Source organism: Streptomyces sp. UF-297, assembly GCF_058245575.1.
On record NZ_JBSIBZ010000081.1, the window covers coordinates 1 to 44,044 of the forward strand.

32 protein-coding genes are annotated in these 44,044 nt (G+C 72.4%); 19 read left to right on the plus strand and 13 right to left on the minus strand.

Annotation, left to right across the window (positions count from 1 at the left end; translation table 11 throughout):
* The first annotated feature begins 157 nt into the window (after nucleotides 1–157).
* A complete protein-coding gene (locus AC4IJH_RS33795; protein WP_490855765.1) occupies nucleotides 158–1,060 on the plus strand; it encodes an ABC transporter ATP-binding protein in 903 nt (300 codons plus the stop codon).
* Nucleotides 1,057–2,610 carry a hypothetical protein gene (locus AC4IJH_RS33800; RefSeq protein ID WP_490855766.1) on the plus strand — a complete coding sequence of 518 codons (1,554 nt, stop codon included), beginning with the start codon at nucleotides 1,057–1,059 and terminating at the stop codon, nucleotides 2,608–2,610. The genes AC4IJH_RS33795 and AC4IJH_RS33800 overlap by 4 nt, the downstream gene beginning before the upstream one ends.
* A 26-nt stretch (nucleotides 2,611–2,636) precedes the next feature.
* On the opposite strand, the gene AC4IJH_RS33805 is transcribed toward AC4IJH_RS33800, so the two are convergent.
* Nucleotides 2,637–3,089, minus strand: coding sequence for a GNAT family N-acetyltransferase (locus tag AC4IJH_RS33805; protein WP_490855767.1), 453 nt, complete (start codon nucleotides 3,087–3,089; stop codon nucleotides 2,637–2,639).
* Nucleotides 3,090–3,188: 99 nt separating this feature from the next.
* Here AC4IJH_RS33805 and AC4IJH_RS33810 point away from each other — a divergent pair, with 99 nt between their 5' ends.
* The 13 genes from AC4IJH_RS33810 to AC4IJH_RS33870 all read left to right on the plus strand — a co-directional run bounded on the left by AC4IJH_RS33810 (nucleotide 3,189) and on the right by AC4IJH_RS33870 (nucleotide 22,362).
* Nucleotides 3,189–4,166, plus strand: coding sequence for an NADPH:quinone reductase (locus AC4IJH_RS33810; RefSeq protein ID WP_490855768.1), 978 nt, complete (start codon nucleotides 3,189–3,191; stop codon nucleotides 4,164–4,166).
* Nucleotides 4,167–4,376: 210 nt separating this feature from the next.
* Nucleotides 4,377–4,958, plus strand: a complete 582-nt coding sequence (locus tag AC4IJH_RS33815) for an SRPBCC family protein (RefSeq protein ID WP_490855769.1) — start codon at nucleotides 4,377–4,379, stop codon at nucleotides 4,956–4,958.
* Nucleotides 4,959–5,008: 50 nt separating this feature from the next.
* Nucleotides 5,009–6,580: a class I adenylate-forming enzyme family protein gene (locus AC4IJH_RS33820; protein ID WP_490855770.1), complete on the plus strand. Its 1,572-nt coding sequence runs from the start codon at nucleotides 5,009–5,011 to the stop codon at nucleotides 6,578–6,580.
* Nucleotides 6,577–8,574, plus strand: a complete 1,998-nt coding sequence (locus tag AC4IJH_RS33825; RefSeq protein WP_490855771.1) for an FAD/NAD(P)-binding protein — start codon at nucleotides 6,577–6,579, stop codon at nucleotides 8,572–8,574. Before AC4IJH_RS33820 ends, AC4IJH_RS33825 begins: the two co-directional genes overlap by 4 nt.
* A complete protein-coding gene (locus AC4IJH_RS33830) occupies nucleotides 8,571–10,127 on the plus strand; it encodes a lyase family protein (protein WP_490855772.1) in 1,557 nt (518 codons plus the stop codon). Before AC4IJH_RS33825 ends, AC4IJH_RS33830 begins: the two co-directional genes overlap by 4 nt.
* Nucleotides 10,124–11,536 (plus strand): MFS transporter, encoded by a 1,413-nt coding sequence (locus AC4IJH_RS33835; RefSeq protein ID WP_490855773.1) that lies wholly within the window; start codon nucleotides 10,124–10,126, stop codon nucleotides 11,534–11,536. Before AC4IJH_RS33830 ends, AC4IJH_RS33835 begins: the two co-directional genes overlap by 4 nt.
* Complete coding sequence (locus tag AC4IJH_RS33840; RefSeq protein WP_490855774.1) at nucleotides 11,529–13,655, plus strand: molybdopterin oxidoreductase family protein; 2,127 nt, start codon at nucleotides 11,529–11,531, stop codon at nucleotides 13,653–13,655. The genes AC4IJH_RS33835 and AC4IJH_RS33840 overlap by 8 nt, the downstream gene beginning before the upstream one ends.
* Nucleotides 13,652–15,082: an FAD-dependent oxidoreductase gene (locus AC4IJH_RS33845; protein WP_490855775.1), complete on the plus strand. Its 1,431-nt coding sequence runs from the start codon at nucleotides 13,652–13,654 to the stop codon at nucleotides 15,080–15,082. The genes AC4IJH_RS33840 and AC4IJH_RS33845 overlap by 4 nt, the downstream gene beginning before the upstream one ends.
* A gap of 44 nt (nucleotides 15,083–15,126) precedes the next feature.
* Nucleotides 15,127–16,362: an NAD(P)/FAD-dependent oxidoreductase gene (locus tag AC4IJH_RS33850; RefSeq protein ID WP_490855776.1), complete on the plus strand. Its 1,236-nt coding sequence runs from the start codon at nucleotides 15,127–15,129 to the stop codon at nucleotides 16,360–16,362.
* A 172-nt stretch (nucleotides 16,363–16,534) separates the two neighbouring features.
* Nucleotides 16,535–18,247, plus strand: coding sequence for a carboxylesterase family protein (locus AC4IJH_RS33855; RefSeq protein WP_490855777.1), 1,713 nt, complete (start codon nucleotides 16,535–16,537; stop codon nucleotides 18,245–18,247).
* Between the two features lie 69 nt (nucleotides 18,248–18,316).
* Entirely contained in the window at nucleotides 18,317–20,173 is a 1,857-nt protein-coding gene (asnB, locus tag AC4IJH_RS33860; RefSeq protein WP_490855778.1) for an asparagine synthase (glutamine-hydrolyzing), read from the plus strand.
* A gap of 450 nt (nucleotides 20,174–20,623) precedes the next feature.
* Nucleotides 20,624–21,472: an aquaporin gene (locus AC4IJH_RS33865; protein WP_490855779.1), complete on the plus strand. Its 849-nt coding sequence runs from the start codon at nucleotides 20,624–20,626 to the stop codon at nucleotides 21,470–21,472.
* A 23-nt stretch (nucleotides 21,473–21,495) separates the two neighbouring features.
* A complete protein-coding gene (locus AC4IJH_RS33870) occupies nucleotides 21,496–22,362 on the plus strand; it encodes an arylamine N-acetyltransferase family protein (protein WP_490855780.1) in 867 nt (288 codons plus the stop codon).
* Between the two features lie 155 nt (nucleotides 22,363–22,517).
* On the opposite strand, the gene AC4IJH_RS33875 is transcribed toward AC4IJH_RS33870, so the two are convergent.
* From AC4IJH_RS33875 to AC4IJH_RS33900, 6 genes are all read right to left on the minus strand, one after another.
* Nucleotides 22,518–23,102 carry an NADPH-dependent FMN reductase gene (locus tag AC4IJH_RS33875; protein ID WP_490855781.1) on the minus strand — a complete coding sequence of 195 codons (585 nt, stop codon included), beginning with the start codon at nucleotides 23,100–23,102 and terminating at the stop codon, nucleotides 22,518–22,520.
* An 85-nt stretch (nucleotides 23,103–23,187) separates the two neighbouring features.
* The gene (locus AC4IJH_RS33880) at nucleotides 23,188–23,694 is read right to left on the minus strand and encodes a transketolase-like TK C-terminal-containing protein (protein ID WP_490855782.1); all 507 of its coding nucleotides are present in this window, start codon (nucleotides 23,692–23,694) and stop codon (nucleotides 23,188–23,190) included.
* Complete coding sequence (locus AC4IJH_RS33885) at nucleotides 23,691–25,628, minus strand: anthranilate synthase family protein (protein ID WP_490855783.1); 1,938 nt, start codon at nucleotides 25,626–25,628, stop codon at nucleotides 23,691–23,693. Before AC4IJH_RS33885 ends, AC4IJH_RS33880 begins: the two co-directional genes overlap by 4 nt.
* A complete protein-coding gene (locus AC4IJH_RS33890; protein ID WP_490855784.1) occupies nucleotides 25,625–26,287 on the minus strand; it encodes an isochorismatase family protein in 663 nt (220 codons plus the stop codon). Before AC4IJH_RS33890 ends, AC4IJH_RS33885 begins: the two co-directional genes overlap by 4 nt.
* Nucleotides 26,288–26,371: 84 nt before the next feature.
* Nucleotides 26,372–27,142 carry a 2,3-dihydro-2,3-dihydroxybenzoate dehydrogenase gene (locus AC4IJH_RS33895; RefSeq protein WP_490855785.1) on the minus strand — a complete coding sequence of 257 codons (771 nt, stop codon included), beginning with the start codon at nucleotides 27,140–27,142 and terminating at the stop codon, nucleotides 26,372–26,374.
* Between the two features lie 81 nt (nucleotides 27,143–27,223).
* Complete coding sequence (locus tag AC4IJH_RS33900; protein WP_490855786.1) at nucleotides 27,224–28,402, minus strand: 3-deoxy-7-phosphoheptulonate synthase; 1,179 nt, start codon at nucleotides 28,400–28,402, stop codon at nucleotides 27,224–27,226.
* Between the two features lie 557 nt (nucleotides 28,403–28,959).
* Here AC4IJH_RS33900 and AC4IJH_RS33905 point away from each other — a divergent pair.
* A complete protein-coding gene (locus AC4IJH_RS33905) occupies nucleotides 28,960–30,108 on the plus strand; it encodes a transaldolase family protein (RefSeq protein WP_490855787.1) in 1,149 nt (382 codons plus the stop codon).
* Between the two features lie 794 nt (nucleotides 30,109–30,902).
* Here the strand turns inward: AC4IJH_RS33905 and pabB are convergent.
* The gene (gene pabB / locus AC4IJH_RS33910) at nucleotides 30,903–33,023 is read right to left on the minus strand and encodes an aminodeoxychorismate synthase component I (RefSeq protein WP_490855788.1); all 2,121 of its coding nucleotides are present in this window, start codon (nucleotides 33,021–33,023) and stop codon (nucleotides 30,903–30,905) included.
* Between the two features lie 667 nt (nucleotides 33,024–33,690).
* Between pabB and AC4IJH_RS33915 the strand changes: the two genes are divergently transcribed.
* The gene (locus tag AC4IJH_RS33915; protein ID WP_490855789.1) at nucleotides 33,691–35,616 is read left to right on the plus strand and encodes a helix-turn-helix domain-containing protein; all 1,926 of its coding nucleotides are present in this window, start codon (nucleotides 33,691–33,693) and stop codon (nucleotides 35,614–35,616) included.
* An 867-nt stretch (nucleotides 35,617–36,483) separates the two neighbouring features.
* On the opposite strand, the gene AC4IJH_RS33920 is transcribed toward AC4IJH_RS33915, so the two are convergent.
* The 4 genes from AC4IJH_RS33920 to AC4IJH_RS33935 all read right to left on the minus strand — a co-directional run bounded on the left by AC4IJH_RS33920 (nucleotide 36,484) and on the right by AC4IJH_RS33935 (nucleotide 41,246).
* Nucleotides 36,484–37,701, minus strand: a complete 1,218-nt coding sequence (locus tag AC4IJH_RS33920) for an IS701 family transposase (RefSeq protein WP_490855790.1) — start codon at nucleotides 37,699–37,701, stop codon at nucleotides 36,484–36,486.
* Between the two features lie 245 nt (nucleotides 37,702–37,946).
* A complete protein-coding gene (locus tag AC4IJH_RS33925) occupies nucleotides 37,947–38,384 on the minus strand; it encodes a RidA family protein (protein ID WP_490855791.1) in 438 nt (145 codons plus the stop codon).
* Nucleotides 38,381–39,223 carry a DeoR/GlpR family DNA-binding transcription regulator gene (locus tag AC4IJH_RS33930; protein WP_490855792.1) on the minus strand — a complete coding sequence of 281 codons (843 nt, stop codon included), beginning with the start codon at nucleotides 39,221–39,223 and terminating at the stop codon, nucleotides 38,381–38,383. The genes AC4IJH_RS33925 and AC4IJH_RS33930 overlap by 4 nt, the downstream gene beginning before the upstream one ends.
* 355 nt (nucleotides 39,224–39,578) lie before the next feature.
* Nucleotides 39,579–41,246, minus strand: a complete 1,668-nt coding sequence (locus AC4IJH_RS33935; RefSeq protein WP_490855793.1) for a bifunctional 3'-5' exonuclease/DNA polymerase — start codon at nucleotides 41,244–41,246, stop codon at nucleotides 39,579–39,581.
* Nucleotides 41,247–41,329: 83 nt separating this feature from the next.
* On the opposite strand from AC4IJH_RS33935, the gene AC4IJH_RS33940 reads away from it, so the two are divergent.
* Nucleotides 41,330–41,740, plus strand: a complete 411-nt coding sequence (locus tag AC4IJH_RS33940) for a cupin domain-containing protein (protein ID WP_490855794.1) — start codon at nucleotides 41,330–41,332, stop codon at nucleotides 41,738–41,740.
* Nucleotides 41,741–41,764: 24 nt separating this feature from the next.
* Here AC4IJH_RS33940 and AC4IJH_RS33945 read toward each other — a convergent pair whose 3' ends face one another.
* The gene (locus tag AC4IJH_RS33945) at nucleotides 41,765–42,907 is read right to left on the minus strand and encodes a DNA glycosylase AlkZ-like family protein (protein ID WP_490855795.1); all 1,143 of its coding nucleotides are present in this window, start codon (nucleotides 42,905–42,907) and stop codon (nucleotides 41,765–41,767) included.
* Between the two features lie 272 nt (nucleotides 42,908–43,179).
* Here AC4IJH_RS33945 and AC4IJH_RS33950 point away from each other — a divergent pair, with 272 nt between their 5' ends.
* Complete coding sequence (locus AC4IJH_RS33950) at nucleotides 43,180–43,935, plus strand: alpha/beta fold hydrolase (protein WP_490855796.1); 756 nt, start codon at nucleotides 43,180–43,182, stop codon at nucleotides 43,933–43,935.
* The last annotated feature ends 109 nt before the right edge of the window (nucleotides 43,936–44,044 follow it).

The window sequence follows — 44,044 nt, forward strand, 5'->3', positions numbered from 1 at the left end:
CCCCCGGGGCGGCCCCGACCCCACGACGAAACCTCAGGCGACCACCCGAAACACTCCACACCCCCGCCGAAGGCGGATATCTGCCGAACGGCAGATGTGGGGCCGACGGGCGGCCGCGATGCTCGGAGCGGAGGCCGGACGGAAAAGGGGCTGAAGGATGACGGTGGCTGCGGCAGCGTTCCCGCTGGAGTTGGTGGGGATCAGCAAGGCGTACCGCGGGGGAAAGCGGGCCGTGGAGGGCGTGACGTTGCGGATGGGCCCGGGGGTGATCGGGCTGTTGGGGCCCAACGGGGCGGGCAAGTCGTCGTTGATGCGGATCGCGGCGACGGTGACGCGCCCTACGGAGGGCGCGGTTCTCTTCGAGGGGGAGGACGCCGTGCGGCGGCCCGGCGCGCTGCGGCGGGCGCTCGGGTACCTGCCGCAGGACTTCGGGGTGTATCCGAATCTGACGGCTCGTGAGTTTTTGTCGTACCTGGCCGCGGCCAAGGGGATGTCGGCGCGGTCGGCGCGGGGGCGGATCGACGAGTTGCTGGAGACGGTCAATCTGACGCAGGCGGGGAAGCGGCCGCTGGGGAAGTACTCGGGGGGCATGCTGCGCCGGGTCGGTATCGCGCAGGCGCTGCTCGCCGACCCGCGGGTGATCATCGTGGACGAGCCGACCGCGGGGCTGGACCCCGAGGAGCGGATGCGGCTGCGGGATCTGCTCAGTGAACTCGCGGTGGACCGGGTGGTGTTGCTCTCCACGCACATCGTCTCCGACATCGAGTCGGTGGCGAGTGACATCGCGGTCGTCGCGGGCGGGCGGCTGCTGCGCCGCGCTGCGCCCGAGCAGTTGCTCGGCGAGGTGGCGGGGCGGGTGTGGGAGGTGCTGGTGGGGCCGGAGGCGGTGCCGGCGGTGCGGGCGCGGTACGCGGTGAGCCGGATGGTGCGCACCGCCGAGGGGGTGCGGATACGGCTGCTGTCCGACCACTGTCCGTACCAGGGTGCGGCGCTGCTGGAGCCGGGGCTGGAGGACGCCTATCTCGCCGTGGTCGGCGGCGGGGCGGTGGCGGTCCGATGAGGGCGCTGTGGGCGCTGGCGCTGGGCGACTTCAGGGACCGGGTGCGGCGGCCCGCGTACGCGGTGATCCTGCTGGGTGCCGTGGGACTGGGCGCGCTGGCGGTGCCGGCCGCGGACTCCCACTGGGTGATCCTGCAGATCGGCGACTATCGCGGCAGGCACACCAGCGCCTATGTCGGTACGGCCACGGCGCTGGCCGGGGCGCTGTGGCTGAGCCTCGCGGGATTCTTCGTCGTACGCAACGGGCTGTCCAGGGACGAGAGTTCAGGGGTGGGCCGGGTGCTGGCGGCGACGCCGCTGCGGACCGGGTCCTATCTGGTGGGCAAGCTGCTGAGCAGTGTGCTGGTGCTCGCCTCGATGGCCGGGGTGCTGGCGGTGACCGCCGCGGTGCTGCAGCTGGTGCGCGGCGAGTCCGGCGCGGTGCGGCCGGTGGAGCTGCTGCTGCCGTTCGTGGCGATCGTGCTGCCGGTGCTCGCGGTGACGGCGGCGGCGGCCCTGGTGTCCGAGGCGCTGCCGGTGCTGCGGGGCGGGCTGGGCAACGTGGTGTGGTTCTTCCTGTGGATGGCCGTCGTGCTGGGCGGGCAGGGCGCGGGCGGCTCGCTGGATGTGATGGGCGTGCGGCAGGCGGTGGCCACGATGCGTACGGACCTGGTGGCGCAGTACGGGTCGGTGAGTGGCGAGTTCAGTCTGGGGTTCACGTATCTGGAGCGGCCGTTGCGGACGTTCGAGTGGGGTGGCTTCGTGCCGGACGGGGGCTTTGTGCTGACGCGGGTGGTGATGGTGGGGGGCGCTGTGGTGGTGGCGCTGTTGCCGGTGTTGTGGTTCGGGAGGTTCGATCCGGCGCGTGGGGACGAGGTGCGGGAGGTGGTGATGCCGGACGCGGGGTGGTCAACGTCCGCTGGGCGGGGGCGTGTTGGTGTCGAGCGGAGCGGTCCGGTGGGGGTGGCGCTGCGGCTGGTGGTGGGGGAGGCCCGCATTCTGGTGCAGGGCGTGGCCTGGTGGTGGTGGGCCGGTGCGGCGGTGATCTCGCTGGGCGGGCTGGCGGCGACGGGGGCGGGGGCGACGCGGGTGGTGCTGCCGATGGCGTGGATCTGGCCCGTACTGCTGTGGTCGCGGCTGGGTACGCAGCGGCACGAGTACGGGGTGCAGACGCTGCTCGGCGGCTATCCGGCGGCCCGGCTGCGGCTGCTGGCCGAGTGGGCGGCGGGGGTGGCGCTGACGGGTGCGGTGGGCGCGGCGCCGCTGGTGCGGGTGGTGGCGGCGGGCGACGGGCAGGGGGTGGCCTCGTGGGCAGCCGGGGCGCTGTTCATTCCGTCCCTGGCGTTGGCGGTGGGCTCTCTTTCGCGTACCCACCGGGTCTTCCAGGCGCTCTATCTGCCCCTGTGGTGGTCCGTGGTCAACGGGCTGCCCTTCGTGGACTTCATGGGCGCGAGCCGGCTGCCCGGACGTGCGGCGGCGCTCTCGCCGGTGCTCGTGGCGACGGGGGCGGGGCTGCTGATGGTGGTGGCCTTCGCGGCGGCGTCCGGGCGAAGGGCGCCGCGTACCGGGTGAGTTCGGTGCCCCCGCCGCCGGCGGAGCTACGGTCGTACCGGGAGGCCGAAGTGGAAGGCGTCGATGGTGAGGTGGTTGGTGAGGTAGAAGCGCTGGGCGCCGTGGTTGCCGGTGCCGGTGTCGAGTTCTATGCGGTCGCAGCCCGCGGCGCGGGCGCGGGACTCCAGTTCGGCCAGGAGCAGGGCGCCCAGGCCCTTGGAGCGCCGCTGCGGGTCGGTGACCAGGTCGTCGCAGAACAGGAGGCGGCCGCGGCTGGTGGCCAGGAGGCGGTGGGTGAACACACCGACGCAGAGGTCCTGTTCGTCGTGGGCGGTGGTGAACACCAGGCCCTGGCCGTGTGCTTCGGTGGCGAAGGAGACGAACTCCTCGTGGGACATGTCGGGGCGCAGTACGCGGATGAGGGGCTCGACGTCGCGGGCCATGGCGGGGGAGGCCGGGTCCACGTCGCGGAAGGTGAGTTCGGGGGAAGTCCGGTTCATGGTGGTCAGCGTAGGGCTGGGCGCATTGACCCGTAGGACCTGACAGAGGGCAATGTCAGGTCGGGACACGGTACGTGGCCGAATGTCAGACTGCGGGCCATGCTTGCCGCCTATATAGAGGAGCTCGGCGCGCCGGAGGTCATCCGGTACGGCGAGCTGCCCAGTCCGCTGCCGGGGCCGACCGATGTGCTGGTCGATGTCTCGGTGACCGCCGTCAACCACGTGGACACCTTTGTCCGTTCAGGGGCGTGGCGCACGCCCCTGGCCCTTCCGTTCGTGATTGGGCGGGACCTGGTCGGTACGGTCGCGGCCGAGTCGCCGGGTACGCCCGGCTTCCGCGTCGGCGACCGTGTGTGGTCCAACAGCCTCGGCCACGCGGGGCGTCAGGGTGCCGCGGCCGAGCAGGTCGTCGTGCCCGCCGACCGGCTCTACCACCTTCCCGAGGGGGTGGACCCGGTGACCGCCGTCGCTCTGGCGCACCCGGCCGCCACCGCCTACCTGGCGCTGTTCACCCACGGCCGGCTGCGGGCCGGTGAGAACGTCGTCGTGCTCGGGGGCGGCGGGAACGTGGGCGGCGCGCTGACCGTGATGGCCTCGCGCGCCGGTGCGCGGGTGGTGGCCACGGCGAGTGCCAAGGACGCGGACCGGGTCCGCGCGCTGGGTGCCGACACGGTGATCGACTACCGCGATCCCGATGTGTACAAGCGCCTGGCGGATGCCTGTCCGCGCGGCGCCGACCTGTTCATCGACACCTCGGCGGGCAACGATCTGGACCCTGCCGTGGACCTGCTGGCCCGGCGCGGCCGTATCGTCCTGCTGGCGGGGATGGGCACCCGGCCCGTGCTGCCGGTCGGCCCGCTGTACCTGCTGGACCGCTCGGTGATCGGCTTCGCCATCTCCCAGGCCACCACCACCGAACTCGCGGAGGCGGCCGAGGGCATCAACCGGCTGCTGGCGCAGGGCGCGCTGCACCCGCCGGCCACCGAGGTGCTGCCGCTGAGCGAGGCCGCCCAGGCGCACCGCCGCCTGGAGGCGGGGCAGATGCGCGGCAAGTTCGTTCTGGAGACCGGCCGTTGAGGTTGCCGTTTCGTGGCCGTCGGTATATTGCCGGCGGCCAGGTAATCCTTCGGGTCCGCTGAACAATTGTCCTGGGCAATAATTAGGGAATTGATAACCGGCGGCAATGTCTGATCGTTTGTGTGGTCGAAATGGCTGCACTTTACCGGACTTGACGGACCTCTGAGGCCCTCGTTGACCGGAGCGTAGGGCTCCAGCAGGATTTCGAGCATGACGGAAACGACGAATTCGGTGAAGTCGCCCGAGGTGAAGAAGTCAGTCATCGACAACTCGCCGCTCTTTGAAATACGTGCCGAAATTCCGGTGGCGGCCGGGCCGCAGGATGTCTACGCGGTCATCAGCGACCTGCCGCGCAGCGCCGAATGGAGCCCGGAGTGCCGCGGCGGCGAGTGGATCGGCGAGCCCTCGCAGGTCGGCTCGGTCTTCCGCGGTGAGAACTACCGCGCAGAGGACGTGGTGGGCTGGGCCCCGCTGGTGCGCGGCACCTGGTACACCGAGGCGCGGATCGTCGCGGCCGAGCCCGGCGAGACCTTCCGCTGGATGATGCTCTCGCACGCGTCCGAGGACCAGGAGAGCGTCTGGGGCTTCGACATCGAGCCGGCGCCGAGCGGTACGGGCTCCGTACTCGTGCACCACTTCCGTATGGGCAAGGCCACCGCCGGCATTCACAAGATCGTGGCCGATCTCGACGAGAGCGACCGCGAGAAGTTTGTCGACGACTGGACGAGCAAGCTGGTGCAGGACCTGGACGCCACGCTGGGGCGGATCAAGGACGTCATCGAAAAGCACTGAGAACTGAGACCGGACTCCCCACGGCCACGGCCGCACGAGAAGGCGATCTGATGTTTCTGCAGCGCATTGGGAACAAGGGAATTCGGCTGGGCACGCTCTTCGACCGAGCGGCCGCCCGGCACCCGGCTAATCTGGTGATCCTCGATCACGACCTGGACATCGCACCGCAGCTGGGCCGCCGCGCGACGCTGACGGAGGTGGCGGATCTGGTCGATGACTTCGCGTCCCGGCTGTGGGCCGCCAGGGTCCGGCCCGGCGACCGCGTGGTGGTGCACAAGAGCGACAACTTCGACATCACGCTGCTGGCCTGCATCATCGCGCGGATCGGCGCGGTGCCCGTCCTGCTGTCCCCCAAGCTGGACGGCGCCACCGTCGCCGAGCTGGTACGGCGGTGCAACAAGCCGTACCTGATCACCGACCAGGCGAAGCTCGACGATTCACTGCCGCCGGAGATCTTCGACCTGTCCGCGCGGGTGCTGCTGACCACCGGCACGTACGCGGACGCCACCAACCTGGCGGAGCTGGCCGGTGCCGAACCGGCCGCCCCCATCGACATGGGACCGGCCCACCCGACGCTGGTCACCCACACCTCGGGCACCACCGGTACGCCCAAGCTCGCCGTACACACCGGCCACACCTTCGAGGCGCGCTACCGCCCGCAGGCCACGGTCGTGAAGTCGGCCGTCAAGAAGCGCGAACCGGTCGCGGTGCACGTCTCGTTCGTGCACTCGCGGATGTTCACCGCGATGCCCATCTCGATCCTCCAGGGCCACCCGCTGATCGTGCTGCGCGACGACGACCCCAAGGTCGTGGCCGAGCTGTTCGCCCAGGCGCCGCCCGGACTGATCGAGGCGCACCCCAACACCTTCCTGCGCTGGGAGGAACTGGTGGAGGACCCGCGCCAGCCGCTGGCCAAGGTGAAGTACTTCTCCAGCACCTTCGACGCCATCCACCCGCGCACCGTGCACCGCCTGCTGGGCGCCTCGCGCCGCACACTGCCGCTGTTCGCCCAGGCGTACGGGCAGAGCGAGGTGGGCCCGATCGCGGCCCGTACGTACACCAAGCACCGCGGAGCGGAGGCCGACGGGCGCTGCGTGGGCTCGCCGTTCCCCGGCATGACCGCCGTGCGGGTGGTCAGCCGCGACGGCAAGCACCCCACCCGCTCCAACCCCGGCTTCATCGAGATCAAGAGCGATGGCCGCATCGTGAGTTACCTCGGCGAGCACGAGCGCTGGCAGAAGCAGGTCAACGACGGCTGGTGGCGGATGGGCGATGTCGGCTACCGCACCAAGTGGGGCTGTCTGCACCTGCTGGACCGCGAGGTGGACGAGATCCCCGGCGTGGAGAGCACGCTGGAGATCGAGGACAAGCTCTTCGCGCGGGTGCCCGAACTCGTCGAGGTCATCATCATCCCGGGCGCGGACGGCAAGCCCGTACCCGTGGTGTGCACGCGTGACGACAAGCCCCTGGACCTGGACGTGTGGAAGGCGGCCCAAAAGGGCCTGCCCGACATGGGCGCGCCGGTGCAGTGGCGACTTGAAGACCTGCCGCAGACCGCTACCACCAAGATCAAGCGTCTGGAGCTCGCACGTCTGCTGGCCAACGGAGGAGAGTCGGCATGAGCGAGAACCACCTGGAGATATGCATCGTCGGCGCCGGCCCGCGCGGGCTGTCCGTCATCGAGCGGCTGTGCGCCAACGAGCGCAGCGCGCCCTCGCACGCCGTGGTCACCATCCACGTCGTGGACCCCTCGGCGCCCGGCGCGGGCAAGGTCTGGCGCACCGAGCAGTCCCGCCACCTGCTGATGAACACCGTCGCCTCGCAGATCACCGTCTACACCGACGACAGCGCGAACATCGACGGCCCCATCGAGGCCGGTCCCAGCCTGTACGAGTGGGCCCGTGACCTGGCCGACCTGGGCGGCACGGCCTCGGCCGACTCGCCCTTCAGCGACGCCGAACTGCTGGAGGAGGCCCGCAAGCTGGGCCCGGACACCTACCCCACCCGCGCGTTCTACGGCAGCTACCTCAACGACAGCTTCCAGCGCGTGGTGGCCGGCGCCCCCGACCACGTCACCATCCGGGTGCACCGCTGCAAGGCCGTGGCCATCGCCGACACCTACGGCGTCACCGGCGGCCCCCAGGGCGTACGGCTGGAGGACGGCACCCGGCTCAACCAGCTGGACGCGGTCATCCTGGCCCAGGGGCACGTCCCGGCGCGGCTGACCCCGCGCGAGGCGCGTACCGCGAGCCTGGCCCGTATCCACTACCTCACCTACGTCACCCCGGCGAACCCGGCCGACCTGGACCTCAGCGAGATCCAGGCGGGGCGCACGGTGCTGCTGCGCGGTCTGGGCCTGAACTTCTTCGACCACATGGCGCTGTTCACCGTCGGCCGCGGCGGCACCTTCACCCGCGGCAGCAACGGCAAGCTGGTCTACTGCGCCTCCGGTCAGGAGCCGCGCCTGGTGGCCTTCTCGCGCCGCGGAGTGCCGTACCACGCACGGGGCGAGAACGAGAAGGGCGCCTACGGACGCTACTTCCCGCGCCTGCTGACCCCCGAGTACATCGAGTCGCTGCGCGACCGTGCGGTGGACGGCGAGCGGGTGCACTTCGGCACCGACCTGTGGCCGCTGATCTGCTCCGAGGTGGAGAGCGTCTACTACGGCACGCTGCTGACCAACCGCGGTGACGACAGCGACCGCGAGGCCTTCGTGGAGCGCTACCTGAACGCTCCCACCGGCGCCGACCCGTCCGCGATCCTGGACGAGTACGGCATCGAGGAGGCGGACCGCTGGGACTGGGAGAAGCTCTCCAAGCCGTACGGGGGACGGGAGTTCGCCGACCGCGACGAGTTCCGCGGCTGGCTGCTGGAGTACCTGGCCAAGGACGTGGAGGCGGCCCGCCAGGGCAACGTCAGCGGGCCCGTCAAGGCGGCCCTGGACGTCCTGCGCGACCTGCGCAACGAGATCCGTCTGGCGGTGGACCACGGCGGCCTGGAGGGCAACTCCCACCGGGACGACCTGGAGGGCTGGTACACCCCGCTCAACGCCTTCCTGTCCATCGGCCCGCCCGTCTCCCGCATCGAGGAGATGATCGCGCTGATCGAGGCCGGCATTCTGGAGATCACCGGGCCCGGCACCCAGGTACGGATCGACACCACCGTCCCGGCCTTCATCGCCACCTCCAGTGTGGTCCCCGGACCGCCGGTCCGCGCCACCGCGCTGATCGAGGCCCGGCTGCCCGAGCCGGACCTGCGCCGCACCAACGACCCGCTGCTGCGGCACCTGCTGGAGACCGACCAGGCCCACCCGTTCACCATCAACGGGGCCTGCGGCACCAGCTACCAGACCGGCGGGCTCGCGGTCACCGAGCGGCCCTACCGGCTGCTGGACGCCAAGGGCCGGGCGCACCCGCGCCGGTTCGCCTACGGCGTGCCCACCGAGTCGGTGCACTGGGTCACCGCGGCCGGCATCCGCCCCGGCGTGGACTCCGTCACCCTCGGCGACTCCGACGCCATCGCCCGCGCGGTGCTGGGCCTGCCGCCCATCGCCCATGTCCCGCACGCCGTACGCCCCTTGGAGGACGAGACCGATCTGACGGGCGTGATCGTGTGAGCGCACCGACCGATGCGCTGACCGACGTTCTCACCGACGCCGGTCTGCTCTCGCCGGTGCGGGCCGGGACCCCGGCCGAGGCCGCCGTCTGCGACCGGGCATGGCTGCAGGCCATGCTCGACGCGGAGGCGGCCCTGGCCAGGGCCCAGGCCCGCCTGGGCACCGTCCCCAAGGAGGCGGCCGAGGTCATCACCCGGGCCGCCCGCGCCGAGCGCCTGGACCTGAGGTCCCTGGCGCTGGCCTCCCGGGAGACCGCCAACCCCGTCGTCGGCCTGGTCCAGGCGTTCACCGCCGTCGTGGCCGCCGAGGACCCGACGGCCGCGGAGTACGTCCACCGCGGCTCCACCAGCCAGGACGTCCTGGACACCGGCGCCATGCTGGTGGCCCGGCGCACCCTGCGGATCATCCGCGCGGACCTGGCCCGCGCGGCCGCCGCGCTGTGCGAACTCGCCGACGCGCACCGCGACACCGTCATGCCGGGCCGCACCCTGGCCCTCCAGGCGGTGCCCACCACCTTCGGCCTCAAGGCGGCCGGCTGGCGCCAGCTGCTGCTGGACGCCCACCACCGGCTGGGCCGGGTGCTCAGCAGCGGGCTGCCGGTCTCGGTCGGCGGCGCCGCGGGAACCCTCGCGGGCTATCTGGAGTACGCCAGGATCGACGGGGGCGACGGCGCGGGCGCGGAGCAGGCCGAGCCCTGCGCGGCGCACGCGGGCGACAAGTACGGCGAGCCCACCGTCGGCGCCTGCGAGGCGGTCGACGCGGGCAGCTACGGACCGCCCGGCGCCGATCCTCAACACCAAGGCAGTGGAGGCGAGTTCGACGCAGGCCGGTATGCGGACCGCCTCGTCGCCGCCTTCGCCGACGAGACCGGGCTCTCCCGCGCCGCCCTGCCCTGGCACACCCTGCGCACCCCCATGGCCGACCTGGCCGCCGCCCTGGCCTTCACCGCCGGGGCGCTGGGGAAGATCGCGGTGGATGTGCAGTCGCTGACCCGCACCGAGGTCGGCGAGGTCGGCGAGCCCGCCGCCGAAGGGCGCGGCAGCTCCTCGGCCATGCCGCACAAGCGCAACCCGGTCCTGGCCACCCTCATGCGCAGCGCCGCCCTGCAGGTCCCGGTGATCGCCGCCGGGCTCACCCAGTGCCTGGTCTCCGAGGACGAGCGTTCGGCAGGCGCCTGGCACGCCGAGTGGCAGCTGCTGCGCGAGTGCCTGCGGCTGACCGGGGGCGCGGCCCACACCGCCGTCGAACTCACCGAAGGGCTCCAGGTGCGCCCCGAGCGGATGCGCGCCAACCTCGCCCTGACCGGCAGCCAGATCGTCTCCGAGCGCATCGCCGCCGTACTGGCCCCGCGCCTGGGCAAGGCGGCCGCCAAGCGGCTGCTGACCGCGGCCTCGGCCACGGCGGGGGAGAGCGGGCTGCCGCTGGCCGAGGTGCTGGCCCGTACCCAGGAGCTGTCCGGCGTCTTCACCGCCCAGGAGCTGACCGCGCTGTGCGAACCCGCCAACTACACGGGCGCGGCGGGCGCGTTGGTGGACCGGGCGGTGCGGCCATGACCACCACCGACACCCGCACCCCGGCGAGCTCTGCCCGCGCCAGTGGCCGCGGCGGGCGCTGGATCGAGAACTGGGACCCCGAGGACGAGGCCGCGTGGGAGCGCGGCGGCAAGCGCATCGCCCGCCGCAACCTGTGGCTCTCGGTCTTCTCCGAGCACATCGGCTTCTCGGTGTGGAGCATGTGGTCGGTCCTGGTGCTGTTCATGTCGCCGCAGATCGGCTTCCACTTCGCGCCCGGCGAGAAGTTCCTGCTGGTGGTCGTGCCCACGCTGGTGGGCGCGCTGCTGCGGCTGCCCTACAGCTACGCGGTCACCCGCTTCGGCGGCCGCAACTGGACGATCTTCGCCACCGCAATCCTGCTCGTCCCCGCCGTACTGGCGCTCGTCTTCATCCAGCAGCCCGGCACCCCGCTGTGGGCGTTCGCGCTCATCGGCGCCGCGGCAGGCGTCGGCGGCGGCAACTTCGCGTCCTCGATGACCAACATCACCGCCTTCTTCCCGCAGCGCCACCAGGGCTGGGCGCTGGGCCTGAACGCGGGCGGCGGCAACCTCGGCGTCGCCGTCATCCAGCTGATCGGCCTGCTGGTCATCTCCACCGCGGGCAACACCCACCCGTCCTATGTGGCCGCCGTCTACCTGCCGCTGATCGTGCTGGCCGCGCTGCTGGCCGCGCTGAAGATGGACAACGTCACCGCCGTACGCGCGGCCCCCGGCGCCCAGCGCGAGGCGGCGGGCGTCTCGCACACCTGGTGGATCTCGCTGCTCTACATCGGCACCTTCGGCTCGTTCATCGGCTACGGCTTCGCCTTCGGCCTGGTGCTGCAAAACGAGTTCGGCTCCTCGCCCCTTCAGGCGGCCGGCTACACCTTCCTCGGGCCGCTGCTGGGCTCGCTGTTCCGGCCCGTCGGCGGAAAGCTCGCCGACCGCTTCGGCGGCGCCAGGGTCACCCTGGTCAACTTCCTGGGCATGGCCGTGGGCACCGGCGTGCTGCTGGTGGCCTCGGCGGCCGGCTCCTTCGGGCTGTTCGTGGGCGGCTTCACCGCGCTGTTCGTCCTCAGCGGTCTGGGCAACGGCTCCACGTACAAGATGATCCCCGCGATCTTCGCCGACCGGGCCGAGCAGGCGGTGACCTCGGGGCGGGACGCGGCCGGTGCCTTCGCCGCCGCCCGCCGCCTGTCGGGCGCCACGATCGCCATCGCCGGGGCGCTGGGCGCGCTCGGCGGCGTCGCCATCAACCTGGCCTTCCGCGCCTCCTACGGCGACGGATCGGGCTCGGGCACACCGGCGTTCTGGTCCTTCCTGGGCTACTACGCGCTGTGTGTGGTGCTGATCGGCGCGGTGTACTTGAGGCGCGGGAGGCGTACGGTCCAGGAGTCCGCCCCCGTACGCCAGGAAGCCAGCCGTGTCTGACACCGCCGCCCCGGGCAGCGCGCCGCCGTCGCAGCGGGCGGTGCGCACGCACTGTCCCTACTGCGCGCTGCAGTGCGGCACGCACCTGTCGGGCGGCAGCGCCGAAGCGGTGACGGTGCGGCCCGACGAGCAATTCCCGGTCAACCAGGGCGGGTTGTGCCGCAAGGGCTGGACCGCGCCCGCGCTGCTGGGCGTGCCCGACAGGATCGTGCGCCCGCTGGTGCGCGGGGCGGACGGGCGGCTGGCCGAGACGGACTGGGACACCGCCCTGGACACCGTCGCCGGGCGGCTGCACGCGATCCGCGAGGAGCACGGACCGGACGCCGTCGGCGTGTTCGGCGGCGGCGGGCTGACCAACGAAAAGGCCTATCTGCTGGGCAAGTTCGCCCGCCTGGCGCTGGGCACCAGCCAGATCGACTACAACGGCCGCTTCTGCATGTCCTCGGCCGCCGCGGCGGGCAACGCCGCCTTCGGCCTGGACCGCGGGCTGCCCTTCCCCGTCACCGACCTCGGCGCGGCCGACGTCGTCCTGCTGGCCGGCGCCAACCCGGCCGAGACGATGCCGCCGCTGATGCGCCACCTGGAGCGCGCCGACCTCGTCGTGATCGACCCGCGCCGCACCCGCACCGCCGAGCGCGCGGCCCTGCACCTGCAGCCCGCGCCCGGCACCGATCTCGCCCTGGCGCTGGGCCTGTTGCACCTCGCGGTCGGCGAGGGCTTCCTGGACAAGGCGTACGTGGACGCGCGCACCACCGGCTTCGAGGCGGCCTGGCGGCGCGCGGTGACCTGGTGGCCCGAGCGCGTGGAGCGGGTGACCGGGGTGCCGGTGGCCGAACAGCGCGCGGCGGTACGGATGCTGGGCGCGGCCGGCCGTGCGTATGTGCTGACCGGGCGCGGCGCCGAGCAGCACAGCAAGGGCACCGACACGGTGGCCGCCTTCATCAACCTCGCCCTGACCCTGGGCCTGCCGGGCCGCACGGGCAGCGGCTACGGCTGTCTGACCGGCCAGGGCAACGGGCAGGGCGGGCGCGAGCACGGCCAGAAGGCCGACCAGCTGCCCGGCTACCGCTCCCTGACCGACCCGGCGGCCCGCGCCCATGTCGCGGGCGTATGGGGCGTCCGGCCCGACTCGCTGCCGGGGCCGGGGCGCAGCGCGTACGAACTCCTGGACGCGCTGGGCACCGCGGACGGACCGCGCGCCCTGCTGGTCCTGGGCTCCAACCCCGTGGTCTCGGCCCCGCACGCCGCCCGCATATCCCGGCGCCTGGCCTCCCTGGACCTGTTGGTAGTCGCCGACTTCGTGCCCTCGGAGACGGCACGGATGGCGCACGTGGTGCTGCCGGTGACCCAGTGGGCCGAGGAGGAGGGCACCATGACCAGCCTGGAGGGCCGGGTGCTGCGCCGCCGCGCCCTGCTGTCCCCGCCGCCGGGCGTCCGCGGCGACCTGGACCTGCTGCACGGCCTGGCGGTGCGCCTGGGCGAGCCGCCCGAGCGCTACCCCACCGAGCCGCGCGCCGTCTTCGAGGAGCTGCGCGCCGCCTCACGGGGCGGCGTCGCCGACTACTCCGGCATCACCTACGACCGCCTGGACGCGGGCGAGGTGCTGCACTGGCCCTGCCCCCAGGACGACGCGGGTGCGCACCCGGGCACCCCGCGGCTCTTCCTGGAGCGCTTCGCGCACGCGGACGGGCTGGCCCGCTTCGCCGAGGTGGAGCACCGCGGCCCCGCCGAGGAGACGAGCGAGCGCTGGCCGCTGTACGCCACCACGGGACGGGTGCTGGCGCAGTACCAGTCCGGCGCCCAGACCCGGCGCGTGGCCGAGCTGAACGAGGCGGCGCCCGAGGCCTTCGTCCAGGTGCACCCGGACACCGCGGCCCGCGCCCACTTGAGCGAGGGCGGCCTGGCGCGGGTGAGTTCGGCGCGCGGCAGCACGGTGGCGCGGGTGCGCCTGGACGCGACCCTGCGCACCGACACGGTCTTCCTGCCGTTCCACTTCCCCGGGGACGGCCGGGCCAACTTGCTGACCTCGCCCGCCCTGGACCCGCGCAGCCGGATGCCGGAGTTCAAGGTGTGCGCGGTACGGATCGAGCCGGTCACGCAACGGGAGGCGGGGGGATGAACAACAGCGGACACAGCACCACCATCGTGGTCATCGGCAACGGGCCCGCGGGGCAGCGGCTGGTGGAACGGCTCAGGGCCCGCGGCCATGAGGGGCCGGTGACGGTGCTGGGCGAAGAGCCCCAAGGCGCCTACAACCGGGCCCTGTTGACGTCGGTCCTGGACGGCACCCTGCCGCCCGGGGCCATAGCGCTGCCCGCGCCCGGGGGCGCGACCCGGGTGCTGACGGGCACCCGCGCCGTGCGCGTGGACCGGGCCGCCCGCGTGGTGCACGCCGACGACGGCGGCGCCCACCCCTACGGCGCGCTCGTCCTGGCCACCGGGGCCCGCCCGAACGTGCCGCGCCTGCCCGGCGCCGCCCCCACCGCCTACGCCGGCGACCCGTCGGCGGGCACCACCGTGCTGCGCACCCTCGCCGACTGCGCGCACCTCACTGCTGGCCCGGTGGCGGTGCTCGGCGGCGGCGTGCTCGGCATCGAGGCGTCCCTGGCGCTGCGCAGGGCGGGCCGCGAGGTCACCCTCATCCACCCGCACTCCCACCCGCTCAACCGCCAACTGGACGCAGAGGCGGGTCAGTTGCTGGTCCACCACCTCTCCGGCGCGGGCGTCGTGCTCTACCTGGGCCGCCGGGCCGCCGAGCGGGTGCCGGGCAAGGTGCTGCTGGACGACGGCCAGGTCGCCGAGGCCGACACCCTGCTGCTGTGCACCGGCGTCAGTCCCGACGCCGCGCTGGCCGACGAGGCCGGACTCGCCGTGGACCGCGGCATCCTCGTCGACCGGCAGCTGCGCACCAGCGACGCGCACATCTACGCGCTGGGGGACTGCGCACAGCCGCGCGCGGCGGGCGTCTACGGCGGGCCCGGCGGCCTGGAGTCCGCCTGGGAACAGGCCGACCGGCTGGCCGCGCTGCTGGCCGGCGGCGCGCCGCAGCGGCGCCACGCGGCGGGCCGCCCCGAGCCCCCCAGGCCCGTCACCCGCCTCAAGGCACCCGGACTCGACCTGGTCAGCATGGGGCGCCCCGGCGCCACCGGCACCGAGACGGTCACCTTCACCGACCAGGACCGCGGCCGGCACGCCAGCCTGACCCTGCACAACGGGCGGGTGCGCAGCGCCGTGCTGATGGGCCTGCCCCGGGCGGCCGCCGTCGTCACCGGCCTGTACGACCGGGACGAGCCGGTGCCCGCCGACCGGCTGGCCCTGCTGGCGGGCACCGACGCCGGCGCGTACGGCGGGAGCACCGAACTGCCCGACGAGGCCGTGGTGTGCGTGTGCAACAACGTCACCAAGGCCGTGATCGTACGGGCCTGGCAGGGCGGCGCCCGCGACCTTCCGAAGCTGGCCGCCGCCACCCGCGCCACCACCGGCTGCGGCAGCTGCGCCCAGGACGTGCTGCGGGCGTGCGCCGCCCGGCCGGCGACCGGGCGGTGATGCCGTACCGGCGACCCACTTCCCAGCGTGAAAGGAACCCAGCGATGTCCCGCACACTCGTCGTGGCCGGGCACGGCATGGTCGGCCACCGGCTGGTCACCGACCTGCGGGAGCGTGATGCCGCGGGCGCCTGGCGGATCGTCGTGGTGGGCGAGGAGCGCCACCCGGCCTACGACCGGGTCGCCCTCTCCTCCTACCTGGGCGGGCGCAGCGCCCGCGACCTGAGCCTGGTGGAGCCCGCCACGCTGCGCGACCGGCTGGTGGAGCTGCGCCTTGGCACCCAAGTGGTCTCCATCGACCGCTCGGCCCGCACGGTGTCCACCGACCGCGGCGAGCGCATCGGCTACGACGCGCTCGTCCTGGCCACCGGCTCCCGGCCGTTCGTGCCGCCGCTGCCCGGCCGGGACCTGCCGGGCTGCTTCGTCTACCGCACGCTGGAAGACCTGGACGCGATCCGCGCCGCCGCCGTCCCCGGCGCGCCCGGCGTGGTCATCGGCGGCGGGCTGCTGGGCCTGGAGGCCGCCAACGCGCTGCGGCTGCTGGGCATGCGGCCGCACGTCGTGGAGATGGCGCCGCACCTGATGCCGGTGCAGCTGGACGCGGGCGCCGGCGAGCTGCTGGCCTCGCTGCTGGGCGACATCGGCGTACGGGCGCACTGCGGCCTGTCCACCCGCGCCGTCGAGGCGGGTACCGACGGGCGGGTGTCCGGGGTGCGGCTGGCCGGGCAGCAGGTCCTGCCCGCTCGCGTCGTGGTCTTCTCCGCCGGGGTGCGACCGCGCGACGACCTCGCCGACGGCGCGGTGCTCACCACCGCCGAGCGCGGCGGGTTCCTGGTGGACGAGCACTGCCGTACCGAGGACCCGGCGATCTGGGCGATCGGCGAGTGCGCGGCGGTGCGGGGCCGCACCTACGGGCTGGCCGCGCCCGGCTACCGCATGGCGCAGGCCGTCGCGGGCCAGCTGCTGGGCGAGCGGGACGCCACGTTCCCCGGCGCGGAGATGTCCACCAAGCTCAAGCTGCTGGGCGTGGACGTGGCCAGCTTCGGCGACCCGCACGGCGCGGCGCCCGGCGCGCTCCAGCTGGCGCACACCGACCGCAGGGCCCGTACGTACAAGAAGCTGGTGCTGGGCGAGGACGCGCGCACCCTGCTGGGCGGCGTCCTGGTCGGCGACGCGCGCGCCTACGGACCGCTGCGCTCCCTGGTCGGGCGCGAACTGCCCGCCCCGCCGCACGAGTTGTGGTCAGCGCCGGACGCCCGCTCAGGGGCTTGTGCGGCGTAGCTGAGGTGACGGAGTAGCGGCGGCTCCGTTGGAGGGGCCCGCCGCGGCGGGGGACGATCGCCAGCAACCGCGGCAATTCGCCCGCGGAGGGGCGAAGTTGGCGGCCGCCGGCCGCCGGGCCGCCCCTCGCACCGAGCCGACCGACCGCCCGAGCCGAAGCGGGAGTACGAGCATGCCCCTGGGACAAGTCCCTCACGCGCTGCCCAGGCGCACTTTCGTGGCCGCGGCCACCGCCGCCGCCACCGCCCTGGCCGTGCCCAGCGCACTGGCCGCCGAACCGAGGGGAGCCGTGCCCCGCAGGACCGCAGAGCGGGGGAACTCCGTGATCGTCCGTACGACAGAGGGGCTGATATCGGGCGAGCGCCTGGGCGAGGCCGCCGGTGCCGTCTCGGTCTTCCGCGGCGTCCCGTACGCCGCGCCGCCCGTCGGCGAGCTGCGCTTCGCCTCGCCGCGCCCGCCCGCGCCCTGGCAGGGGGTGCGGGACGCCACCCGGTTCGCCCTGCCCTCCGTACAGGGCGACTACGTGCCCGAGAGCGGCGAGGACTGCCTCTACGCCAACGTCTGGACCCCCGACGTCAAGGGGGCCCGGCCGGTGCTGGTCTACATCCACGGCGGCGGCTGGATGCTGGGCGCGGGCAGCGAGCCGGACTACGACGGCGCCCGCCCGGCCGCGCACGGCGACCTGGTCGTGATCAACTTCAACTACCGGCTGGGCGGCCTGGGCTGGGGTCTGCACAAGGACCTCACCGACCCCGAGACCGGCGGCTTCGCCAACTGGGGCCTGCAGGACCAGGCGGCGCTGCTGCGCTGGGTGCACCGCAACGCCGCGGCCTTCGGCGGCGACCCCGGCAACATCACCCTGGCCGGCACCTCGGCGGGCGGCTCCAGCACCTGGCAGCTGGCCCTGCTGCCCGAACTGCGCGGCATCATCCGGCGGATCATCCCGATCAGCGTCAAACACGTCTGGGAGCCCGCCAGCTCGATGACCCCCGGCGAGTCCGCCGAGGTCTACGAGCACCTCGCGCGCGGCTTCGGCACCACCGTCAAGGGGCTGCGCGGCGTACCGGCCAGGGCGCTGTTCGACGCCTGGGAGAAGGTCTTCTCCGGCAGCCCCACCCAGCGCATCGTCAACGGCGCGCGCGAGTACCGCGGCCCGGTGGTCGACGGCCGCTGGATGCGCGGCTTCGACTACCAGCTGCCCACCCCCGACCTGCCGACGATGGCGATCTTCGGGCGTACGGAAGGCACCTTCTTCACCAAGGGCCCCGGCTACCCCTACCCGGGCAAGCTGCCCACCAACGACGCCGAACTGCGCGTGGTGGTGCGCGAGACCCTGCACAAGGGCGCCGTGAAGGTCTCCGACGAGCAGGTGGAGGAGGTCATCACCGTCTACCGGCGCGCCGCGGCGGCCGAGGGCCGCCCCCAGGACCCGGTGTCCCTGTGGAGCGAGCTGTGGGGCGACGGCCTCTTCCGCTACCAGATCGTGCGGCTGGCCGAGCGCCAGGCCCGCCAGAGCAGTGCCGAGAGCTATGTGATGGAGTTCGCCCACCCCGTCCAGCCGCCCTACTTCGGCACCCCGCACGAGGCCAGCTCCAAGTTCCTGTTCGGCTCCTACGCGCTGCCGCAGAACGCCCCGGCGTACGGCAACGGACCCGACCAGAAGCTGGTCTCGGACACCTTCATCGAGCTGGTGGCCTCCTTCGCCCGCGGCCAACGGCCCACCAGCCCCCACGCGCCCGCCTGGCCCACCTTCGCGCCCGGCCGCCCCAGCGCACTGATCCTCGGCGACAAGATCGCCAAGGGGCGCGCGGCGCGCGTCGCCGATCTGCCCAAGCAGGCCCAACTGCGGTACTGGGACACGGCGGGCTGGGTGCCCCGCCCCTGACCCCACCGCCGACCCGAGCAACGCCCATGACGGACACAGGAACGCCCTGAGGGAAGGAACTGAGGCTCTATGTGCGGACTCGCAGGCTGGGTCGGCTACGACCGCGACCTGAAGAGGCACACCGACACCGCGGCGGCCATGACACGGACGCTGGAGTGCCGGGGACCGGACGACGGGGGCATATGGCAGTCCCCGCACGCCATCCTCGGCCACCGCCGGCTGTCCATCATCGACCTCGAGGGCGGACGGCAGCCGATGCACGTCAGCGCCCCGGACGACGGCGACCCCGTCCTGATCTACACCGGCGAGGTCTACAACTTCCTGGAGCTGCGCGAGGAACTCACCGATCTGGGCCACGAGTTCCGCACCACCAGCGACACCGAGGTCGTGCTGCACGCCTACCTGGAGTGGGGCGAGCACTTCGCCGAGCGCCTGAACGGCATGTACGCCCTGGCCATCTGGGACCCGCGCAGCGAGGAACTCCTCCTGGTGCGCGACCGGATGGGCGTCAAGCCGCTGTTCTACTACCCCACGCCCGACGGCGTGCTCTTCGGCTCCGAGGCCAAGGCGATCCTGGCCAACCCCGAGGCCGAGGCCGTCGTCGACGCCGAGGGCCTGGCGGAGATCTTCGCCATCATCAACACCCCCGGCCACGCCGTCTTCAAGGGCATGTACGAGGTCGTGCCCGGCACGGTCGTCACCTTCCGCCGCGGCGGCCACACCACCCGTACGTACTGGGAGCTCACCGCCCACGAGCACCAGGACGACCTGGAGACCACCATCGTCAAGGTGCGTGAGCTCCTGGAGGACATCGTCGCCCGCCAGCTGATCGCCGACGTCAAGGTCGGCACGCTGCTCTCCGGCGGCCTGGACTCCAGCGCCATCACCGCCATCGCCGCCAAGGTGCGCCGCGAGAAGGGCATCAAGGAGCCGGTCAAGGCCTTCTCGATCGACTTCAAGAACAACGACGAGACCTTCCAGGACAACGGCATCTGGATGGACCCGGACACCCCCTACGCCATCGACGTGGCCGAGCACTGCGGCGCCGAGCACATCGTGGTCGAGCTGGAGAGCGCGGACGTCCTGGACGAGTCGGTGCGCCAGCGCGTCCTGCGCGCCCAGGACCTGCCGATCTCCACCGGCGACATGGAGCACTCGCTCTACCACCTGTGCAAGGCCCTCAAGGAGCAGGTCACCGTCGCGCTGTCCGGCGAGACGGCGGACGAGCTCTTCGGCGGCTACAACTGGTTCTTCGACGAGGAGGCCGTCAACGGGGACACCTTCCCCTGGTACGACGCCTGGCGCCGGCTCGGCGGGCTGGACACCATCAAGGACATCGGCCTGTGGGACCGGCTCGGCCTGGAGGAGTACGTCTCCAAGCGCTACGCCGAGGCGCTGGCCGAAGTCCCGCGCCTGGAGGGCGAGTCGGGCCACGAGGCGCGGATGCGCGAGCTGCTCTACCTCAACATCAGCCGGTGGGAGAACTTCCTGCTGGACCGCAAGGACCGCATCTCCATGGCCGCCAGCCTGGAGGTCCGGGTGCCCTTCACCGACCACCGGCTGGTGGAGTACGTCTTCAACACCCCCTGGGCGATGAAGAACTTCGACGGCCGCGAGAAGAGCCTGCTGCGCGCCGCCTCCGCCCATGTGCTGCCCGAGTCCGTACTGGAGCGCAAGAAGAGCCCCTACCCCTCCACCCAGGAGACGGAGTACGTCACCGCGCTGCGCGACAAGGTCGCGGCGCTGCTGGCGGACGGCTCCCCGGTGCTGCAGATCGTCTCCCGCGAGGGCATCCAGAAGCTGCTGGACAAGCCGCTGGAGTCCTACGCGGCGCTCGGCGGGCTGTGGGGCACCCGGGCCGTGATGGAGCGCCTGGTGGAGTTCAACGCCTGGGCGAGCGACTACAACGTCCGTATCGAGCTGTAGGGGGAGTGTGCGGTGGGTCATGTCCGCGGGGGTTTCCTCCCGCGGACCTGACACAGTTCCCTAGGCTGTCTTGTCCGGGACGCGCCCCAGGGCGACGCTCCCCGTGGAGAGGCCATCGCACCGACAAGCCGGAAGGGAGGGCGCGTTGGAGACCGGCACCGTCGTAGTCAGGGATCTGGCGAGCAAGGGTCCGCCCCGCCGCGCCGTCCCCGCATGCCACGCGCCCTCCCGCAGTCCTGGTGAGAACCCTCGGACGTGAGTCTGTGCCCTGCCGGGCCGGGCGCGGTCCGGACACCGCCCCACGCAGGGGCGGTGGTCCGTCATTCCGCATCAGCACCCGGAGACGGAGCAGGAACGATGACGTCAAGCACGCCCCAGCACGGCACGCACCGCCGTGAGTCCGCCTCGCTCGCAGGCTTAGCCGCGAGGTACCCACTGGCACGGCTTACCGTGCTGGAGTTCTTCATCACCGCCGGCATTCTCTTTCTCATCGCCACCGCCGTGCGGTGGGTGTTCGCCCCGGACGCGCCGCTGGCGGACGTGCTCAACGGCACGTCCGCACAGGTGGTGTTCGGCATCTTCTTCGGCATCGCCAACACCGTGATCGTGCACTTCTCCATGTCCCGGCAGACCGCCGGGCACATGAACCCCTCGGTGACCATCGGGCTGTGGCTGCTGCGCGGCTTCCCCGGGCGCAACGTGGCGCCGTTCTGCGTGGCCCAGATGTGCGGCTCGGTGGCCGGGGTGTGGCTGGCCTCCCTGGCCTGGGGCCCGGTGATGGACGTGGCCTCGGTACGGCACGCCGCGGTGGGACCGGCCGAGGGCTGGAACCTCGCCGGGGTGCTGGCCGTGGAGACCGCGGCCCAGATGGCGTGCATGACCATCGTCGCGGCGCTGATGCTGCGGCCCAGGATCAGCAAGTTCATACCGTTCGCGGTGGGCGGCTCCATAGGCTGCTTCATCATCTTCCTGGGCCCGATCGCGGGCGGTGCGGTCAACCCCGCCCGCCAGTTCGGGCCCGCCGTGCTCTCGGGGCACTTCGCCTTCCTGGCGGCGTACCTGATCGGGCCGGTGCTCGGCGCCGCGGGAGCGGCCGCGCTGGCCGCCGCACTGAGGCCGCCGGCCGCTCCGTCCGTGTCCGGCACCGGGGATTCCCCGGCGGCCGGCGTGGCGCAGCCGGCCGAGAGCGCCGGGGCAGCCCAGCGCACCACGATCACCCACAGCGCCGCGATCGGGACGAGCACCGAGAACCGAGCGCGATCCGCCCGGGCGGACGACCAGGTCCCCCTGTGCGGCTGACCGTACAGACCTGAAGGGACGCCATGAAGGGCCTGATGCTCACCCCGTACGAACCGTCGGTGGTCGACCACTCCCCGGAGTGGGGCAGCGCGGAGCTGGACCTGGAGGCCTACCTGGCCCGGGTCGGCTATCGGGGGCCGCGGGCGAACACCGCCGAGGCGCTGCGCGCGCTGCACCGGGCCCATGCGTCCGCCGTCTGCTTCGAGAACATCGACATCGCCATCGGCCGCGAGGTCTCCATCGGGATCGACGCCCTCCAGCGCAAGCTGGTGGGCCGCGGCCGCGGCGGCTACTGCTACGAGACCAACCTGCTGTTCGCCGCCGCACTGGACCGCTTCGGCTTCCCCGTCACCCGGCTGCTGTCCCGTATCCGCGAGGGGGCGCGCAAGCGGCGGTTCCGCTCGCACACCTCCCTGCTGGTACGGGCGGACGACCAGGTGTGGCTGGCCGACCCCGGCTACGGCTACGCGAGCCTGATGGAGCCCATACCGCTGGCGGAGGGCGCCAGCCTGACCGTGGGCGGCTGGCAGTGGCGGCTGCGCGTGGAGGAGGGCCACTGGGTGCTCGAAGTGATGCGCGGCGGCGGCTGGTTCGACCTGTACGCCTTCCGCCAGGAGCCGCAGTTCCACGTCGACTTCCAGGCCGCGCACTACGTGAGCTCCACCCGGCCCACCTCGCCCTTCGTGGGCCACCTGGTGGTCCAGCAGGGCCAGGAGGGCGCCCGCTATCTGCTGCGGGACCGGGAGCTGCTCACCGAGTACCCCGAGGGCCGCTCCGAGCGCGTCACCTTCGCCCCGCACGCGGTGCTGCGCATCCTGCGCGAGACCTTCCGCCTGCCGCTGACCGACGAGGAGGAGCAGCGGGTCCTGCGCTTCCTGGAGACCCACTGACCGCCTTCGGAGACCCACTGACCGCGCCGCCGCGGCGGCGCACACGAAACCGGCCGGGACCACGCTCCCGGCCGGTTCCTTTGTGCGGTTGTTCAGGGTGGTGCGGTGGTGCGGGGTGCTCGCCAGCCTGTGGGGAAGACAGCCGGTGGCCGTCCTCAGACCGCCGGGCCGGCCTGGAAGGGCCGCTTGGCCTTGGCGTCGCGCAGCGCGTGCGCCCACCAGGTCAGCTGGTCGAGCTGGGTCTTGACGGCGCCGTTCAGACCCGGGTTGGACGTCAGCTTGTTGTCCTCGCCGATCATGTTGAAGACATTGGCGATGCTGACGGTGTCGCGGATGACGGTGGCGTGCAGCTCGGTGAGCGGGGCACGCAGCGCCTCGGAGGCACGGATGCCCGCGCCCATGCCGCCGTAGGAGACCAGCGCGACCGGCTTGGCCTGCCACTCGGCGAAGTGCCAGTCGATGGCGGTCTTCAGCGACGCGGGGTAGGAACGGTTGTACTCCGGGGTCACCAGGACGAAGGCGTCGGCCGCGGCGAAGCGCGGCGCGACCTCCTTGGCCTGCGCCGGGGGCTCCTCGGTGATGCGGTCGGGCAGCTTGACGTCGGCCAGGTCGATGACGTCGATGTCGAACTCGCCGTGCTCGCGGGCCTCTTCGACATACCAGTCGGCGATGCCCGGACCGATGCGGCCCTCGCGGATGCTTCCGATGACGACGGCGAGGCGGAGTCGCTCTGCGGACATGCTGTTACCTCTCTAAGGCTGGGCGGATTCCCTAATGACTCTCTGTGCACGCGCCCAGACGCTCAAGCCGCACGACGGAAATCCGTCACCTTTGCCGCCGGCGGGCGGCACGATCAAGCCACCCGCCGCCGCGCTCGGCCCGCCGCACCCCGCTCCTGGCCACCGCCGCGACGCGCTCGGCGGTCAGCCCCTGCTGCTGGTAGAGGTGCCCGTACGGTGCCCGGGACCCGAAGGCGGCCAGGCTCACCGACTCGCCCGCCGGGCCGAGCATCGCGTACCAGCCCAGCACCCGGCCCGAGGCCACCGAGACGCGCGCCGCGGCCTGCGGGGGGATGACCGAATCCTGGTACTGCCTGGACTGGGCCGCCAGCCACTGCGCGCTGGGCACCGCCACCACGCGGGTGGCGATCCCCTCGCGCTGCAACAACTCCCGCGCGTCCAGGGCGATGCGCTCCTCGCCGTCCACGGCGACCAGTACGGCGCGCGGCCGGCCGCCGTCGGCCTCGGCCAGCACGCACTGTGCCGCGGACGGCGCCGCCGCGCGCTGGTGCGCGGCGGACGCCGTCCTGCGGTGTGCCACCGGGGCACTCATGCGGCCACGTCCTCCGCCGCCCCGCCCTGTGCCTCTTCGGCGCCCTTCTGGGCCCCTTGGGCCAGCAGCCCGCCCAGCAGGGAGGCGACGATGCGCGGGCCGTCCTGGGTGAGCACCGACTCGGCGTGGAACTGCATGGAGGCGAAGCCGGGGCCGCGCAGCGCGTGCACCTCGCCGGTGTCCGGATCGCGGCTGACCTCGACCACCCCCACCCCGGGGCAGTCCGCCTTGTCCTCGGCGCTGCGCGCGGCGAAGGTGTTGTAGAAGCCGACCCGTTCGGGGGCGCCGAACAGGTCGATGGCGTGCTGCACGCCCTGGTTGGGCACGTCGCGGCGCTTCACGTCGAAGCCGAGCTCCAGGCTGAGGGCCTGATGGCTCAGACACACCGCCAGGAACGGCCGCCGCTCGTCCAGCAGGGTGCGCACCGCGGAGCGGATGTGCGCGATCTTGGGGTGCGACAGCTCGCGCGGATCGCCGGGCCCCGGGCCCATCACGACCAGGTCGTAGCCGTCGTCGAAGGAGTACGGCTCGTCGAACCGACGGACCGTCACCTCAAGCCCCAGCGACCTCAGTTGGTGGTCGATCATCGAGGTGAAGGTGTCCTCGGCGTCCACCACCAGCACCCGCCGCCCGGCCAGGACCGGGTCCTGGCGCCCGCCCACCGTGGCCCCGGCCAGCCAGAAGTCGGCGATGGTGGTGTTGCGGGTCGCCAGCGCCGCCCGTACCTGCGGGTGGTCGCTGAAGCGGGTGGGCCCGCCCTGCTGGAGCGCCGCCAGCAGCCCGGAGGCCTTGGCGCGGGTCTCGGCGGCCTCGGATGCCGGGTCGGAGTGGCGGACGAGGGTGGCGCCGACCCCGATGCGTACCCGGCCGCCGGAGTCGATGTCGGCGGTGCGGATGAGGATGGAGGAGTCCAGGGTGCGCCCGCCCCGCTCGTCGCGGCCGATGAGCGCGACGATGCCGCTGTAGTAACCCCGGCCGTGCGGCTCGTACTTGTCGATGACCCGGCAGGCGCTCTCCAGCGGCGAGCCGGTGACGGTGGGTGCGAACATCGTCTCGTGCAGGATGCGGCGCGGGTCGCGGTCGGTGCGGCCCTCGATGAAGTACTCGGTGTGCGCCAGGCGGGCCATCTCCTTGAGGAAGGGGCCCACCACCCGGCCGCCGGACTCGCAGATCCGGGCCATCATCTTCAGTTCCTCGTCCACCACCATGTACAGCTCGTCGGCCTCCTTGCGGTCGGCGAGGAAGTCCATCACCTCCGGGAGGGTCGGGCCGGTGGACGGGTAGCGGTAGGTGCCGCTGATGGGGTTCATCACGGCGGTGCCGCCGTGCACGCTGACGTGCCGCTCGGGGGTGGCCCCGACCAGGGTGCGCTCCCCGGTGTGCATGATGAAGGTCCAGTACGCCCCGGACTCGCGCTCCATCAGGCGCCGGAAGAAGGCCAGCGCGGTGCGCGGGGAGTAGTCGGAGATATCGGCGATGAAGGTGCGCTTGAGGACGAAGTTGGCGCCCTCGCCCTCGCCGATCTCGTCGGTGACGATGCGCCGTACGGTCTCGGCGTACTGCGCGTCGTCCAGGTCGAAGTACCCCTCGGACAGCTCGATGGGCACGTCCGGGATGCGCGCGAGCACATCGGCGACGGCCATGGTGGCCTGGCCGGTGACCGTCATCGCCAGCAGCGGCGCGCCGTCGTCGGGCGCGGCGTAGCCCCGCTCGGCGATCTGCCGGTAGGGCACCAGCGCCAGGACGTCCTGGCGGGAGCCGCCGGTGGTGCGCGCGCTCCCGTCGGGCAGCGGGATGTCCTTCAGCGTGCCGGGCGTGCAGACCTCGCCGATCAGTACGTCCAGCGAGTCGGGCCCGGTGGTCTCGGGCCGGTGCAGCAGCGCGAACGCGGGCGGATTGTGCCCCAGGACGCGGTAGAGCAGGTCGTCGCTCACGTCTGAACCCCCTTGCTGATGCTCGTGGCGTCCGTGAGGACCTCCTTGGCGGTCAGGACGACGGCGCAGCGGGCTGCGGCGTACTCCAGCGCCATCCGGTGGTATCCCTCGGAGAAGTCGGCGACGGCGTCGGCGACCAGGAAGGTCTCGATGTCGTTGGTGAACGCCTCGATGGAGGTCGCCAGCACACCGATGTGCGCGTAGATGCCGCACACGACCAGCTGGTCGCGGCCGTGCGCGCGCATCCGCTCCAGCAGGTCGGAGCGGAAGAAGGCGCTGTAGCGCCACTTGGTGAAGACCCAGTCGCCGGGAGCCGGCGCGAGCGGGTCGATCACCTCGCGGTCGGCGGGGTCCACCCGCATGCCGGGGCCCCAGAAGTCCTTGAGCAGTCCGCGCTGCTGCTCGTCCATGCCGCCGGGCTGGGTCGTGTACGCGACGGGGATGCCCAGGGCGGCGCACTCGTTGCGCAACTCGGTGGCGTTGCGCACCAGTTCGTCCTTGGGGCCGCCGGCGTCGGGGAAGGGCTTGAGGAAGTAGCGCTGCATGTCGTGGACGAGCAGCACCGCACGGGCCGGGTCCACGCTCCACTGCGCGGTGTTGTCGGGCAGGTCTCCCGCTGTCGGCATCCGATAGGGCTGTATGGGGCCAATGCCTGCCATGGTGTCCTTTCCAGTCTCGTCTCTCGTGTACCGGTGGCGGGGGCGTGGGGCACGCCGGGGCCCGGCGGACCGGGATACGGGGTGCTAGACGCCGAGGGAGGCGCCACCGTCCACGGTGAGGTCGTGCAGGGTGATGTGGGCGGCCTTGTCGGAGAGCAGGAAGACCACCGCGTCGGCGATGTCGGAGGGCAGCGCCAGCTTGCGCAGCGGAATCCCTACGCGGTACGCGTCCGGGCGGCCCTCCAGGGTGCCGATGCGCCCCGAGTCGTCGTCCCACATCGAGCGCAGCATGGGGGTGTCCGTGGAGCCGGGAGCCACCAGGTTGCAGCGGATCCCGTACTTGGCCACCTCCAGGCCGAGCGACTTGGTGAACAGCGTCGCGGCGGCCTTGGACGCCGAGTACGCCGCCATGCCGGCCCGGGGGGTGCCCGCCGCGTTGGACGCGACGGTCACGATCGCCCCCCTGGAGCGCTTGACCATGCGGTTGATCACGGCACGGGAGACGTAGAAGACCCCGGTGACATTGACCGCGAACATGGCCTTGAAGTCCTCGTCGGAGAGGTTCCACACCTCTCCCAGCCGCAGCACCCCGGCGGCGTTGACGAGATAGCTGATCGGGCCGAGCTGTTTTTCGACCTCCTCGACGACGGATTCCACATCGGCGCTGTCGGTGACGTCCGCCTTGAAGGCCTGCGCGCGCAGACCCGCGTCGTTCAACTCGCCTACGATTTCCATGAGTCCGGAGGCTTCGCGGTCCACGGCCGCCACCGCGTGGCCTTCCTCGGCCAGCACCTTGACCACCGCCGCGCCGATGCCACCGGCTGCCCCCGTCACAAGGGCGACCCGTTGCTCCATATGCTCTTCTCCAAGTCTCCAGGCGTGCTGGTTCCGTGGGGTGTCCGTCCCGTGCCGATACGGCAGCGCACCGGCGGGGCCTCAGCCACGCCAGGCGGAGACGACGGAGACGGCCTGCCACGGGTTCAGCCGCGGGTCGCAGCAGCTGGTGTACTTGTCCCCGACCCGGTCGGCGAAGGAGCCGTTGGCGACGCACTCGGTCACGTCGTCGGGGGTGGTCTCCAGATGGAGACCGCCGGCCACTCCGCCCTGTGAGGTGACGGCGGCCTGGAAGTCCTGGACTTCCTGCTCCACCGTCTCCAGGTACCGGGTCTTCAGACCCTCGGGCGTGGTCACCGTATTGCCGTGCATCGGGTCGCACAGCCAGATGACCGGGTGGCCCGCGGCACGCACTGCCTTGACCAGTTCCGGAAGCCGCTCGGCGGCGTTCTTGGCCCCCATCCGGGAGATGAGCAGCAGCCGGCCCTTCTCGCGCTGCGGGTCCAGGCGCTCGCACAGGCCCAGCAGCTCGGGGACCGACATCTTGGGGCCGACCTTGCAGCCCACGGGGTTGACGACCTTGGCCAGCAGGGCGACGTGCGCCCCGTCCAGCTGCCGGGTGCGCTCGCCGATCCACGGCAGGTGGGTGGAGGTGAGCGCGAGATTGCCCTCGCTGTCGCGGCGGACCATGGGCAGCTCGTAGTCCATGAGCAGTGCCTCGTGGCTGGTCCACACCTGCGGGTCGATGGGCGAGCGGTCGCCGTCCAGCCAGCCCAGGTGGGAGAAGACGTCCTGGGCGGCGCGGTAGCCGGCTATCAGCCGTTTGGGATCGGGCCTGCGGCCCTCGGCGTCCGGCTCGGGGCTGTTGACCATGTGGCCGCGGAACACGGGCAGTTCGACGCCGCCGACCGTCTCGTAGTTGTTCGAGCGCGGCTTGCCGTACTGTCCGCCGATGCGGCCGATCCGCAGCACCGGACGATGAGTGATCATCTTCATCGCGCCGGCCAGCAGGTCCAGCACGGCGGCCTTGCGCGAGACGTACCCCAGCGAGCTCTCCGCGGGGTCCTCGGCGCAGTCGCCGGCCTGCACGATCTGGGCCTCGCCGTCCGCCACTTGAGCCAGCAGCGAGCGCAGGGTGCGCAGATCGTGGAACTGGGCGAGCGGCGGGGACGCCTCCAGGGCGGCCCTGACCTTCTCGACCAGCGATGAGTCGCCCTCATCCCATTCCGGCTGTTGCAGGCACGGTTTCCAGCGGATGTCGGGCAGAAGAACGTGATGCACGGATGCCTCCAGGAGGGAAGGGGGAGCAGTGCGCGGGCCTGCTCGTCAGTCTTGGAGTTCACCGGCTCGGGCTTTCCGGGTCATGGAGAATTTCCCGGCCGGGGTGTCGGTGGCGCCGTACGAATGCCGTTGTCGGGCTCGGGCTGGATCTGACGGCCGCATACGGCGGAGCGTGGGCCGCTCCCCCGTGGTGCGGGGCACTGTTCAGCGCCGGGTCGGTGCGCGTGCCGCCGCCGTCGAGGCCGGCATGGTTCTTGGCCCAAAATCCTGTGGCGAATCGGGAGTTACTGCCAATGCCGGGCGGAACACTTCGTCACATGTCCGGCAACTCCATCAAGTCGGGCAGTGCCCTTCAGGTAAAGATGAAGCAAATGGTTGCGCCGCTCATCCTGGATGCATAGCGTCCAGGTTAAGAAAGCCGGATGTACGGTGGAGCCGAAGTGACGTGCACTGTTCCGCGGTGAAAACCCGCCCGCGCAAACGGTGTTGGGACACCCTCTGGAGGGGTACCGCCTGCTGCGCCAGTGCTTTCTCCGTGTGCAGCGAGAGGAGTCGTGATGCTTTCCTCACGAGAGGCGCCGGCGGCGGACGAACAACCGCGCCTGCGCCGCCTGATGTACGAAGGCGTCGCGCCGTGGATGGACGGCGTGGGCCGGAGCCTGCTGGCGGCCGGCGGACTGTCCCGCCATATCGACGAAACCGGAATTCGAGGCGCCGTCTCGAATCCAGAGGTCCTCCTGCGTCTCTTGAGCGAGTCGGAGGTCTACCGCGACCTGCTGAGCGCTCTCGCCGAGCGCGGCGCCTCCGCCCAGAGCGCGCTGCGCGAACTGACCACCCATGAATCCCGCTGGTGCGCGGACGAGTTACGACCGGTCTTCGAGGCGGGCCGCGGACTGGACGGCCGCGTCTCGGTGGACCTGGACCCGCGCCGCGCCCATCAGTCCGGCGCGACCCTGGCCGAAGCCGCCACGCTCAGCGGGCAGTTGGGCCGCAGTAACGTCCTGGTCAAAATTCCGGCCACTTTCGAGGGCCTGACGGCGATGCGCGACTGTCTGCGCCAGGGCATCGGCGTACACGCCACCCACATCTACTCCGTACGCCGCTACCGCGAGGTGGCCGACGTCTACTTCGAAGGGCTGGAGCAGGCCCTGGCGCGCGGGCGCCGGCTCGCGGACATCGCCTCGGTGGCCGAGCTGCCGGTCGCCCGGCTGGACGCCGAGGTGGACGCGCGCCTGGAGGAGGCGGGCACCGCCAGCGCCCTGGCCCTGCGCGGCGAGGCGGCGCTGGCCACCGGGCGGCTGATGTACGCGGAGTACGAGGCGCGCCTGGGCGGTGCGCGCTGGCGCGGCCTGCGCGCGGCCGGGGCCCGCCCGCAGCGGCTGCTGTGGTCCACCTGGCGCCCCGGCGGCCCGGCCGTGCCGCACCCGCGCTACACCGGCCGCATGGTCGCCTGGGGCACCGTCCTCGCGCTGCCGGAGACCGCGCTGCGGGAGGTCTCGCGCCGCTCCCTGCTGCGCGGCGACACCCTCTCGGGCCGGGCCCGCCCCGCCGCCGCGCTGTGGGACCGTCTGGAGCGCAACGGCATCTCCCAGGACGCGGTGGCCGACAAGCTGCTGGAACAGGGCGTGGACCGGCTCGCCGAGGTCCGCCGCGCGCTGCTGGTGACGCTGGGCGAGCAACTGGCCCTGCCGCACGGGCCGGTGTGAGGCCGGGGCCCTGATGGCCGGGTGGGGCGCCGGTGGCCCCGCGCTGCGCCCGGAGGCGTACGGGACGGGGAGAAACACCCCAAGGGCCGGTAAAACGGCCTGATTGGGCGGCTGTGGTGACGGATTACGGTGCGCGTGGGCACCGGCTGTGTAACCCTGAGCCGCGCTGGGAAGCGTTGGAGCGCGCGGTACGGAACGTCACCGCGCGCTGTCACAGAGCGCCGGTCGGCGCGGTGCCGCAAGGCGCCGTACCGGACGGTTCGCCACCGGAACTCCCGGCGGGCGCCGCGGTACGGGAAGGCGCCGTACCGGGCCGACCGGTGGCGATCGCGGCGGTGTCCTACGGAGTGGTGCGGGCTGGCACCGCGCCGCAGGCCCACCGTCCGCCTCACGCGGGGCCGACCGGTGCCGCGCCGCAGGACCCGACGCCGAGCACGGCGTCGCCGCAAGGAGCACGGCATCGAAAGGGGCGGTGCCGCCGACGCGGCGTCGCGCACCACCGCGGCATCGGGTGACCCGGATCCGTACGGCTGACCCCCGGGCGGCGCGGCACCGATCACGGCGGCAGGGCGCAGTCCCCGCCGCACCACCCCTGAACCGGCCCGCACGACCTGAACGAGACCGCACGGCCTGAACCAGCCCGAACGGCCTGAACCAGCCCGTAAAAGCAGCGAATCCGGTGTCCGCGCCTCCGGCGCGGGGGCGCCGGAGCGGACATCCGGAGAGGTGGTGAGGGGCAGGCGGGGTGCCCTGCGGTGCGTACGGCGCCGGAGCGGACGGCGCCGTATACGGCCTCAGGACTTGTGCAGCACCGCCTGGTGCTCCTGGACCAGCGCGGAGGGCCGGCGTCCGGGGAACTCCGCGTCGGCCAGCGCGGCCATCGGGGCGGCCTTGACGGCCGTCTCCTCGAACTCCGCGTCGGAGTCGGACAGCGCGATGATGGCGCCGCCCACCCCGTAGCGGACCTGCTGCTCGGTGACGACCGCGGTGCGGATGACCACGCTCAGATCCACCGCGCCGGTCAGCGAGAAGTAGCCGATGGCCCCGGAGTAGACCCCGCGCGGTCCGCTCTCCAGGCGGTCGATGATCTGCATCGTGCGCTCCTTGGGCGCGCCGGTCATCGACCCGGGCGGGAAGGAGGCCCGTACGCAGTCCACGGGGGTGCTCTCGGGACGCAACTGGGCGCGGATGGTGCTCACCAGGTGGTGGGCCTTGGCGTAGCTCTCCACCCGGAAGATCTCCGAGGCGTCGACCGTGCCGATCTCGGCGCAGCGGCCCAGGTCATTGCGGACCAGGTCGACGATCATGAGGTTCTCGGCGCGGTCCTTCTCGTTGGTGAGCAGGTCGGCGACGAGCTGCGCGTCCTCCTGCGGGGTGGCGCCGCGCGGCCGGGTCCCCTTGATCGGCTTGGACTCCGCCTGGCCGCTCGCCCCGATGCGCAGGAACCGCTCGGGCGAGGTGCTGAGCACCGACAGGCCGCCGAAGCGCAGCAGCGCGCCGAAGGGGGCCGGGCTGATGCGGCGCAGGTACTGGTAGCCCTGCCACGGGTCGAGCCGGCCCTGCGCCTGGGCCATGTTGGTCAGGCAGACCTCGTAGCTCTCCCCGGCGGCGATCTCCTCCTGGCAGACGTCGATCAACTTCAGGTAGGCGTCCCGGTCGTGACGCAGCGTCAGTGCGCCGAGCGCGTCCGGCCGCCCGGCCCACTGCGGGGCCACTCCGGCGATCGCGCCCAGGTGGTGGTCCGCGGCGTCCAGCCAGCGCAGCGCCGGGGCCTCCTCGCCCTCCTCCGCCAGGGCGAGAAGGTAGCTGGTGCCCGTACGGTGGTCGAGCACCAGGGCGCGGTCGCTGAAGACCATGGTGGCGTCCGGCTCCTCGGGGCGCGGGCCGCGCTCGCCGCCGCACTCGGCCTTCAGGCCGTAGCCGAGGTAGCCGACCCAGCCGAGCGCGAAGTCGCAGGGCAGCTCGGGCACTTCGGTGCGGGTGGCGCGCTGCTCGCGGTCCAGCCAGGTCAGGAACTCACCGGTGACGATCTCGGTGGACTGCGCGGAGCGCACGGTCACCGTCGAGGACCACACATCGGCGGTCGCCACCCGGGCCAGCGGGCCGGAGGCGTCACCCATGATGGAGAATCGTCCCTGCGGGTCCTGAGGACGGCTGCTGTCGAGCCAGTAGGCGTGGTCGCCCTGGCGGAAGAGGCGGTCGAAGGCGACCTCGGCGTCCCAGCGGGTGGGCAGCGTGCGCGCCAGGACCCGCAGCCTGCGCTGCGCGGGCGCCGGCTCCTTGGCCGGGGCGGGCGGCAGGGTCAGGGCGGTGGCCGGCTCGCGGCCGCTGAGCCAGTTGTGGTCCTCGGCCAGCTCGGTGAAGTTGCGCAGGATCTGCCGCCCGTGCTCGCTGCCGATCGACTCCGGGTGGAACTGCACGCCCCACAGCGGCCGGTAGCGGTGGCGCAGCCCCATCAGGATGCCGTCCTGCGTCCAGGCGGTCGCCTCCATCTCCTCCGGCAGCCGGTCCACCGCCAGCGAGTGGTAGCGCACCACGTTGAACGGCGAGGGCAGCCCCGCGAAGATCCCGCTGCCCGAGTGCGTCACGGCGGAGATTCGGCCGTGGTACGGCTGAGGTGCCCGCGCCACCCTGGCACCGCTCATCAGCGCGATGCCCTGGTGGCCCAGGCACACCCCCAGGGTGGGCAGCGAGCCGTACTGCAGCACGTCCCGGCAGATCCCGAAGTCCTCGGCCCTGGCGGGGTTCCCCGGTCCCGGCGAGAGCACCACGCCGTCGAAGGCCGACAGGTGGCGGGCGTGCCAGCGTGGATCGTCGTTGGGCACGACTTCCGGTTCCTGTCCGGTCACCTCGGCCAGGTGGTGGAACAGGTTGTAGGTGAAGGAGTCATGATTGTCGATCAGCAGTATGCGCACGCTGTCCCCCTTGGCTGTGACGAGCTTGCTGTGAACGTACGGTGTGAACGCCGTGCTCGGGCGGGCCAACGCCGGAGCGGCGCATTCCGGTAAGTACCGGCCGAATAACAGCTGTTGGCGTGGCGCAGAACCATTCCCGCGCTGTTCTGGGCGCCGGTTCCGGACGCCGGGAGCGGGCCGCCTGCGGCGCAAGTCCGCCGAAGGGCGGGAGAGGTCACCGTAGTTGACGTCTGCGAGGGTGCAAAGGCCGGGGGTGCCTGGTGCCATTGCCGGCCGTGTGCCCGGAATGCCGACCGCTCGCCGTCACGCGTCCGTGCCTGGTGGCCGCGGTGAAACGACCGTATGGAATCGTGTGCTCGTGCGCTTGCGGTTTCTGCGGCATCCACGGGGCAACTCCCCTCATCGTTCCCGAGGTATGGCCTTAGCCTTGCTTAAAGAACGCGCAAAGCAAAAGGTGATCTGATGACAGAGCCGTCGGCCTCGGGGGGTGGCCCGGGCACCGCCCGACCGCCCTGACGAGCAAAGAAGCACCGGGTCAAGAGCCGGTAATGATTGACGGCTGCGATGCAGCCTCGTAACTTCAGTGCGGGCGGCCTGACGGCCGGCGATCCGGAGCGGGGGAGTGAGGGTCATGAAGCCGCCGAACAGGGACGCCTTAGGTGCGAGCATGATCGAGATGCTGGAATTGCTCGCCGACGAGGCACCGTTGGACCAGTTCGAGTCAGTCGTCTCGAAGGCGCGCCAAGCGGGGGTCCAGGGCGCGGAGTTGGAACAGCTGGAGAATGTCCTCCAGCTGGCTCTGCGCATCTATTCACGCCTTCAGCGCGGGCAGCAGCGCGAGGCCGGCATGTCCGCCCTGGTCGACATCGCCCGCGAACTGGCCGCGCCGTACGACCTGGACGAACTCCTGCGGGGGATCACGCGCCGCACCCGGCTTCTGCTGGGTACGGACATGGCCTACATCGCCCTGCGCGACGAGGAGAAGGGCGTATTCCGCATACGCACTTCCGACGGCCACATATCGCGCCTCAACGTCGGACTGGAACTCCCCGACAGCGCGGGCCTGGGCATCGACGCGATGAGCAGTTCCTCGCCGTCCTGGAGCCCGGACTACCTCAACGACGACCGCATCCAGCACAGCAACAACATCGACGAGGTCGTCAAGGCCGAGAAGCAGCGCGCGGTGATGGCCGTGCCGCTCATCGAGGGCAACCGCCCGCTGGGCGCCCTGTACGTCGCCAGCCGCAGCGTGCGGCACTTCACCCCGGACGAGACCGCCCTGATGAGCTCGCTGGCCGAGCTGGTCGGGGTGGCCATCTCCCGGGCCTCCCTGCTGGACCGGGTGGCCTCGGAGACCTCCGAACTGGAGCGGCACAGCTCCGAGATCGAGGCACAGATGCGCGAGCTCCAGGGGCTGCGGGAGACGCACATCGGACTCGTCGAGCAGATGCTGGGCGGCATCGACCTCCAGGAGTTCGCCGAGGAGGCCGGGCGCACCGTCAACGGCCCGCTGCGCATCCTGGGGCCGGACGGCTCGGTGCTGGTCACCGTCGGGGAGATGCCCGAGATCCCGGAGTCGCTGATCACCACGGCCACCATGGACGCGCACGCCAACCGGGAGCCCAGGGAGGTCGCCGACGGCCTGTGGGCGGCGCCGCTGTTCGCCGGCAGGGAGGCGCTGGGCACCCTGCTGCTGCAGCCCTCGGACGTGATGGGCGGGTACGACCTGCGGATGCTGCGGCTGGTGATCCGTACGGTCGCCCTCCAACTCCTGCTGCAAAACAGCCGGGACAGCGTCGTGGAGGACCAGGCGCGCGACGAACTGCTGGAGGACCTGCTGGCCAACCCCGGCATGCCCAGCCCCCGCATCGAGCGCAGGGCCCGCCGCTTCGGCATCGAACTCGACCAGCCGCACATCGTGATCATCATCCGGCCCGAGGAGGACACCCGCGGCAAGGAAGTGGTCTGGGCCGCCTCCTACGCCGCCCGGATGGGCGGGCTCAAGAGCATGCACGACGGGCGCGCGGTGCTGCTGCTGCCCGGCGAGGACGCCAGCGCGGCCGCCCGCGCCGCCTTCGAGAAGCTCACGCCACTGCTCAAGGAGTCCCCGACGGTCAGCGCCGCCGGGCCGGTGACCGATCCGGCCGCGGTGCACCAGACCTATATGGAGGCCAAGCGCTGCCTGGACGCGATGACCGCGCTCGGCGTCGCCGGACGCCCCGCCTCCGCTCGTGAACTGGGCTATCTCGGGCTCCTCCTCTCCGACAATCACGATGTGGAAGGCTTCATCGCCTCCGCTGTGGGCCCGGTCATCGACTACGACCGGCAGCGGCTGACGGAGCTGACCCGCACGCTGGAGGTCTACTTCAGCGCGGGCAACAGCCCCACGTACGCCGCCAAGAAGCTGCATGTCCACCCCAACACCGTCGCCCGGCGCATCGAGCGGATCAGTGAACTGCTGGGCCCGGAATGGCAGCAGGCCGACCGGGCGCTGGAGATCCAGCTGGCGCTGCGCCTGTTCCGGATGCGGCACACCCTGCGCGAGCGCGAGGCCCCGTCGGCCGCCGACGCCGTCCGCGACCACGAGGGGTAGCGCGCAGACGGTGCCGGGGTCCGACGGGGCCCAACTGCCGGGTCAGGACTGTGCAGCGCCCGCGCCCAGTCCTGACCCTGTCGGATCGCGTCCTGACCGTGCCGTTGACCCGACGGCCGGTCCGTACCGCTGACCCGTGTGACCAACGCGCGTGCCGGTTCCCTCCGTTGACCCACGCGGTCGGCCCGTATGCGCGGTCAGCCGGGCTGACCGCCGCGGCCGGTCCGTGCTTCCGGCCGCTGCCCCTGTTCCGGTTCTCCGGGTTCCGGCCCGCCGCCACCGGCCCGTGCGGCCGGTGCAGTGGTGTGTCGAGCCGGGTGACCGGTCCGTGCGGCCGGTCGGGGCTGTTTCGGTGTGGTGTTGTTCCGCTGTACTGCCGCCACGGTCTCCCGTGGCCCTTGCTCACCGGCCGCTGTACCGGCCCCGCCCGCTGACCCGTGCGGTCGAGGCCCAGCCTCCGGTCGTGCTGTCGTGCTGTTGTGTGCCGTGTCGACCCTTACGGCCGGTCCGTGCGGCCGGCCGGTGGAGCGATGCAGCGCGGCCGGTCCGTGCAGCCGGCCTGGTGTGCGGTGGTGCCACGGGGCCGGTCCGTGCAGCCGGCCCCTCGTGCTGTGCAGCGCGGCCGGTCCGTGCAGCCGGCCTGTCGTACTGACCCTTTCCTCCTGTCGGTGCCTGTGCCCTGGTGCGTCTCCCTTCCCTGCGCCTGCGTCTTTCCGCCGGCCCGTGCCGCCGTGTTTGCTCGCCGTCGCGGCGGGTTGGACCCACCGCCGTGACGGCGAGATACACCGCGGCACGGACCGCCCGCTTCGCGCGCCCTGGCGCCACCGGGCCGAAGGCCCGCCCGGCGCGCTCGGGCACAGGACCCGTTCAGCGGGCCGTGCGCTGCGCCCGCTGCGCCGCGCCCTGTGTCAGTGCGGCAACGGCGTGCGCGGCCGAGGCCAGCGTGATGTGCCGGTGCCATCCGCCGAAGGAGCGCCCGGCGTAGTCCCGGATGCCCACTTGGTCGGAGATCTCCTGGAAGTCGTGCTCCACCCGCTGCGTCAGCTTGGACAGCCGCAGCAGATCCGCGGGCGGCGCCGAGACCAGGTCGCTCAGCCACAGCTCGCCCGGCCACGGCCGGTGCCCGCCGAATCCCAGCAGCAGCAGGTCGCCGCGGGCCATCGGGCGCCCGTTGCGCACCCGGTGCGTGGGAATCCGTACCCGTACGGCGGCGGCCAGACTGGTGCGCGGGGTGCGCTGCCGGTCGTGGGCGCGCCAGACCACCGGGCGCCGCATGTCCCTGATGGCCTCCATGATCTGGTGGGCCGGGACCTCGGCGCCGCCGCTGGGCAGGGCCGGGTCGGCCACCGTCAGCGGGACGGTGGAGCCGATGCGTACCAGGAAGGGCACCCGGCCGGCCCGCAGCCTGCGCACGGTGGTGATGGCGTTGGTCTCGCGTGCGTCCAGCACCACGGGGCGGATCGGCAGGCCCCACTTGTGCATCATGCTCAGGCAGGCCTCCACCGCGCACTCGCCCAGCGACTCCGGTGCCACCGCGTCGGGGATCGCGGCCCGCCGGCGTCGCTCGCTGTCCTCCAGCCAGGCCGGGGACAGGTGCAGGCGCCAGTTGACGGGGTGGCTGCGGCCGTCGGCCGCCGACCAGACGCCGATCGCCTGCTGTGCGTTCATGACCTGGCCCAGGGACGGGAAGAAGTGCCGGTCCACGCCCACCGAGTTCTCCCCGGCCTTGGGGATGACCATGGTCTGCGCGACCCACGCCCGGGGCGGGTTGGCCCGCGCCAGGTAGTGGGCCAGCGCCCGGCGGACCGGTACCCAGTCCCAGGCGGAGCTGGAGACGAAGTGGTGCAGGCTCTGTTCCGTGGCCTGCCCGCCGATCAGCGTCGCGATGTTGCGGACCGACTTGCGTCCCTCGGCGCCCAGGAGCCCCTGGAGGTACTCCATGCCCTTGCGGCGCTGGTCGCTGCGCGGCAACGATGTGAAGAGAGTCGCGCACAGTTCGGCAAGGACGACGTCGCTGTTGTCAGCGAGCTGCCGGTCCTGGACATTTCCTATTGCTTCCCTTGCGTGCAGGACAGCTCCACCCATGTTCCCCATCCCGTCAGGCGATCCGCTTCCTTTGCCCTACCAAGGTGCGGGTGCGCCAGGGGGTTGGCCCAGGTGTGCCGGACACCTGACTCGGGGGTGGTGTGGTGGGCGGGCCACCGTAACCACCCCCGACATGCCCGTGATTGCCGGAATTCATGGCCAGGGGGGTGTGCCCGGAACACCGCACCGGGTGGTTCGTACCGAAAAGCGGGAAATGCGAGCCGGGGACCGGCGGTGCGCCGGGCCTATGGAACGACGGCGATGCCCTCGATCTCCACCAGCGCCGCCTCGTCCCACAGGCGGGTCGCCCCGATCACCGCCATCGCCGGATACGCGCTGCCGACCAGGCGCTTCCACACCTGCCCGATGGCCCGGGCGTTGCGGCGGTAGTCGGCGACGTCGACGGCGAAGACGGTGAGTTTGGCGAGGTCGCCGGGGGCGGCGCCGGCCGCCTCGGCGGCGGCCAGCAGATTGTCCAGCGCCCGCTCGAACTGCTCGACGATGCCGTTGCCCACGATGCGGCCGTAGCCGTCCAGCGCGGTCTGCCCGGCCAGGAAGACCAGGGTGCCGGGCGCCGGGACCCGTACGGCATGGCTGAAACCGGTTGCCGGAGCGAGCTGTTCGGGGTTGACCCGCTCCAGCCGCCGCTCCCCGCCGCTTCGCTGCTGCTCGCTGCTGCTCATGCCCGGTGGGTTCCCTCCGCCGCCAACTCGTACCGCACGCCAAGGGATTGAAGCGCTTCCTGCTCCGCCGCGGGAAGCTCCCGGTCGGAGATGACCAGATCGAAGTCGGTCAGTGGCGCGAGTTCGTACAGCGCCTGGCGGCCGAACTTGGAGTGGTCCACCAGCAGCACCTTGAACCGGGCTGCGGCCATCAGCGCCCGCTTGACCAGGACGTTGTCCTGCGTCTGGTGGTAGCAGTGGCCGTTGTCGACCGCGGAGGTGGACAGGAAGGCGATATCGGCGCGCAGGCTGCGGGCGCTGTCGGCGGTGGAGATGCCCAGGAAGGAGTTGAAGGCGGCGTGGTACTCCCCGCCCAGCGCGATCATCCGGATGTCCGGCTCCTCGGCGAGGTCGTTGATGACCTGGAGGGAGTTGGTGATGACGGTGTACGCGCCGCGCGAGGCCAGCGAGCGGGCCAGCGGCAGGCCCGTACTGGAGTCGTCGATGATCACCGCCTGGCCGGGCTCGGCCAGCTCCAGCGCGGCCGCGCAGATCGCCTCTTTCGCGGCCACCTGCTCATTGCCGCGATAGCGCGCGTTGGACTCGAACAGGGCGCTGGGCGCGGCGGTCGCGCCGCCGCGCACCTTGCGCAGCCAGCCCTGGTGCTCCAGCGTGTCCAGGTCCCGGTGGACCGTCATCTGGCTGACGCCCAGCTCCTGGACCAGCTCCTCGATGGTGACCTGGCCCTCGGCCAGCACCCTCTCCGCGATCCGCTTGCGCCGGTCCTTGGGGTTCAGCTTGGCAGCGGGTGCCGGGGACTGCTGACCGTCCCCGTCCGGCGCCCCTTCGCTCTCGGCCAACGCCGATCCCTTCTCCCATGCCACACCGCCGCACGGCTGCCGGCGGGCCTCACCACGGCTCCTGCGCGTCCTTACGCGTCCTTACGCGGGCGAGTTTAGGCCGTGGCCACTCTCCGCCAGGATTCCCCGGCCGTCCAGGGCGCCGTGCGCCGCGTACGCGCCGAAGCCGCACGTACGCCCCGGTACGGGCCCCGTAAGGGGCGCGGGGCCGTGTCGGCATGCGGCTCCGCCGCGTGGGCGCGCCCGGCCCCGCCAGCCCGCGCTCTCACGACTCCGTTCCCGCGCGGAGCGCGGATGCGCCCCGCCAGGCGTCAGACGCCGTGCGCCCCGGACCCGCCGCCCCGGCGCGCACCCGTCACTTGGCGTCGGCGTAGCACTCCACCACCGCCGTGGTGAACGGGAACCGCACCGGCGTCGCCCCGAACGCGATCCGCCCCGCCAGCGCGGCGGCGGCCGCCACCGCCTCGGCGACCGCCGCCGCCTCCTCCTGCGGGCAGTGCACGATCACCTCGTCGTGCTGGAAGAAGACCAGCTCGGCACGCATCCCGGCCTCCGCCAGCGCCCCGCGCAGCGCGGCCAGCAGCAACAGCGCCCAGTCGGCGGCGCTGCCCTGCACGACGAAGTTACGGGTGAAGCGGCCGCGCGCCCGGGTGCCCGCCGTGCTGGCGTACGCGGGCGCCTCCTCCTGCGGCAGGCCCGCCTCCTCCGGTGGCGCCACCGAAGCGGGCGGGCAGGTGCGCCCCAGCCACGTGCGCACCAGGCGGCCCTCCTCGCCCGCCCGCGCCGCCTCGTCCACATACGCCACCGCCGCCGGATAACGGCGCCGCAGATCGGCCAGGTGCTTGAGCCCGTCGCCGGAGGTCTGGCCGTAGATCGCCCCGAGCAGCGCCATCTTGGCCCGGTCGCGGTCGCCGCCGAAGGCCCGCGCCGCCAGGTCGGCGTACAGGTCCCGGCCGCTGCCCGCCACGTCCATCAGCCCGCGGTCACGGGAGATCGCGGCCAGCACCCGCGGCTCCATCTGGTCGGCGTCGGCGACCACCAGCCGCCACCCCGGATCGGCGACCACCGCCCGCCGGATCACCTTGGGAATCTGCAGCGCGCCGCCGCCGTTGGTGGTCCAGCGCCCGGACACCGTCCCGCCGGGCAGGTACGCGGGCCGGAACCGCCCCTCGCGCACCCACTGCTGGAGCCAGGCCCAGCCGTGGGCGGTGTGCAGCCGGTAGAGCGTCTTGTACTCCAGCAGCGGCGCGACGGCCGGGTGGTCGATCTCCTGCAGCTCCCACTTGCGCGTCGAGGTCAGCGAAATCCCCTGCCGCGCAAAGGCCTTGACGATCTCCGCGGGCAGGTCGGGGCGCACCCGCTCCCCGAAGGCCCGGGACACCTCCTCGGCCAGCTCCGCCATCCGCCGGGGCTCCAGCCCGCCCGGATAGCGCCCGCCCAGCAGCCCGTCCAGCAGCTCCCGGTGCAGATCGGCCCGCCAGGGGATACCCGCCCGCCCCATCTCGGCCGCGACCAGCATCCCCGCCGACTCCGAGGCCAGCAGCAGCCGCATCCGCTCCGGGTGCTCGGTCTTGTCCGTACGGGCCACCTGGGCCGCGTACACCTCCAGCAGCGCCGCCATCTCGTCCGTCCCCGGCGGCAGCGGTACGGGCCCCGGCTCGAACAGCGAGGCCTGGGTCTCGGCCGTACGCACCGGCGGGTCCTCGGGCACCGGCAGCCCGCGCAGCCGCGCCCAGGCGGCGGCCAGCGACCGGGGCTGCCCCGACTGCCCCTCCTCATGGCCGATCAGCAGCGCCTCGGCGGCCTCCACGTCGTAACAGCGCTCGACCCGCACGCCGGCCGCCAGCAGCGGGCGGTAGATCTCCGCGGTGGACCGCCACACCCACCGCCCGACCTGCGGCCGGGAGCGCACCGCCGCCGCCAGGCTCGGCTCCTGGACCACCGGCCCCGCGGGCCGCCCCGCGTCGTCCAGCGGGCAGAGACGGGCACCCCCGTCGCCCGTCTCCACCACTGCCCATCTCATGCTCGTGAGTCTGCCACCGAGGTCTGACAACGGGCCGCACACGCGTTCAAGACACGGCGCCCGCCGCCCCCGACACTGCCCCCATGGACACCCACCCCACGCAGCCCGCGCCCGTGAACGTGGCCGAGGCGCTGGCCTCCTTCACCGACGTCTACAGCCCCCGCATCATCGCCCGGGTGAACGACTACGACGTCCGGATCGCCCACACCAAGGGCGACCACGTCTGGCACGCCCACGACGACACGGACGAGTTCTTCCTCGTCCTGGACGGCCGCTTCGACATCGCCCTGCGCACTCCCGACGGCACCGAATCCACCGTCCGCCTCCACCCCGGCGACACCTTCGTCGTCCCGCGCGGCACCCTCCACAAACCCTCCTCGCCCGGCGCCGCCATCCTCATGCTCGAACCCACCGGCACCCTCACCACCGGCACCCGCCCCACCCCCACCGTCCCCACCCACGTCGACACGACCACGGGCCACACCTGGGTCTGACACCCGCGGCGGGGCCTGCGGGCCTCATGCCGTACGCAGCGTCAGGCCCCACTCCCTGCCCGTGCTCGCGCCCAGGTGGGCGACCTCCGACTCCAGGGCGGCGGGCGGCAGTTCGCGTTCCTCCTCGAAGCGGGTCACCTCCACCACGCCGTCGCCGAACTCCCAGACGCCCACGACCCGGCCGCCGTGCACCACCACCGGCGAGATCCACCCCGCCGCCCGGCTCACGGCCTTGCGGCGCGCGGGGGCGATCAGCCGGGTGTCGGAGGTGCCGGGGCCCAGGACGTACTGGTCGAACCCGGCCAGCAGGCGCAGCTCCTCGCAGGGCCGGATGCGCGCCAGCGCCTCGGCGTCCGAGCGCAGCGCGTACGCCCCGCCCACGCCGTCCACTTCCACCTCGACCAGCTGCTCGCCCAGCGCCGCGAACCACTGTCTCAGTACGGCCTTGCGGGTGGCGCCGCGCAGCAGCCAGGCGTCGAACGCGGCCGGTGTCGCGGGGCCGTGGGCCCGCAGATACGCGGGGATCACCACCTGGGCCGCCTGTTCCGGCTCCGGCAGCCCGGCCCAGCCCGTGACCCACGACCGCGGCGCCGTGAAGGTGACGTTGGCGCCTCGCGCCGGCCCCTGGCACAGCCGTCCGGTCCAGGCCAGCGGCTTGAGCACGGTGCTCCAGCCGGAGCGCAGCTGCTCGCCGAGCCCGCCCAGCCCGTCCTGCGCCAGCACCGCGTCCGTCAGCTCCTGCCGGGTCAGCACCTGCCCGTCCAGGATCGCGTCGACGGCCTCGCCCAGCGCCTCCATCTGCGCCGGACTCACTCCGAAGGCCTTCTGCCACGCGGCCTTCTCCCAGGTCCGCGCCGCGCCCAGCAGCGAGAGATACGCCCCCATGTCCTGGGCGGTCAGCAGATGCAGGGTCCCCCGCATGGCCCAGGTCCTGACCACCGAACGCGCCTCCAGGGCCGCCGCCACGGCCCCCGGCTCCGGCTTCTTCTGCCGCGTGGCCACCGCCAGCGCCGCCGACGAGGCGACCTGCGCCTGCACACCCGCCAGCCGCCCGACCACCCCCTGCACCCGCTCGCTCCCCCTCGGCGCAAGCCCCTGCTGCCGCAGCCGCCAGGCCATCACCTGCTCGTGCGACACCCGCACCACATCACCCGCTACCGTCCCCATCCCCCCATTGCACACCACGCCACTGACAACACCCCGCCCGCGCGCCCGGGACATGTCCGGGAGGGGGAAGCGGCACGCATGCCCACAGCTGAGCCCGCCCCCGCGCCCGGGACCTGCCCCGGCAACACCCCACCCGCCACCCGACGTTGGCCGGTTCGCCCCTCCTGGCCCACGGCCCCCGTGACGGGAAAATGCGCCAGCACGGCAGCCGCCCGGCCCCACCGTCCCGTTCCGGTGCGGCAGCGCGACATTCCTGACGACAAGGACCCCGCATGCCCACCGCTCACCGCACCATCGGATCAGGCCCCCGCCGAGTGATCGTCCTGCACGACTGGTTCGGCACCACCGCCAACTGGGGCTCGGTGCTGGACTACCTCGACCGCGAGGCCTTCACCTACGCCCTGCTCGACTACCGCGGCTACGGCGACCGCAAGGACGTTCCCGGCCGTTACGACATCCCCGAAATAGCCGACGACGTCCTCACCCTGGCCGGCGAACTCGGCTGGGAGCGCTTCAGCCTGGTCGGCCACTCCATGGGCGGCAAGGCCATCCAGCAGGTACTGCTGCGCGCCCCGGACAAGGTGGAGCGCCTGGTCGGCATCGCTCCCGTACCGCCCGGCCCGTTCCCCATGGACGACGAGGCCCGCGCGCTCTTCTACGGCGCCCCCGACGACGCGGGAAAGCGCCGCGTGATCGTCGACCTGGTCACCGGCAACCGCGCGAGCCCGGCCTGGCTGGACCGGATGGTCCGCCACTCCCTGGGCATCTCCCGCAAGGAGGCCTTCGCCGGCTACCTGGCCAGCTGGCAGACGCTGGACCTCGCCGACGCGGTGAAGGGCAACGAGACCCCCGTCCTGGTCCTGGTGGGCGAGTACGACGTCGCCATCACCGCCGACCTCATGCGCTCCACCTGGCAGACCCAGTACACCCGCGCCGAGGTCGTCACCCTCCCCGGCACCGGCCACTACCCACCCCAGGAAACCCCCGTAGCCCTGACCACCACCATGGAGAACTTCCTGCGCACCTGACCACCCACAACACCCCCCACCCACCTGTCTTTTCCCACCCACAACACCCCCCACCCACCCGTCTTTTCCCACCCACAACGGGAGGGGGCGGGGGTGCGGGGTGGGGTCC

Excerpts from the sequence above, each read along its gene's own strand:
- AC4IJH_RS33795 (WP_490855765.1), top strand. The coding sequence starts at position 158 with ATGACGGTGGCTGCGGCAGCGTTCCCGCTGGAGTTGGTGGGGATCAGC.
- AC4IJH_RS33800 (WP_490855766.1), top strand. The coding sequence starts at position 1,057 with ATGAGGGCGCTGTGGGCGCTGGCGCTGGGCGACTTCAGGGACCGGGTG.
- AC4IJH_RS33805 (WP_490855767.1), bottom strand. The coding sequence starts at position 3,089 with ATGAACCGGACTTCCCCCGAACTCACCTTCCGCGACGTGGACCCGGCC.
- AC4IJH_RS33810 (WP_490855768.1), top strand. The coding sequence starts at position 3,189 with ATGCTTGCCGCCTATATAGAGGAGCTCGGCGCGCCGGAGGTCATCCGG.
- AC4IJH_RS33815 (WP_490855769.1), top strand. The coding sequence starts at position 4,377 with ATGACGGAAACGACGAATTCGGTGAAGTCGCCCGAGGTGAAGAAGTCA.
- AC4IJH_RS33820 (WP_490855770.1), top strand. The coding sequence starts at position 5,009 with ATGTTTCTGCAGCGCATTGGGAACAAGGGAATTCGGCTGGGCACGCTC.
- AC4IJH_RS33825 (WP_490855771.1), top strand. The coding sequence starts at position 6,577 with ATGAGCGAGAACCACCTGGAGATATGCATCGTCGGCGCCGGCCCGCGC.
- AC4IJH_RS33835 (WP_490855773.1), top strand. The coding sequence starts at position 10,124 with ATGACCACCACCGACACCCGCACCCCGGCGAGCTCTGCCCGCGCCAGT.
- AC4IJH_RS33845 (WP_490855775.1), top strand. The coding sequence starts at position 13,652 with ATGAACAACAGCGGACACAGCACCACCATCGTGGTCATCGGCAACGGG.
- AC4IJH_RS33850 (WP_490855776.1), top strand. The coding sequence starts at position 15,127 with ATGTCCCGCACACTCGTCGTGGCCGGGCACGGCATGGTCGGCCACCGG.
- AC4IJH_RS33855 (WP_490855777.1), top strand. The coding sequence starts at position 16,535 with ATGCCCCTGGGACAAGTCCCTCACGCGCTGCCCAGGCGCACTTTCGTG.
- asnB (WP_490855778.1), top strand. The coding sequence starts at position 18,317 with ATGTGCGGACTCGCAGGCTGGGTCGGCTACGACCGCGACCTGAAGAGG.
- AC4IJH_RS33870 (WP_490855780.1), top strand. The coding sequence starts at position 21,496 with ATGAAGGGCCTGATGCTCACCCCGTACGAACCGTCGGTGGTCGACCAC.
- AC4IJH_RS33875 (WP_490855781.1), bottom strand. The coding sequence starts at position 23,102 with ATGTCCGCAGAGCGACTCCGCCTCGCCGTCGTCATCGGAAGCATCCGC.
- AC4IJH_RS33880 (WP_490855782.1), bottom strand. The coding sequence starts at position 23,694 with ATGAGTGCCCCGGTGGCACACCGCAGGACGGCGTCCGCCGCGCACCAG.
- AC4IJH_RS33890 (WP_490855784.1), bottom strand. The coding sequence starts at position 26,287 with ATGGCAGGCATTGGCCCCATACAGCCCTATCGGATGCCGACAGCGGGA.
- AC4IJH_RS33895 (WP_490855785.1), bottom strand. The coding sequence starts at position 27,142 with ATGGAGCAACGGGTCGCCCTTGTGACGGGGGCAGCCGGTGGCATCGGC.
- AC4IJH_RS33905 (WP_490855787.1), top strand. The coding sequence starts at position 28,960 with ATGCTTTCCTCACGAGAGGCGCCGGCGGCGGACGAACAACCGCGCCTG.
- AC4IJH_RS33915 (WP_490855789.1), top strand. The coding sequence starts at position 33,691 with ATGATCGAGATGCTGGAATTGCTCGCCGACGAGGCACCGTTGGACCAG.
- AC4IJH_RS33920 (WP_490855790.1), bottom strand. The coding sequence starts at position 37,701 with ATGGGTGGAGCTGTCCTGCACGCAAGGGAAGCAATAGGAAATGTCCAG.
- AC4IJH_RS33925 (WP_490855791.1), bottom strand. The coding sequence starts at position 38,384 with ATGAGCAGCAGCGAGCAGCAGCGAAGCGGCGGGGAGCGGCGGCTGGAG.
- AC4IJH_RS33935 (WP_490855793.1), bottom strand. The coding sequence starts at position 41,246 with ATGAGATGGGCAGTGGTGGAGACGGGCGACGGGGGTGCCCGTCTCTGC.
- AC4IJH_RS33940 (WP_490855794.1), top strand. The coding sequence starts at position 41,330 with ATGGACACCCACCCCACGCAGCCCGCGCCCGTGAACGTGGCCGAGGCG.
- AC4IJH_RS33945 (WP_490855795.1), bottom strand. The coding sequence starts at position 42,907 with ATGGGGACGGTAGCGGGTGATGTGGTGCGGGTGTCGCACGAGCAGGTG.
- AC4IJH_RS33950 (WP_490855796.1), top strand. The coding sequence starts at position 43,180 with ATGCCCACCGCTCACCGCACCATCGGATCAGGCCCCCGCCGAGTGATC.